The sequence below is a fragment of the Pseudomonas sp. genome (genome assembly GCF_036387035.1).
Classification (GTDB): Bacteria; Pseudomonadota; Gammaproteobacteria; order Pseudomonadales; family Pseudomonadaceae; genus Aquipseudomonas.
The window spans coordinates 1-56965 of record NZ_DASVUM010000198.1; the positions used below are offsets into that span (position 1 = coordinate 1).

A 56965-nucleotide genomic window follows, 5' to 3' on the forward strand; every position below is an offset into this window, starting at 1 on the left:
GCCGAGCGGCTTGAGCTGTCCGGGATCCTCTCGGCGGTGGCGGCGGGGATGATGCAAAGCTGGGTCGACCTGCTGCCGCGCCAGACCAGCACCCGGTTGCTTAATCGTAGCGTCTGGACACTGTTGGAGTTTGCCTTCAACGGCCTGATCTTTTTGCTCCTCGGCCTGCAACTGCCGGACATCATCACCGCCGTGACCCACCACGAAGCGACCCTGTGGCCAACCCTGTTGTGGCGTTGCCTTGATGTGCTGGCCATCTTCGTCGTGCTCGCGGTGTTGCGTTACATCTGGGTGCAGAGCGTATGGCGGCTGATGATCCAGATCAGGCGCTGGCGCGGCAGGGGCGACGGAACCCTGGACCTGTCGACCCGTTCGTCACTGCTGCTGACGGTGGGCGGCGTTCGCGGCGCTGTAACCCTTGCGGGCACGCTGTCGGTGCCGATGCTGATCAACGTTGGTGTCGATTTTCCCGAGCGTGACTTGCTGATTTTCATTGCCGCCGGGGTCATCCTGCTGTCGCTGGTGTCGGCGAGCATTGGCTTGCCGCTGCTCCTGCGTGGGCTTATCAGTGAACCTGACATGCGACTCAAGCGCGAGGTGCGCGATGCCTGGAAGCGCACCGCCCAGGCGGCCATTCAGACGCTGGAGAACGAAGCGATTCCCGCCGCGACGGATTCGCCCGACGCCGCCCAGGCAGTGCTTGCCATGGAAGTGAAGGCGCGGATCATGTCTGAATACCGGCACCGTCTGGAGATTTTCAACGACACCGCCGAGGCCCAGGCGCTGGCGTTCCAAATGGACCAGCTGGAGAAACGCATGCGCATCAACGCCCTGCGTGCCCAGCGGCTGGAGCTGTACAACTTGCACCGTCATCACCAGATCGGCGACGACGTGCTGCGCAGCGTGCTGGCGGAACTCGATCTCAATGAAGCCAATCTAGGTCTGGCGCACTGAGGACATTGGCGGGCCTCAGCGCTTAGATTGCCAGCGGGGGATCAGCGACGCGTAACAAAATCCCGGATGCGCTGCGCGGCTTCGACGCATTCGGCCAGCGGTGCAACGAGGGCCATGCGCACGCGGCCGGCGCCGGGGTTGAAGCCGTCGACATCGCGGGACAGGTAAGAGCCTGGCACCACCGTCACGTGCTCGGTAACGAACAGATCCCGGCAGAAGGTTGCGTCGTCTGTCCCCACGTCAGGCCACAGGTAAAAGCCGCCATCCGGGCGCTGTACATCCATGACTGGGCTGAGAATTGCCAGCACAGCGTCAAACTTCTCACGGTACAGCGTGCGGTTGGCGCGCACGTGTTCTTCGTCGCTCCAGGCCGCGATGCTCGCCAGTTGCGTCTGCACCGGCATTGCACAGCCGTGGTAGGTCCGATAGAGCAGAAATGCCTTGAGGATGTCGGCATCACCCGCGACAAAGCCCGAGCGCAGGCCTGGCAGGTTCGAGCGCTTGGACAGGCTGTGGAACACCACGCAGCGCTTGAAATCCTGACGGCCCAGTTCCGCGCAGGCACTGAGCAGGCCGGCCGGCGGCGTGGCCTCGTCGAAGTACAGCTCGCTGTAACACTCGTCCGCAGCGATCACAAAATCGTGCTTGTCGGCCAGGGCGATGAGTTTCTTCAGGGTGTCCAGCGGGATCAGCGCACCGGTCGGGTTGCCCGGCGAGCATAAGAACAGAATCTGGCAGCGGTCCCAGATGTCAGCGCTGACGGCGTCGAAATCCGGGTTGAAACCGTGCTCGGCCAGACACGGCAGGTAGTGCGGCGTGGCGCCGGCCAGAAACGCCGCGCCTTCATAGATCTGGTAAAACGGATTGGGGCTCACCACCAGACCGTTGTCGCTGCGATTGACGACTGTCTGGGTGAACGCGAACAACGCCTCACGGGTGCCGTTGACCGGCAGCACATGTTTAGCCGGATCCAGGCAACCCGTCGGTACGTTGAAACGGCGCTCGCACCAGCTGGCGATGGCTTCACGCAGCGCGGGAATGCCGGCCGTGGTGGGGTAAACCGCCATCTGATCGAGGTTGTCGGCCAGCGCCTTGGCCACAAACTCCGGGGATTTGTGCTTGGGTTCGCCGATCGACAGGGCGATGGGGTGTTTGTCCGGGTTCGGCGTGACCGCACCGAGCAAAGCCCGGAGTTTCTCGAAAGGGTAGGGCTGAAGCTTCTGCAGGGCGTTATTCATGTCCAATCGTTCTCAAGGCTGGGCGCCCGCACTCGTTTTCACGAATTGGCTGGGCGCCGCTGAATCAAGTCGTTAAGTCGTGCCGTCCTGGCGGGTTCAGATGCTGATGCGCAACTCGCTGCCGGGCTCCGGATTGACGCTGAGCTGTTCGATGATTTCATCCTGCAGGCGTCTGCACAGTTGCGGATCGGACAGCGGCTGATGGTTCTCATCGGTCAGGAAGAACACGTCTTCCACGCGCTCGCCCAGCGTGGCGATCTTGGCGTTCTGCAACGACAGGTCGAACTCCAGAAAAATTTTGCCCAGTCGCGCCAGCAGCCCGGGGCGATCCGGCGCACTGAGCTCCAGCACCGTGACCGGCCGCTGAGCGTCGTTGGAGATTGTCACCACGGGTGCAAACGCGAAGTGCTTGAGCTGGCGCGGCACCCGCCGTTTGATGATGGTCGGGTAGTCGTCGGGGTTGCGCAGCGCGTCGGTCAGGCCGTCGCGAATGGCCTTGATGCGCTCCGGATTGTCGCCGATCGAGCCGCCTTCGCTGTCGAGCACGATGTAGGTGTCGAGGGTGAACTGGCTGGTTGAGGTAATGACCCGGGCGTCATGGATGTTCAGGTTCAACTGATCCATCGCCGCCACCGTCACCGCGAAAAAATCATGCTGGTCGGGCGCATAGATGAAAATCTGCGTGCCGCCTTCGAATTCCCGCTGGGTGGTTTCCTTGATCAGCACCAGCGGCCCGCCGTCAGCCGGCTGCTGCAATATTGCATCGCTGTGCCAGGCCACGTCGCCTGCGGTGTGGCGCAGAAAATAATCATCGCCCAGTTGCGACCACAATTGCTCGACGTCGTCGGGGTCGGTGCCGCTGCGCACCAGGATATCCAGCGCGGCGCTTTGCGTTCCGCGGATCTGCTCCTCGCGGTCGACCGGGTTTTCCAGTCCACGCTTGAGCGCGCGCTTGGTCTCGGTGTAGAGCTGGCGCAACAGGCTGGCGCGCCAGGAGTTCCACAATGTCGGGTTGGTGGCGTTGATGTCCGCGATGGTCAGCACGTACAGGTAGTCCAGATGCACTTCATCGCCGACGAACTGGGCAAAATCATGGATCACCTGCGGGTCGGACAAGTCCTTGCGCTGGGCGGTGGTCGACATCACCAGATGGTTCTGCACCAGCCAGACGATCAGCTGCGTGTCCCATTGCGGCAGGTGATGGCGGACACCGAACGCCTCGGCATCCACCGCGCCCAGTTCCGAATGATCGCCGCCGCGGCCCTTGCCGATGTCGTGATAAAGGCCGGCCAGGTAAATGAGCTCGGGCTTGGGCAGCTTCGCCATGAGCTTGCTGGCGAGCGGGAATTTCTCTGACACCTGCGTGTATTGCAGCTTACGCAGATGCTTGATCAGATTCAGCGTGTGGGCATCGACCGTATAGATGTGGAACAGGTCATGCTGCATTTGCCCGACGATGTGCCCGAACTCCGGCAAGTACAAGCCGAGAATGCCGTAGCGGCTCATCCGGCGCAGGTTGCGGTGGATGCCGATCTCGCACTTGAACAGCTCGATGAACAGGCTGGTGTTACGGATATCGTTGCGGAAATCGTCGTTGATCAGGTAGCGGTGTTCCCGCAGAAGCCGAATGGTGTCGGCCCGTACGCCTTTGATTTCAGGGCGCTGCGCCATCAGCACGAAAATCTCGAGCATCGCGAACGGCGTGCGCTTGAAGACGTTCGGGTGGGTTGCCTCGATGTAGCCGTCGTGCAGCTGGAAACGCGAGTTGATTGTCTCGGTCACCGTGCCTTCGTCATCCGCGAGGATCACTTCCTCGAAGTGCTGGATGATCAGGTCGCTGAGCTGCGCGATGCTCATGACCACCCGGTAGTACTTCTGCATGAAGCGCTCGATGGCAAGCTTGGCATCGCTGTCTTCGTAGCCCAGCAGGCGCGCGATGCTGGTCTGGTAATCGAACAGCAGACGGTCTTCGGAACGACCGGCCAGCATGTGCAGCGCGTAGCGGACCTTCCACAGGAACTCCTGGGAGGACGCCAGCAACGCGTGTTCACTCTCCAGCAGGAAACCTTCGTCCGCCAGCGCGTGAAGGTTCAGCGTGCCGTATTGTCGACGGGCCACCCAGAGAATGGTCTGAATATCGCGCAGGCCGCCGGGCGAGCCTTTGACGTTGGGCTCAAGGTTGTATTCGGTGTCGAAATACTTGTGATGGCGGTTCTTCTGCTCGGCGCGTTTGGCCAGGAAGAAATCCTTGCTCGGCCACATTTCGCGGGTACTGGTGACGGCCAGCATGCGCTGGCGCAGCCGCTCGGGCCCGGCAATCGTGCGGCTCTCCATCAGATTGGTGATCACCGTCAGGTCGGCCCGCGCTTCGGTGACACATTCGTCCACCGAGCGCACGCTCTGACCTACTTCCAGGCCGATGTCCCACAGCAGCGTGAGGAAACGCTCGATGGAATCCCGGAAAACCTCATGGTCGGCGCTGTCCAGCAGGATCAGCAGATCGATATCGGAATACGGATGCAGCTCGCCGCGACCGTAACCGCCGACCGCCAGCAAGGCGATGTCGGCATCCTCGCTCCAGTCGAACTGATCCCAGGCCTGCTGCAGGATGTTGTCGACGAACCAGGCGCGGTCCTCGATCAGCCGCCGAATCTCCCGGCCAGACTTGAAGCGTCCGTCCAGCACTTCACGCGCTTGGCGGATGGCTTTCTTGAAGGCGGGTATGGGGCTGGCCTTCAATGCCAGCTCGGCCTGAAACTGGCCGCGATCGAACAAATCTGGGTCCACCTGCGGCATCGAACTGCTTTCCTTCTATCTATACCGACCGTAGTAAAGCGACCGTACTGGCTGTGCCGACCTTGAGGCGAGTGGCTCCGCAGTCAGGCCGAGGTGCGGGCGATGGTGTCATCGCTGCGCAGGGTGAAAATCTCATACCCGGTCGCGGTCACCAGAATGGTGTGCTCCCACTGCGCCGACAGCTTGCGATCCTTGGTGATGGCTGTCCAGCCGTCGCCCAGCAGACGCGTGTCGGCCTTGCCCTGGTTGATCATCGGCTCGATGGTGAAGGTCATGCCTTCTTTCAGCTCCATGCCGTCACCGGCCTCGCCGTAGTGCAGCACTTGCGGCTCTTCGTGGAACACCCTGCCGATGCCGTGGCCGCAGTATTCGCGGACCACGGAGAAGCCATTCTTTTCGGCGTGCTTCTGGATCACTTCACCGATATCACCCAGGTGCGCGCCGGGCTTGACCACTTCGATGCCTTTATAAAGGCACTCTTGGGTGACGCGGGACAGACGCTCGGCCCACTCGGGCACTTTGCCCACGTGGAACATCTTGCTGGTGTCACCGTGGTAGCCGTCCTTGATGACGGTCACGTCGATGTTCAGCACGTCGCCATTCTTCAGCGGCTTCTCGTTCGGAATACCGTGGCAGACCACGTGATTGATCGAGGTGCAGATGGATTTCGGAAAACCCTTGTAATTCAGCGGCGCCGGAATGGCTTTCTGCTCATTGACGATGTAATCGTGGCAGAGGCGGTCCAGCTCGTCGGTAGTCACGCCAGGCTTTACGTGGGCGCCGATCATTTCCAGCACGTCGGCAGCCAGGCGGCCGGCAATGCGCATCTTTTCGATGTCTTCGGGGGTTTTCAGTGTCACGGTCATTAAACAGGCTCTCTCGGCGCGGCATGGCCACGGCTTCATACGGAAAAAACGCGATTCTACCAGACCGCCGTCAGGCGGGTTATCATCGCGCCTCACATTGACGCCGGCTGAAGGGCGGGCAGAATGCCTGGCCACTGATGCGAGGGGATAAAACCGTCCGGAAAACAGGCGCTTATTTCGAGTTCCGTTATCCAGTCTTTTGTGATATAAAATGCGCCGCTTTACGGGGTATGCCCCGAAAGCTCTAACCCACACACGTGTCGACACGATGACCTGGGTGCCTTCGGCTCAAGCCGCTGGTTGGTCATTGGGATACGTGGAGGCCTAACCCGACTTATCAAGGAACTATCATGTCCCAAGTCAATATGCGCGATATGCTGAAGGCCGGTGTGCACTTCGGTCACCAGACCCGTTACTGGAACCCGAAAATGGGTAAATACATTTTCGGCGCGCGTAACAAGATCCACATCATCAACCTTGAAAAAACCCTGCCTATGTTCAACGAAGCTTTAACTTTCGTTGAGCGCCTGGCTCAGGGCAAAAACAAGATCCTGTTCGTCGGCACCAAGCGTTCCGCTGGCAAGATCGTTGCTGAAGAAGCAGCACGTTGCGGTTCGCCGTACGTCGATCACCGCTGGTTGGGCGGCATGCTGACCAACTTCAAGACCATCCGCGCTTCCATCAAGCGTCTGCGTGATCTTGAAATCCAGGCCGAAGACGGCACTTTCACCAAGCTGACCAAGAAAGAGGCGCTGATGCGTACTCGCGATCTGGAAAAGCTGGACCGTAGCCTGGGTGGTATCAAGGACATGGGCGGTCTGCCAGACGCTTTGTTCGTTATCGACGTTGATCACGAGCGCATCGCGATCACCGAAGCCAACAAGCTGGGTATCCCGGTCATCGGCGTTGTCGACACCAACAGCAGCCCTGAAGGCGTTGACTACATCATCCCGGGCAACGATGACGCAATCCGCGCTATCCAGTTGTACATGGGTTCGATGGCTGACGCTGTTATCCGTGGTCGCAACAACAATGCTGGCGGCACCGACGTTTACGCTGAAGAAGCTCCAGCGGCAACTGTTGAAGGCTGAGTAACAAACGCCTGGCGTTGACTCAGTACGCAAAAAGGGGGCTTGGCCCCCTTTTTGCCACCTCGAAAACCATCTGACGTTGCCATCGATCTTATTGTCATGTGCAGCAGTCACCATGGATTTTCAAGAATTGAACGCCCGTCTTGCGGGTGGAATGGTTGAAGACCTATCCAAGAGGATTTTGAAATGGCAGAGATTACTGCAGCGTTGGTCAAAGAACTGCGCGAGCGTACCGGCGAAGGCATGATGGATTGCAAAAAGGCCTTGACCAAGGCTGGCGGCGACATCGAAAAAGCCATCGACGATATGCGTGCTTCGGGCGCAATCAAGGCAGCCAAGAAAGCAGGCAACGTTGCTGCTGAAGGCGCTATCGCTATCAAGGACGACGGCAAAGCCGCAGTCCTGATCGAAGTCAACTCCCAGACCGACTTCCTGGCTCTGCAGGACGACTTCAAGGCATTCGTCGCTAAAAGCGTTGAGAAAGCCTTCGCTGACAAGCTGACCACCGTTGAGCCTCTGGTTGAAGCGCAAGAAGCTGACCGTCTGGTTCTGGTTGGCAAAGTAGGCGAGAACGTCAACATCCGTCGTCTGGCGCGCATCGAAGGCGACGTCCTGGGTTCGTACCTGCACGGCAACAAGATTGGCGTGGTTGTAGTGCTCAAGGGCGGCAACGCCGAACTGGCGAAAGACATCGCCATGCACGTCGCAGCAACCAACCCTGAGTTCCTGCTGCCTTCGGACGTTTCGCCAGAAGCGATCGAGCGCGAGAAGAACGTCTTCATGCAGTTGAACGAAGACAAGCTGAAAGGCAAGCCTGCTGAAATCGCCGACAAGATGGTTGCCGGCCGCATCAGCAAGTTCCTGGCTGAAGCCAGCCTGGTTGAGCAAGCGTTCGTCAAGAACCCGGAAATCAAGGTCGGTGAACTGGCCAAGAAAGCCGGCGCTGAAATCGTTTCCTTCACCTACTACAAAGTAGGCGACGGCATCGAGAAGCCAGTCGACAACTTCGCTGAAGAAGTCGCTGCTCAAGTAGCTGCAAGCAAGCAATAAGACGGTTTTTAACTGTCGCCCCGAAGAGGCTGCCCGCTAACGCGCGCAGCCTCTTTGTCAAAGCGGCACGCGGAAGTGTTATTGCGTTTTGCAGGGTTCCGCCCACAAGGCAGCCGTTCCCTGAAGCAGTGACCTGGAGTTAGCGCAGGCCGAACACGGCCCGCAACTCGGACGATTTTTTTTCAAACGCCGCAGGAGAGATTCGCAATGGCTCAGCAGGGCAGTGGCTATCAAGCTCGCTATAAACGCATTCTACTCAAGCTCAGCGGCGAGGCCCTGATGGGGTCTGAAGAGTTCGGCATAGACCCGAAGGTGCTGGATCGCATGGCACTGGAGGTCGGTCAGCTGGTCGGCATCGGCGTTCAGGTCGGTCTGGTCATCGGCGGCGGCAACCTGTTTCGCGGCGCAGCGCTGAGCGCAGCCGGTATGGATCGCGTAACGGGCGACCATATGGGCATGCTGGCCACCGTGATGAACGCGCTGGCGATGCGTGATGCGCTGGAGCGCGCCAACATCTCGGCCATCGTGATGTCCGCCATCTCCATGGTTGGCGTGACCGATCACTACGATCGTCGCAAGGCCATGCGCCATTTGAACGCCAAAGAAGTGGTGATCTTCGCAGCCGGTACCGGCAATCCGTTCTTCACCACGGATTCGGCGGCGTGCCTGCGCGCGATCGAGATCGACGCTGATGTTGTGCTCAAGGCAACCAAGGTCGATGGTGTGTACACTGCCGATCCATTCAAGGACCCGCATGCCGAGAAGTTCGATCGTCTGACCTATGACGAAGTGCTGGATCGCAAGCTGGGTGTAATGGACCTGACCGCTATTTGTCTGTGTCGTGACCACAAGATGCCACTGCGTGTCTTCAATATGAACAAGCCCGGCGCCTTGCTGAACATTGTGCATGGCGGCGCGGAAGGTACTTTGATCGAGGAAGGCGAACAATGATCAACGAAATCAAGAAAGACGCTCAAGCACGGATGCAGAAATCCCTTGAGTCTCTGGCCCATGCATTTGGCCAGATCCGTACCGGCAAGGCGCACCCGAGCATTCTGGGCAGCGTGATGGTGCCGTACTACGGTTCCGACACCCCGTTGAGCGGCGTTGCAAACGTCACCGTCAAGGACTCGCGCACGCTGCAAGTCGTGGCGTTCGAGCGCAACATGCTCGCGGCTGTCGACAAGGCGATTCAGAGCGCTGGCCTGAACCTCAACCCGACCAACCTGGGCGAGATGCTGTTGATCTCCATGCCTGCCCTGACAGAAGAGACCCGCAAGGGCTTCACCAAGCAGGCACGCAGTGCTGCGGAAGACGCACGCGTTGCCGTGCGCAATATCCGCCGTGACGCGCTGGGTGAACTCAAGAAGCTGGTCAAGGACAAGGAAATCAGCGAAGACGAAGAGCGCCGCGCTGCTGCCGACATCCAGAAGTTGACGGACAAGGCAGAGGCGGACATCGACGCCGCGACCAAGTCCAAAGAAGCGGACCTGATGGCCGTATAAAGGCCGGGAAGCTTTCATGGATAAGACAAAGCTGGCTGCGCCGGCATCGGTGCCGCGTCATGTCGCGATCATCATGGATGGGAATAACCGCTGGGCCAAGAAGCGTCTGCTACCGGGTGTAGCAGGCCACAAGGCTGGCGTCGATGCTGTTCGAGCGGTGATTGAGGTCTGTGCCGAAGCCAAGGTCGAGGTGCTGACCTTGTTCGCGTTTTCCAGCGAGAACTGGCAGCGCCCGGCCGAAGAAGTCGGCGCGCTGATGGAGTTGTTTTTCACGGCATTGCGTCGCGAGACCAAGCGCTTGAACGAGAACGGCATCAGCCTGCGCATCATCGGTGATCGTTCGCGGTTCCATCCCGAGCTTCAGGCCGCCATCCGCGAAGCCGAGCAGCGCACTGCCGAGAACAGCCGCTTTGTCCTGCAGATCGCTGCCAATTACGGTGGTCAGTGGGATATCGCCCAGGCTGCCCAGCGACTCGCCCGTGAAGTTCAGGCGGGTCATCTGCGACCGGAAGACATCACCCCGGAACTCCTGCAGACCTGTCTGGCCACCGGCGACCTGCCATTGCCCGACCTCTGCATTCGCACGGGCGGCGAGCACCGCATCAGTAATTTTCTGCTCTGGCAGCTGGCGTATGCCGAGCTGTACTTCTCCGACCTCTTCTGGCCGGACTTCAAACACGATGCCATGCGCACTGCGCTGGCCGATTTCGCTTCTCGCCAACGTCGCTTCGGGAAAACCAGCGAGCAGGTAGAAGCTGGAGCCCGCGCTTAATGCTTAAACAACGAATCATCACTGCGTTGATCCTTGCGCCGCTGGCCTTGTGCGGCTTCTTCCTTCTTGAAGGCGGCAGCTTTGCGCTCTTCATCGGCGCGGTCGTCGTGCTCGGTGCCTGGGAATGGGCTCGTCTTTCCGGCTTCGAAGCACAATCAAGCCGCGTGCTGTACGCCGTGGTGGTCGCCGCGCTGTTGTTTCTGTTGTACCTGCTGCCCGATCTCGCGCCGTGGTTGCTGGTAGCGGCACTGATCTGGTGGCTTGCGGCAACCTGGCTGGTGCTTACGTATCCCGCGTCCAGCGAGCATTGGTCCAGTGCACTCTGCAAGCTGGTGATCGGGCTGTTGATCCTGCTGCCGGCATGGCAGGGCCTGGTGCTGATCAAGCAAATGCCGCTGGGCAACTGGCTGATCCTTTGCGTCATGATTCTGGTATGGGGTGCCGACATCGGTGCCTATTTCTCCGGCAAGGCGTTCGGCAAGCGCAAGCTGGCCCCGACGGTCAGTCCGGGTAAAAGCTGGGAAGGTTTGTACGGTGGTCTGGCCGCGTGTCTGCTGATCACGGCGGTTGTAGGTGCTTATCGCGGCTGGTCGGTGAGTGAAATCATCTTCGCCCTGGTGTGTGCGGCCGTCGTGGTGCTGATCTCGGTCGTTGGTGATCTGACCGAGAGCATGTTCAAACGCAAATCCGGGATCAAGGACAGCAGCAATCTGCTGCCGGGCCACGGTGGCGTGCTGGACCGTATCGACAGCCTGACCGCCGCCATTCCAGTGTTCGCCTTGCTGCTCTGGGCTGCCCAGGACTGGGGCATCCTTTGAGTACGCCCCAGCTCATTACCGTGCTTGGCGCAACGGGCTCGGTGGGCTTGAGCACCCTTGACGTCATCGCGCGGCATCCGACGCGGTATCAGGTGTTTGCCCTGACAGGTTTCACACGTCTGGCCGAGCTATTGGCCTTGTGCGTACGTCATACCCCGCAGTTTGCCGTGGTGCCCACGACAGCTGCCGCCCGCCAGTTGCAGGACGACCTGCGCGCGGCCGGACTCGATACGCGGGTACTGGTGGGGGAGGGCGGGCTTTGTGAAGTTTCCGCACACCCTCAGGTGGACACGGTGCTGGCCGCGATCGTTGGTGCGGCCGGTTTGCGCCCGACCCTGGCCGCCGTCGAGGCAGGCAAGAAAGTGCTACTGGCCAACAAGGAAGCGCTGGTCATGTCCGGCGCCTTGTTCATGCAGGCTGTTCGCCGCAGTGGCACAGTGTTGCTGCCGCTGGACAGTGAGCACAACGCGATTTTCCAGTGCCTGCCGCGTGATTATGAGAGCGGTCTGGAGCGGGTCGGCGTCAGGCGCATTCTGCTGACAGCATCCGGCGGCCCCTTCCGCCAGACGCCGCTTGCCGAACTGGAGCATGTATCACCGGACCAGGCGTGTGCGCACCCCAACTGGTCCATGGGCCGCAAAATTTCAGTCGACTCCGCGAGCATGATGAACAAGGGCCTTGAGCTGATCGAGGCCTGCTGGCTGTTCGACACGACGTCTGCGCGGGTCGAGGTGGTGATCCACCCTCAGAGCGTGATCCACTCAATGGTCGATTACGTGGATGGCTCGGTGCTCGCACAGTTGGGCAATCCCGACATGCGTACGCCCATCGCCCATGCGCTGGCCTGGCCGGAACGCATCGACTCGGGTGTCTCGCCGCTGGATCTGTTCAGCATCGGGCGGCTGGACTTTGAAGCACCGGACGAAGTGCGCTTCCCATGCCTGCGTCTGGCGCGGCAAGCTGCCGAAGCCGGCGCCAGTGCGCCTGCGGTCCTGAACGCCGCCAATGAAGTCGCGGTCGCCGCGTTTCTCGATGGGCGCATTCGTTATCCGGAGATCGCGAGTATGATCGACGAGGTCCTGAACCTTGAGCCAGTTGTCGCGGTGTCCGAGCTGGAAACCGTCTTTGAAATAGACGCGCGTGCGCGCGAACTGGCCGAGCAGTGGCTGGGTCGGTATGGTCGTTAAGCAGTCGGTCCAGGCCGCAATGTTTTTACTGATTTGCACGCAATGTGGGCTTCAACGCACCGCTAGATCGGTACCCGGAGAGCAGCGATGAGCGCGCTATATATGATTGTCGGCACCCTGGTTGCGCTGGGTGTGCTGGTGACGTTCCACGAGTTCGGGCACTTCTGGGTGGCGCGGCGCTGTGGCGTCAAAGTGCTGCGTTTTTCAGTGGGCTTCGGCATGCCGTTGTTGCGCTGGAGCGATCGCAAGGGCACCGAGTATGTAGTGGCTGCCATTCCGCTCGGTGGCTACGTGAAAATGCTCGACGAACGGGAGGGCGATGTCCCGCCCGAGCTGGCGGACCAATCCTTTAACCGTAAAACGGTTTATCAGCGCATTGCCATCGTGATTGCCGGACCGATCGCCAACTTTCTGCTGGCGATTGTATTTTTCTGGGTACTCGCAATGATGGGCAGCCAGCAGGTCCGGCCCGTGGTCGGTGGCGTCGAGCCAGGCAGTATTGCGGAAAAGGCCGGGCTCAGTGCCGGTCAGGAAATCGTGTCCGTTGATGGAGACGCAGTAACCGGATGGGCGGCCGTGAACCTGCAGCTGGTGCGGCGCCTCGGCGAGACCGGCAGCATCGCATTGAAGGTGCGCGAGCAGGGTTCTGACGTCGAAACCCCGCGTTCACTGGTGCTCAATGACTGGCTGAAAGGCGCGGACGAGCCTGACCCGATTAGGTCACTGGGTATTCGCCCGTGGCGTCCGGCCTTGCCACCGGTCCTGGCCGAGCTGGATTCGAAAGGTCCGGCGCAGGCGGCTGGGTTGAAAACCGGAGACCGCCTGCTGGCCCTCAATGGTGAGCCTGTCGACGAATGGCAAAAGGTGGTGGATTGGGTTCGTGTCCATCCCGATACGCGAATTTCGATACGCCTCGAACGTGACGGTGCGCAGCTTGAAGTACCGGTTGATCTGGTGACGCGCGGAGAAGGCACGGCTGCGACCGGGTATCTTGGCGCCGGCGTGAAAGGCGTGGATTGGCCGCCGGAGATGTTGCGCGAGGTCAGCTATGGCCCTGTAGCCGCCGTTGCAGAAGGCGCGCGGCGAACCTGGACCATGAGCGTGCTGACCCTCGATTCGCTGAAGAAAATGTTGTTCGGCGAGCTCTCGGTAAAAAACTTGAGCGGACCGATAACCATTGCTAAAGTGGCGGGCGCTTCGGCCCAGTCAGGCGTAGGTGACTTCCTGAATTTCCTCGCTTATCTGAGCATAAGCCTGGGCGTTCTCAATTTGCTGCCCATACCCGTGCTGGATGGGGGGCACTTGCTGTTTTATCTGATCGAGTGGGCGCGTGGTCGACCACTGTCGGAAAAAGTGCAGGGCTGGGGGGTTCAGATCGGTATCAGTCTGGTGGTTGGAGTGATGTTGCTCGCACTGGTCAACGATCTGGGACGACTGTAAAAGCTACGCCGAATTGTGAATCTGCCGCATTTTGCGGCAGTTTGTTTATTGCCAGTTGGAATAAGAAAGGACTTCATGAAACGTCTGCTGCTAACTGCGGTTCTTGCCGTACTGATGATCGCCGAAGTTCACGCCGAGTCCTTCACTATCTCCGATATCCGTGTCAACGGTCTGCAGCGGGTTTCCGCCGGCAGCGTGTTTGGTGCGCTGCCGTTGAACGTGGGTGAACAGGCCGATGATGCGCGTCTTGTCGACGCAACTCGTGCGCTGTTCAAAACCGGATTTTTCCAGGACATCCAGCTGGGCCGCGACGGTAACGTCCTGGTCATTACAGTTGTCGAGCGTCCGTCAGTGTCGAGTATCGAGATCGAAGGCAACAAGGCAATCACCACTGAGGACCTGATGAAGGGTCTGAAGCAGTCGGGCCTGGCCGAAGGCGAGATCTTCCAGCGCGCCACGCTGGAAGGCGTCCGCAACGAGCTGCAACGTCAGTACGTGGCCCAGGGCCGCTACTCAGCAGAAGTCGCCACTGAAGTCGTGTCGCAGCCGCGCAACCGTGTGGGTCTGAAGATCAACATCAACGAGGGCGCCGTCGCCGCCATCCAGCACATCAACGTGGTGGGCAACTCGGTCTTCCCTGAAGACGATCTGGTGGATCTGTTCGAACTCAAAACCACCAACTGGCTGTCCTTCTTCAAGAACGACGACAAGTACGCCCGTGAGAAGCTTTCCGGCGACCTTGAGCGTCTGCGTTCGTACTACCTCGATCGCGGCTACATCAACATGGACATCGCCTCTACCCAGGTGTCCATCACGCCCGACAAGAAAAGCGTGTACATCACCGTCAACATCCATGAAGGCGAGAAGTACAGCGTCAAGTCGGTCAAGCTGAGCGGCGACCTGAAAGTCCCCGAAGATCAAGTCAAATCCCTGTTGCTGGTCAAGCCGGGCCAGGTGTTCTCCCGCAAGGTAATGACCACTACATCCGAGCTGATCACCCGTCGTCTGGGTAACGAGGGCTATACCTTCGCCAACGTCAACGGCGTGCCGACCCCGAACGATGAAGACCACACGGTCGATATCACGTTTGTGGTCGATCCGGGCAAACGCGCCTACGTCAACCGCATCAACTTCCGTGGCAACACCAAGACGGCAGACGAAGTGCTGCGTCGTGAAATGCGCCAGATGGAAGGCGGCTGGGCATCCACCTACCTGATTGACCAGTCCAAGACCCGTCTTGACCGTCTGGGCTTCTTCAAGGAAGTAAACGTCGAGACCCCTGCGGTGCCTGGCACTGACGATCAGGTAGACGTGAACTACGCCGTTGAAGAGCAGGCGTCCGGTTCGATCACCGCCAGCGTCGGCTTTGCGCAAAGCGCCGGTCTGATCCTGGGTGGCTCCATCAGCCAGAACAACTTCCTGGGTACGGGTAACAAAGTCAGCATCGGTCTGACCAAAAGCGAATACCAGACCCGTTACAACTTCAGCTATGTCGACCCTTACTTCACGCCGGACGGTGTGAGCCTTGGTTACAGCGCGTTCTACCGCAAGACCGACTACGACGACCTCGACGTCGACGTGGCGAGCTACTCGGTAGACAGCCTGGGCGCCGGCATCAACATGGGCTATCCGATCAGCGAGACCTCTCGCCTGAACTTTGGCCTGTCGGTGCAGAAGGATGAGCTGAGCACTGGCCGATACACCGTTGATGAGATCTTCGATTTCATCGAGAAAGAAGGCGACAGCTTCACCAACTTCAAGGCCTCCGTTGGCTGGTCCGAGTCGACGCTGAACAAAGGAACGTTGCCAACCCGCGGCAGCTCCCAGAGCCTGACCCTGGAAACCACCATTCCGGGCAGCGACCTGTCGTTCTACAAGCTTGATTATCGCGGCCAGCTGTTCCACCCGATCACCAACAACTACACCCTGCGCCTGCACTCGGAACTGGGTTATGGCGACGGTTACGGCTCGACATCAGGTCTGCCGTTCTACGAGAACTATTACGCCGGTGGCTTCAACTCGGTACGTGGCTTCAAGGACAGTACGCTGGGCCCTCGCAGTACGCCAAGTAGCGGCCGTGCAGGCAGTGGCACCCTTGCCGACCCGGATCAGGATCCGCTGCCGTTCGGTGGTAACGTCCTGATCACCGGCGGTGCTGAAATTCTGTTCCCGCTGCCGTTCATCAAGGATCAGCGTTCGCTGCGCACTTCGTTGTTCTGGGACGTGGGTAACGTGTTCAACACCAACTGCGGCTCGCAAAAGACCACGACCGACGGTCAGAAGGTTGAATGTAATGGCCCAGAGCTGTCCGGCCTGGCCAGCTCCGTGGGTGTGGGTGTGACATGGGTCACTGCATTGGGTCCGTTGAGTTTTGCCCTGGCAATGCCGGTCAAGAAACCGGACGACAGCACCGAAACTCAGGTCTTCCAATTCTCTCTCGGTCAGACCTTCTAAGGGCTGATCACTGCTAACGACAACGGATTCTGTAGGAGTTACATCGTGCGTAAGTTGACCCAATTGGCATTGCTGGCAACGGTTCTGATCGCAGGCCCGGCATTTGCTGACATGAAAATCGCAGTACTGAACTACCAGATGGCCCTGCTCGAATCCGACGCAGCCAAGCGGTACGCGGTGGATGCAGAGAAAAAATTCGGTCCTCAGCTGACCAAGCTGAAAGCTCTGGAAAGCAGCGCCAAAGGTATTCAGGATCGTCTGGTCGCCGGTGGCGACAAAATGGCCCAGCCGGAGCGTGAGCGCCTGGAGCTGGACTTCAAGCAAAAGGCCCGTGATTTCCAGTTCCAGTCCAAGGAGCTGAACGAAGCCAAGGCCGTTGCTGACCGTGACATGCTCAAGCAACTCAAGCCAAAGCTGGATCAGGCTGTTGAAGAAGTCATCAAGAAAGGCGGCTTCGACCTGGTGTTCGAGCGCGGTGCCGTGATTGACGTCAAACCACAGTACGACGTCACTCGCCAGGTTATCGAGCGCATGAATCAGCTGAAGTAAGTTAATGACCGCGACCATCACACTCGGCCAATTGGCCGAGTTCCTCGGCGCCACCCTGCGTGGCCCGGAGGACAAGCACATCACAGGACTGGCGACCTTGCAGGAAGCCGGTCCTGATCAGGTCAGTTTTCTGGCCAATCCTCAGTACCGAAAATTCCTCGCGACCACCCAGGCCGCTGCCGTGCTGCTCAAGCCGGCGGATGCAGAAGGGTACGCCGCCGACGCGTTGCTGGTGCCTGATCCATACCTCGCCTACGCGCGCATTTCCCATCTGTTTGATCCCAAGCCCAAAGCGGCTGTCGGTATTCACCCGACTGCGGTAGTGGCTGCGGACGCGTTCGTCGACCCGGCGGCCAGCATTGGCGCTTATGCGGTCATCGAAAGCGGGGCGCGGATTACCGCTGGCGTGACCGTCGGTGCGCATTGCTTCATCGGTGCTCGCAGCGTGATCGGCGAGGGCGGCTGGCTTGCCCCCCGCGTCACGCTCTATCACGACGTCCGCATTGGGCAGCGAGTGGTGATCCAGTCAGGTGCAGTGCTGGGGGGCGAAGGTTTTGGTTTTGCCAACGAGAAGGGTGTCTGGCAGAAGATCGCTCAGATTGGCGGCGTGACCATCGGTGACGATGTCGAAATCGGCGTCAACACCGCCATCGACCGCGGCGCCATGGATGACACGCGCATCGGCAACGGGGTGAAGCTCGATAACCAGATCCAGATTGCTCACAACGTCCAGGTCGGCGACCACACGGCGATGGCTGCGTGCGTCGGTATCTCCGGCAGCGCCAAGATCGGCAAGCACTGCATGCTCGCCGGCGGTGTTGGTCTTGTCGGCCATATTGAGATCTGCGACGGGGTTTTCGTCACCGGCATGACCATGGTGACGCGGTCGATCACCGAGCCTGGTGCGTATTCTTCGGGAACGGCAATGCAGCCGGCGGCGGAGTGGCGCAAGAGCGCGGCACGCATGCGTCATCTCGACGACATGGCGCGGCGCCTGCAGCATCTGGAAAAGATTGTCGAGGCAGTGACCTCAGGCGGTAAAGCTTCATCTGATGGCTGATACTTTTTTCTTATCAAGCGTGCACAGCCGATAAACTGCCTCCTTGATTTGCTAGAGGAGTGACGCGCGTTAGTCGCGCCTCCCAATCTTTACTACAGGCTTCCCTTCGAAATGATGGACATCAACGAAATCCGCGAATATCTGCCGCACCGTTACCCGTTCCTGCTTGTGGACCGTGTGGTGGAGCTGGATGTCGAGACCAAAAGCATTCGTGCCTACAAGAATGTCAGCATCAACGAGCCTTTCTTCAACGGCCACTTTCCACAGCACCCCATCATGCCGGGCGTGCTGATTATTGAGGCCATGGCTCAAGCGGCTGGCATCCTGGGCTTCAAAATGCTCGATGTGAAGCCTGCCGATGGCACCCTGTATTACTTCGTCGGCTCGGACAAACTGCGCTTTCGCCAGCCAGTCCTGCCAGGCGATCAGTTGATCCTCGAAGCGAAATTCCTGAGCTGCAAGCGCCAGATCTGGAAATTCGAGTGCCAGGCATCGGTTGATGGCAAGCCGGTGTGCTCGGCCGAAATCATCTGTGCGGAACGCAAACTATGAGTTTGATTGACTCTCGCGCAATCATCGATCCGACGGCCGTGCTGGCTGACAATGTGGAGGTCGGCCCGTGGTCGATCGTCGGACCTGGTGTGGAAATCGGCGAGGGTACAGTGATCGGTCCGCATGTGATCCTGCGCGGCCCGACCAGGATCGGCAAACACAACCACATCTACCAGTTTTCGTCGGTGGGTGAGGACACGCCTGATCTCAAATACAAAGGTGAAGCGACGCGTCTGGTGATCGGTGACCACAATGTCATTCGTGAAGGCGTGACGATCCACCGCGGCACCGTCCAGGATCGTGCTGAAACCACGCTGGGTGATCACAACCTGATCATGGCCTATGCGCACATCGGTCACGACAGCGTCATCGGCAACCATTGCATTCTGGTCAACAACACCGCCTTGGCCGGCCACGTGCACGTCGATGACTGGGCCATCCTGTCCGGGTTCACCCTGGTGCATCAGTATGTCCACATCGGCGCGCACAGCTTTTCCGGCATGGGCACTGCCATTGGCAAGGACGTCCCGGCCTTCGTGACCGTGTTCGGCAACCCGGCTGAAGCCCGCAGCATGAACTTCGAGGGCATGCGCCGTCGCGGCTTCTCCGAAGAATCGATCCATGCACTGCGCCGCGCCTACAAGACCGTCTATCGCCAGGGTCTGACCGTGGAGCAGGCGATTGCCGAGTTGAGCGAGCCTGCTGCACAGTTTCCTGAAGTCGAGCTGTTCCTCAAGTCCATTCAGTCCTCGACTCGCGGCATTACCCGCTGATCATGGCCCGCTTGCGAATTGCGCTGGTGGCCGGTGAGGCGTCCGGTGACATCCTCGGTTCCGGATTGATGCGTGCGATCAGGGCGCGTCATCCGGACGTCGAGTTCATCGGCGTCGGCGGACCGCTCATGGAAGCCCAGGGCATGACGTCGTATTTCCCCATGGAGCGCCTGTCGGTCATGGGGCTGGTGGAAGTGCTGGGTAGGCTCAAAGAGCTGCTCGCACGCCGCAAGCTGCTGATTCAGACACTCATCGACGAAAAGCCGGACGTGTTCATCGGCATCGACGCCCCGGATTTCACCTTGAACATCGAGCTCAAGCTGCGCGAGGCCGGGATCAAGACCGTTCATTACGTCAGCCCGTCGGTATGGGCGTGGCGGCAGAAGCGTGTCCTGAAGATCCGCGAAGGCTGCGACCTCATGCTGACGTTGCTGCCGTTCGAAGCCCGTTTCTACGAAGAGAAGGGCGTGCCGGTGCGTTTCGTCGGGCATCCGCTCGCTGACACCATTGCGCTAGACGCGGATCGTCCGGCTGCGCGCGCCGAGCTGGGTCTGGGCGAGGGGCCAGTGGTTGCGTTGATGCCGGGCAGCCGTGGTGGCGAAGTCGGGCGACTGGGTGCGTTGTTTTTCGATGCGGCGCAGCGCCTGCTCGCCGCGCGGCCTGACCTTCATTTTGTGCTGCCCTGCGCCAGCCCTCAGCGCCGGGAACAAATTGAGCAATTGCTGCAAGGCCGCAAGCTGCCACTGACGCTGCTTGATGGCCAGTCCCATCTGGCGCTGGCTGCCTGCAATGCCGTGCTGATCGCTTCTGGCACCGCGACCCTCGAAGCATTGCTCTACAAACGACCGATGGTGGTTGCCTATCGCCTGGCGCCACTGACTTACTGGATACTCAAGCGGATGGTGAAGAGTCCGTACGTGTCGCTGCCGAATCTGCTGGCTCAGCGTTTGCTGGTTCCGGAGCTTCTGCAAGACGCGGCGACCCCCGAGGCCCTGGCGCAGACGCTGTTGCCGTTACTGGACAACGGTGATGCACAGACTGCCGGCTTCGACGAGATTCACCGAACCTTGCGTCGCGATGCGTCCAATCAGGCGGCCGATGCCGTGTTGAACCTGATTGGCGCAACGCCTTCACGATGAGCAAGCAAACAATGCAAATGGGTCTGGACTTCAATCTCGTCGAGGATCTCGTGGCCGGCGTCGACGAAGTCGGTCGTGGTCCACTGTGTGGCGCCGTTGTCACCGCAGCCGTCATTCTCGATCCGAAGCGCCCCATTCTCGGCCTGAACGATTCGAAGAAGCTCACCGAATCCAGGCGCGAACGACTGTTCGACGAGATTTGCGAAAAGGCGTTGTGCTGGCACATCGCACGGGCTGAAGTCGAAGAAATCGATGAGCTGAATATTCTTCACGCCACCATGCTGGCCATGAAGCGCGCCGTGGAAGGTTTGATCATCACACCTAAACTGGCGCTGATCGACGGCAACCGCTGTCCGCAGTTGTCGGTGCCCAGCGCCCCGGTCATCCAGGGCGATGCGCACGTGCCGGCGATTGCCGCCGCTTCGATTCTGGCCAAAGTCAGTCGCGACCGGGAAATGGCGCGCATGGAGCTGTTGTACCCGGGCTACGGCATTGGAGGCCACAAGGGTTATCCGACCGCCGTGCACCTTGAAGCACTGGCGCGTCTGGGCCCGACGCCCATCCACCGGCGCTCCTTCGGTCCGGTCCGTGAAGCCTGGGCTGCGCGGGACATGATCCTTTCCACCGGCTTCATGTCCCTGCCACTGAGCTGATCGCGGGCTGATGTTTTCCTGAATGGCCGGTACAATCCGGCCTTCGTTTTTTCTGCACCATAGGATCAACCATGCCGGCTTCTTTCGTTCATCTACGCCTGCACACCGAATATTCCCTCGTTGATGGTCTGGTCCGTGTCAAACCGTTGGTCAAGGCGCTTGCGGGCATGAACATGCCGGCTGTGGCGGTGACCGACCAGAACAACATGTGCTCGCTGGTCAAATTCTACAAAGCGGCCATGGGGGCCGGGATCAAGCCGATCTGCGGCGCCGACATCTGGCTGGCCGGGCGCGACCGCGATGCGCCGCTCAGCCGTTTGAGCCTGTTGGTCATGAACCCCAAAGGCTACCTGAACCTCACTGAACTGATTTCCCGTGGCTTCATGCATGGCCAACGTAATGGTCTGGTGGTGATCGAGCGCGAGTGGGTGGCCGAGGCCAGCGAGGGCCTGATTGCGCTGTCCGCGGCGAAGGAAGGCGAGATCGGGATGGCGCTGCTCGGCGGTAACCCGGCCGAAGCCGACTCGTTGCTGAAAGAATGGATGACGGTGTTTCCGGACCGCTTCTACATCGAAGTCCAGCGCACCGCCCGGATCAACGACGAAGAACATCTGCACGCCGCCGTCGCGCTGGCCGAGCGCCATGGCGTGCCACTGGTTGCCAGCAACGACGTGCGGTTCATCAAGCAGGAAGATTTCGAAGCCCACGAAACGCGTGTGTGCATCGGCGAAGGCCGGGCGCTGGACGATCCGCGTCGTTCGCACAACTACAGCGACCAGCAATACCTGAAGAGCGCGGAAGAGATGGCCGAGCTGTTCAGCGACCTGCCGGACGCGCTGGCCAACACCGTCGAAATCGCCAAACGCTGCAATATCGACGTCAAGCTGGGCACGCACTTCCTGCCCAACTTCCCGATTCCCGATGGCATGACGATCGACGAGTACTTCCGCAAGGTGTCGTTCGAGGGGCTTGAAGAACGCCTCGCGGTGTTGTGGCCCAGAGAGACCACGCCGGACTACGAGGCCAAGCGGCAGGTCTATGTCGACCGCTTGAATTTCGAGCTGGATATCATCATCCAGATGGGCTTCCCCGGTTACTTCCTGATCGTGATGGACTTCATCCAGTGGGCCAAGAGCAATGGCGTGCCGGTGGGACCGGGACGGGGTTCGGGTGCCGGTTCGCTGGTGGCCTACGTGCAGAAGATCACCGACCTCGACCCGCTCGAATACGACCTGCTGTTCGAACGTTTCCTCAACCCCGAGCGGGTCTCCATGCCCGACTTCGACGTCGACTTCTGCATGGACGGTCGCGACCGGGTCATTGAGTATGTGGCCGAGAAGTACGGCCGCAATGCGGTCAGCCAGATCATCACCTTCGGTTCCATGGCAGCCAAGGCGGTGGTCCGGGACGTGGCGCGGGTGCAGGGCAAGTCCTACGGATTGGCTGATCGTCTGTCCAAGATGATCCCGTTCGAAGTCGGCATGACCCTGGAAAAAGCCTACGAACAGGAAGAGATCCTGCGCGACTTCCTCAAGGTGGACGAAGAGGCGGCAGAAATCTGGGAAATGGCCCGCAAGCTTGAAGGCGTTGTGCGTAACGTCGGCAAGCACGCGGGCGGTGTGGTCATCGCGCCGACCAAGCTGACCGACTTCTCCGCGATTTACTGCGATGAAGAGGGCGGTGGCCTGGTCACCCAGTTCGACAAGGATGACGTCGAGGCGGCAGGTCTTGTGAAGTTCGACTTCCTCGGTCTGCGGACCTTGACCATCATCGACTGGGCACTGAAGACGATTAATCGCGAACGCGCCAAGGTCGACGAGGAACCACTCGACATCGCGTTTATCCCGCTGGACGACATGCCGACGTACGAGCTGCTGCAACGCGCCGAAACCACGGCCGTCTTCCAGCTTGAATCGCGCGGCATGAAAGAGCTGATCAAAAAGCTCAAGCCCGACTGCCTGGAAGACTTGATCGCCCTGGTGGCATTGTTCCGTCCCGGTCCTTTGCAATCGGGCATGGTCGACGACTTCATCAACCGTAAGCACGGCCGCGCGGAGCTGTCGTACCCCCACGTTGATTACCAGTACGAAGGCCTCAAGCCAGTGCTTGCGCCGACGTACGGCATCATCCTGTATCAGGAACAGGTGATGCAGATTGCCCAGGTCATGGCCGGCTATACGCTCGGCGGCGCCGACATGCTGCGTCGAGCGATGGGCAAGAAGAAGCCCGAGGAGATGGCCAAGCAACGCGGCGGTTTCATCGAAGGCTGCAAGACCAACAACATCGACCCGGACCTTGCCGGTAACATTTTCGACCTGGTGGAGAAGTTCGCCGGTTACGGCTTCAACAAGTCCCACTCGGCGGCTTACGGGCTGGTGTCGTACCAGACCGCCTGGCTCAAGCGTCACTACCCGGCGCCGTTCATGGCGGCAGTGCTTTCAGCGGACATGCACAACACCGACAAGGTCGTGACCTTGATCGAAGAAGTGCGGATCATGAAGCTGCGCCTGGACGCGCCGGACGTCAACAACTCGGAATTCAAGTTCACGGTGAACGACGACGGCCGTATCGTCTACGGTCTCGGAGCCATCAAGGGCGTGGGCGAAGGCCCGGTAGAGGCCATCACCGAAGCGCGCCAGGACGGTCCGTTTGCAGACCTCTTCGATTTCTGCGCACGCATTGACCTCAAGCGCGTCAACAAACGCACGCTCGACGGCCTGATTCGCAGCGGTGCGCTGGACCGTCTGGGGCCGTTCTTCTATGACGAGCCGAAACAGTATCAAGCCAACATCGACCGCAACCGTGGAGTCCTGCTGGCCGCGCTCGAAGAAGCCATTCAGGCGGCCGAGCAGACCGCCCGCAGTCACGACAGCGGCCACGCCGATCTCTTCGGCGGCCTGTTTGTCGAAGCCGATGCCGACGTCTACGCGAACCATCGCAGCGCCAAAGAGGTCACGCTTAAAGAGCGGCTGCGTGGCGAGAAAGAAACCCTGGGCCTGTACCTGACCGGGCACCCGATCGATGAATACGAAGGCGAAATCCGCCGTTTCGCGCGTCAGCGCATCGTCGATCTAAAGCCTTCGCGGGAAACCCAGACCATCGCCGGCCTGATCATCGCACTGCGGGTGATGAAGAATAAAAAGGGCGACAAGATGGGCTTTATCACCCTGGATGACCGTTCGGGGCGGATCGAGGCGTCGCTGTTCGCCGATTCCTTCCAGGCCGCCCAGTCGCTGCTGCAAACCGACGCGATGGTGGTGGTGGAAGGGGAGGTCAGCACCGATGATTTCTCCGGTGGTCTGCGTCTACGCGCCAAACGGGTGATGAGCCTGGAGGAGGCGCGCACCGGGCTGGCTGAGAGTCTGCGCCTGAACGTGCGCGCCGAAGCGCTGAAGGGCGACCGGCTGCGCTGGCTGGGCGAGCTGTGCAAGAAGCACCGCGGCGCGTGCCCGATCACCCTCGATTACACCGGGCAGGAAGCCAAGGCACTGCTGCAGTTTGGCGAAGCGTGGCGGATCGATCCCGCTGACAGCCTGATTCAGGCGCTGCGTGACCAGTTCGGACGAGAGAACGTCTTCCTGCAGTATCGCTGACACTGATCAGCTCAACATATGTGACTCGACACTTTAAACTCGACCGACAGGCGCCCGCTCCATTAAGGTATGGCGCTTATCGGATCAACCGGCCGGCCTCTTGGCCGTCGACCCAAGACGGATGCCTATGAACCCGAATTTTCTGGATTTCGAACAGCCGATTGCTGACCTGCAAGCCAAGATTGAAGAGCTGCGTCTGGTTGGCAATGACAACTCGCTGAACATCGGCGACGAAATCTCTCGACTGCAAGAGAAGAGCAATACGCTCACCGAAAGCATTTTCGGCAACCTGACCAGTTGGCAGATCGCGCGCATGGCGCGTCATCCCCGCCGTCCGTACACGCTGGACTACATTCAACATATCTTCACCGAGTTCGACGAGCTGCATGGCGATCGCCACTTCTCCGACGACGCGGCCATCGTCGGCGGCATTGCCCGCTTGAACGAGCAGCCGGTGATGGTGATTGGTCATCAGAAGGGCCGTGAGGTGCGTGAGAAGGTGCGCCGCAACTTCGGCATGCCGCGTCCTGAAGGCTATCGCAAGGCCTGCCGACTGATGGAAATGGCCGAGCGCTTCAAGATGCCGATCCTGACCTTCATCGACACCCCGGGCGCCTACCCTGGCATCGACGCCGAGGAGCGCAACCAGAGCGAAGCCATCGCCTGGAACCTGCGCGTCATGGCGCGATTGAAGACTCCGATCATTGCTACCGTGATTGGCGAAGGCGGTTCGGGCGGCGCGCTGGCCATTGGCGTCTGCGACCAGCTGAACATGCTGCAGTACTCGACCTACGCGGTGATTTCGCCGGAAGGCTGTGCGTCCATTCTGTGGAAAACCGCCGAGAAGGCGCCGGACGCGGCCGAAGCGATGGGCATCACTGCCGAGCGCCTGAAAGGCCTGGGCATCGTCGACAAGGTGATCAGCGAGCCGTTGGGCGGCGCGCACCGTGATCCGGCCGCTGCCGCTGCCTCTATCCGCGAAGAACTGAGCAGCCAACTGAGCATGCTCCAGAAGTTCGACAACGACGCGCTGCTGGCTCGCCGTTACGAGCGCCTGATGAGCTATGGCCTTTAACCGGACCGTTCTGCAAGAGGAGCGTCACCCACGGCGGTGACGCTCCCCAGTCCGGCGCGCTTTAAGCAGGGTTCACCAGCATGAGCAAACCGGACAGCATCACACTCGCACTCTCCAGACGTCTGCTGTTGCGCCTTGAACCCTGGCGCGCTGCGGCCGCCTGGCGCGTCGCATTTTCCGGTGGGCTTGATTCCACTGTCTTGCTCCACCTGCTGGCCGAACTGGCCAGGGTGCACGCGTTTCCTCCTCTTACCGCCGTTCACGTCAATCATGGCCTTCAGGCTGTGGCGGCGTCGTGGCCGGTGCACTGTCGGCAGATGTGTCAGATCCTGGGCGTGCCGATGCAGACTATCGACGTCCAGGTGCGGCCCGGCGCGAGCCTGGAACAGGCCGCACGCGACGCTCGCTACGCCGCGTTCAACTCGACCCTCGCGGCTGGCGAGGTGCTGCTCACTGCCCAGCACCGTGACGATCAGGCTGAAACGCTGATGTTCCGCCTGCTGCGTGGTGCCGGGGTACGTGGGTTGGCAGCGATGCCGGCGCAACGGGTCTTGGGGGCGGGGCAGTTGTTTCGGCCGCTGCTCGACGAATCCCGCGCGACGCTCGAGGCGTATGCCCGGGAGCAGGGCTTGAGCTGGATCGAGGACCCGAGCAACAAGGACAGCCGCTTTTCGCGCAACTACCTGCGCAGCCACGTGTTGCCTCTGGTGACCACACGCTGGCCGCAAGCGATCGCGAGCATGGCCCGCAGCGCCGCGCATCTGGCCGAGGCACAGCAGTTGCTGGACGAACTGGCGATCCAGGACCTCGTCCACGCCGATACGCCGTGTCCGTGGCCCTGGCTGCACATGCCCTCCCTTGAGCTCGCGCCGCTGGAAGCGTTGTCGGCCGCCCGACAACGAAACGCACTGCGCCACTGGCTGGCCCCGCTGACGCGGCTGCCGGACACCGATCACTGGGTGGGCTGGGATTCCTTGCGCGATGCCGGGCCCGACGGACGCCCCATCTGGCGACTGGCTGACGGTCAGGTGCACCGTGCCGAAGGGCGCATCTGGTGGCTGTCGGGGATCTGGCTAAAAAACGTTGTCGGCTCCCACCACTGGTCCCTGGCCTCGCAACCGCTCACGCTGCCTGGCAATGGCATGTTGCAGATCCTCGGCGCTGCGCCGGTGGGCGGCCTGCATGTGCATTATCGCCAGGGGGGCGAAACCTTTGACGTGCCGGACCGGGGCCGACGAGACCTCAAACGGTTGCTTAACGAGAAGGGCGTACCGGTTTTCCTGCGCGGCCGATTGCCGCTGCTGTACCGCGGCGAGCAGTTATTGGCCGTGGCAAACCTGCCGGGACTGGACGCCAGCCCCCGTGGCGACTGGCGATTGCACTGGTTGCCACCGACGAATGACCAAAGTTTGAGCTGAAAGGGCCTTTCCGGTAGACTACGCTCCCTTCTTGATACAGCTTATGTCGATCCTTTCGGAACGATGCAAGTTGCCGATGACCAGCCAGTCTTTACTGGGCGATTCTCAAAAATGTGGCGAACCACTGACAGGCCTTTTCCAGGCCGGTCGCTGATATGGGCGCGACAGATTCGATAATGCACAGTAAGACACGCGGGTTGTCGGGGGCTTCGGCCTTCCTTCGCTTTTCCCCGGCGGCTCTGACCGCTTTAACGCAGACTTCTAGGGTTTTTCATGACGCGCTACATCTTCGTCACGGGCGGTGTTGTTTCTTCATTGGGGAAAGGCATTGCCTCGGCTTCATTGGCGGCCATCCTGGAGGCGAGGGGACTTAAGGTCACCATGCTCAAGCTGGACCCCTACATCAACGTCGACCCCGGCACCATGAGCCCGTTCCAGCACGGTGAAGTGTTCGTCACCCATGACGGCGCCGAGACCGACCTGGACCTGGGTCACTACGAGCGTTTCATCCGCACCACCATGACCCAGAACAACAACTTCACCACCGGCCGTGTGTACGAACACGTCCTGCGCAAAGAGCGCCGTGGTGATTACCTGGGCGCAACCATTCAGGTGATCCCGCACATCACCGACGAAATCAAGCGTCGCATCATCAAGGGCGCCGGCGATGCCGACGTGGCCATGGTGGAGATCGGCGGTACCGTGGGCGATATCGAGTCGCAACCGTTCCTCGAAGCGATTCGTCAGCTGCGTTTCGAAGTGGGCGCCAAGCGCGCCATGCTCATGCACCTGACGCTGGTGCCGTACATCGCTACTGCGGGCGAGACCAAAACCAAGCCGACCCAGCATTCGGTAAAGGAACTGCGCTCCATCGGCCTGCAGCCAGACGTACTGGTGTGCCGCTCCGATCACCCGATCGACATCTCTTCGCGCCGCAAGATCGCGCAGTTCACCAACGTTGAAGAGCGCGCGGTCATTGCCCTCGAAGACGCCGACACCATCTACAAGATCCCGGGCATCCTGCATTCTCAGGGCCTTGACGATTTCGTCGTCGAGCGCTTCGGGCTGCAGTGCGGCAGCGCAGACCTGTCGGAGTGGGAAAAGGTCGTCGACGCCAAGCTCAATCCAGAGCACGAAGTCACCATCGCTATGGTCGGCAAGTACATGGAGTTGCTGGATGCGTACAAGTCGCTGATCGAAGCGATGAGCCACGCCGGCATCAGTAACCGCACCAAGGTCAACCTGCGCTACATCGATTCCGAAGACATCGAGAACCAGGGCACCGGCCTGCTCGAAGGCGTTGACGCAATTCTCGTCCCGGGCGGCTTCGGTCTGCGCGGTGTCGAGGGCAAGATCACCGCCGTGCAATTCGCGCGCGAAAACAAGGTGCCTTACCTGGGCATCTGCCTGGGCATGCAGGTGGCGGTCATCGAGTTCGCACGTAACGTGCTGGGCTGGAAAGACGCCAACTCCACCGAGTTCGATCGCACCAGCCAGCACCCTGTCGTGGGTCTGATCACCGAATGGGAAGACGCCACCGGTGCTGTTGAAACCCGTACCGAAACGTCGGATCTGGGCGGTACCATGCGTCTGGGTGCCCAGGAATGCCTGCTTGAGCCGGGTTCGCTGGTCCACGACTGCTACGCCAACGACGTCATCGTCGAGCGTCACCGTCACCGTTATGAAGTGAACAACAAGCTGCTGCCGCAACTGGTCGAAGCCGGTCTGAAAATTTCCGGTCGCTCCGGTGACGGCGCGCTGGTTGAAGTGGTCGAGTCCGCTGACCATCCATGGTTCGTGGCCTGCCAGTTCCACCCTGAGTTCACCTCTACGCCCCGCGATGGCCACCCGTTGTTCAGTGGTTTCGTCAAGGCAGCGCTCGCTCAACACCAGAAGAACGGCTGATAGGGAATTCATCACATGGCACAGAAAATCATCCGCGTCGGCTCGATTGACATCGCCAACGACAAACCCATGGTTCTGTTCGGCGGCATGAACGTGCTCGAGTCCCGAGACATGGCCATGCAGGTCTGTGAAGAATACGTGCGTGTTACCGAGAAGCTCGGCATTCCCTACGTGTTCAAGGCCAGTTTCGACAAGGCCAACCGTTCATCCGTGACCTCCTATCGCGGCCCGGGCCTGGAAGAAGGCATGCGCATATTCCAGGACATCAAACAAGCCTTCGGCGTGCCGATCATCACCGACGTTCATGAGCCTGATCAGGCCGCTGTGGTGGCAGAGGTCTGCGACATCATCCAGCTGCCGGCTTTCCTGTCCCGTCAGACCGATCTGGTGGTGGCCATGGCCAAGACCGGCGCCGTGATCAACATCAAGAAAGCCCAGTTCCTCGCGCCCCACGAGATGAAACACATCCTCTCCAAGTGCGTGGAAGCAGGCAACGATCAGTTGATCCTGTGCGAGCGCGGCTCCAGCTTTGGCTACAACAATCTGGTCGTCGACATGCTCGGTTTCGGCATCATGAAATCGTTCGAATACCCGGTGTTCTTCGACGTGACTCATGCCTTGCAAATGCCGGGCGGTCGGTCCGACTCCGCAGGCGGTCGTCGTGCCCAAGTGACCGATCTGGCCAAGGCAGGGATGAGCCAGGGGCTGGCCGGTCTGTTCCTGGAAGCCCATCCGGATCCGGACAACGCCAAATGCGACGGCCCGTGTGCCCTGCGTCTGGACAAGCTGGAACCGTTTCTGGCCCAGCTCAAGGCGCTCGACGAACTCGTTAAAAGCTTCCCGGCGATCGAAACGGCGTAAAAACCCGCTTCTCCGGCGCCGAGCCCTCCGGTAGAGTGCCGTTCGTTGTTTTCCCGACCAAAGGGTCGGGAAAATTGTCGTTTCAGGGCCTGCCCGTTGTCCTAGAGCCCTGAGACGCCGAATCGTTTTCCCAGCTGCGTCGTTTTCGTCAATCTTGGAGTGTTAACAACAATGGCAAAAATCGTCGACATCAAAGGTCGTGAAGTTCTCGACTCCCGTGGCAATCCCACCGTGGAAGCAGACGTGCTCCTCGACAACGGCATCATCGGCAGCGCCTGCGCGCCGTCCGGTGCTTCCACCGGCTCGCGTGAAGCGCTCGAGCTGCGTGATGGCGACAAGAGCCGTTACCTGGGCAAGGGCGTTCTGAAAGCCGTGGCCAACATCAATGGCCCAATCCGCGACCTGTTGCTGGGCAAGGACCCGGTTGACCAAAAAGCCCTGGATCACGCGATGATTCAGCTGGACGGCACCGAGAACAAAGCCAGCCTGGGCGCCAACGCGATCCTCGCTGTGTCTCTGGCGGCGGCCAAGGCGGCTGCTCAGGATCAGGACCTGCCGTTGTACGCGCACATCGCCAACCTGAACGGTACGCCGGGTGTTTACTCGATGCCGGTCCCGATGATGAACATCATCAACGGCGGCGAGCACGCTGATAACAACATCGACATTCAGGAATTCATGATTCAGCCGGTTGGCGCCAAGACCTTCTCCGAAGGCCTGCGCTGGGGCACCGAAATTTTCCACCACCTCAAAGCGGTGCTGAAAGCTCGCGGCCTGAACACCGCCGTCGGCGACGAAGGCGGTTTCGCGCCTAACCTGAACTCCAACGCTGACGCGCTTGACGCCATTGCCGAGGCCGTTGCCAACGCTGGCTACAAGCTGGGCACCGACGTGACCCTGGCCCTGGACTGCGCGGCGAGCGAGTTCTACAAGAACGGCAAGTACGTGCTGAGCGAAGAAGGCGAATACGATTCTGCCGGTTTCGCCGACTACCTGGCTGATCTGGTCAGCAAGCACCCGATCATCTCCATCGAAGACGGTCTGGACGAGTCGGACTGGGATGGCTGGAAAGTCCTCACCGACAAAATCGGCGACAAGATTCAACTGGTGGGCGACGACCTGTTCGTGACCAACACCAAGATCCTGAAAGAAGGCATCGACAAGAAGATCGGTAACTCGATCCTGATCAAGTTCAACCAGATCGGCACGCTGACCGAGACGCTTGAAGCCATCCAGATGGCCAAGGCCGCCGGTTACACCGCCGTCATCTCGCACCGTTCCGGTGAAACCGAAGATTCCACCATTGCCGACCTGGCAGTGGGCACCGCGGCCGGCCAGATCAAGACCGGTTCGTTGAGCCGTTCCGACCGTATCGCCAAGTACAACCAGCTGCTGCGTATCGAAGAGCAACTGGGCGCCAAAGCGGTGTACCGTGGTCGCGGCGAGTTTCGCGGCTGATTGCAAAGATGGTAAAAAGGCAGCAGGCGCTATACAAGAAAGTCGCTGAAAGGTGATCTCTCTTGTCGTCCTGATCCATAAGCCCGGTGACCACCGGGCTTATGGGCATTTGAAATGGTCGGTTTTGCTGTCTTTATTCGCCGGGTAACAGATATTCACAATGCGCAGTCCTAACTGGTTGTTCCTCGTTCTGCTTTTGATGCTCGCTGGCTTGCAGTATCGCCTATGGGTAGGTAATGGCAGTCTCGCGCAGGTGGCCAGTCTGACTCAGCAAATCGCCGATCAACACGCCGAAAACGATGCATTGCTGGAGCGCAACCGAGTCCTAGACGCGGAAGTGCTGGAGCTGAAAAAAGGCCTGGAAACCGTTGAAGAGCGTGCCCGCCACGAGTTGGGCATGGTCAAGGACGGCGAAACCCTTTATCAGTTGGCACAGTGACGTTGGCGTAATGACTCAATCCCTTCCTGTCTTCTGGGCAGTGATCCCCGCAGCGGGCGTTGGCGCGCGCATGGCGGCGGACCGTCCCAAGCAATACCTGCAACTGGGCGGCCTCACTATTCTTGAACACAGCCTGCTCTGCTTTCTTGATCATCCTCGGCTAAAAGGCCTGGTGGTCAGTCTGGCTGTGGATGACCCTTATTGGCCGACGTTGCCCTGCGCGCTGGACTCCCGTATCCAGCAGGTCGCGGGCGGCAAGGAGCGCGCAGACTCTGTGCTGAATGCGCTGCTGCACTTGCACGCCAACGGGGCTGATGACAATGACTGGGTGCTGGTGCACGACGCCGCGCGCCCGAATCTGGCGCGTTCAGACCTCGACACCTTGCTGAGCGAACTGGCGGACGACCCGGTCGGCGGCTTGCTGGCGGTGCCGGCCAAGGACACCCTCAAGCGCGCCGACGCCAATGGCCGGGTGACCGAAACCGTCGATCGCAGCCTTATCTGGCAGGCCTACACCCCGCAGATGTTTCGTCTGGGTGCCTTGCACCGTGCGCTGGCGGACAGTCTGGTCTCGAATGTGTCGATCACCGACGAGGCCTCGGCCATTGAGTGGGCCGGGCAGTCGCCGCGTCTGGTCGAAGGGCGCGCAGACAACATCAAAGTCACTCGACCGGAAGATCTAGAGTGGTTGCGTCAGCGCCGCGTGGAATTCAATGGCTGATCGGCCTACAGGCTGTATTCCTCGCGCGACGCCAATCCTGCTTTCAGATAATCCACCAGCTTGCGCACCTTGGGCGACAGATGCCGTTGCTGCGGGTACAGCGCCCAGACGGCGGTGTTCGGCGGCTGATGGGCATCCAGCAACGACACCAGCGCACCGCGCTTGAGATGTTCCAGCACGTAATAATCCGGTAGCTGGCACAGACCTGCCCCGCGCAATGCAGCGTCCAGCACCGCCTGCCCACTGTTGCAGCGCCAATTGCCTTGCACCCGCTGGGAAAATTCCCGCCCGTTTTGTTGCAGCAGCCAGCTGTCAGAACTGCCAACCAGGCAGTTGTGTCGCGCCAGTTCCGACACACTGTGCGGTCGGCCATAGCGTTCGAGATAGGCCGGGGACGCGCACAAGTACATCTTGCGCGGCGCCAGTCGGGCGGCAACCAGTCGGGATTCCTGTAAGCGGCCGAGCCGGATCGCCAGATCCATGCCTTCATGCACCAGGTCCAGCGTGTTATTGGTCAGCTCGATGTCGACACGCAGTTGCGGATACTCTTCCATGAAGCGCGTCACCAGCGGAGCAATGAAACGCTCGCCGTAGGCAACGGCGCAGGTCATGCGCAGCAGGCCCTTTGGCTCCCGGGTCAGGTCGGTCACCGCCCGCAACGCTTCCTCGCGTCCGTCCTGCAAGCGCTGACAGTGATGAAGGAATGTCTGACCGGCTTCGGTCAGCGCGACTTTCCGGGTGCTCCGATAGAGCAGGCGCGTCTGCAAGCGCTCTTCCAGCCGTGCAATCTGCCGGCTCACGTGCGAAGACGAAACACCCAGTCGTTCAGCCGCCGCAGTGAATTGCCCGCACTCGGCGACCGCGACGAACTCGTCCAGTCCTTCCCAACGGTTGACCTGCATCGATTGTCCCTGTGCGGCATTAATGTTTTGCTTTTGCGCGGATTATTAATCAGTCAGCACTGCTTTACACTCCTGACTCGTTTTTATTTAGCTGGAGATCATGATGATCAAGTCACGTGCTGCCGTTGCTTTTGCCCCCAATGAACCACTGCAGATTGTCGAAGTGGACGTTGAGGCGCCAAAAGCCGGCGAAGTGTTGATTCGTACCGTCGCATCCGGCGTGTGCCATACCGATGCCTACACCCTGTCCGGCGCCGACTCCGAAGGCGTTTTCCCGTGCATCCTCGGTCACGAAGGCGGCGGAGTCGTTGAAGCCATCGGCGAAGGCGTGACCTCCCTGGCCGTGGGCGACCACGTCATTCCGCTGTACACCGCCGAATGCCGCGAGTGCAAATTCTGCAAATCCGGCAAGACCAACCTCTGCCAGAAAGTCCGCGCGACCCAGGGCAAAGGCCTGATGCCCGACGGCACCACCCGCTTCAGCTACAACGGTCAGCCGATTCATCACTACATGGGCTGCTCGACGTTCTCCGAATACACCGTGGTCCCGGAAATTTCTTTGGCAAAAATCCCCAAGGAAGCGCCGCTGGAAAAGGTTTGCCTGCTGGGTTGCGGTGTGACCACCGGCATCGGCGCGGTGCTGAACACCGCCAAGGTCGAGGAGGGCGCAACCGTGGCCGTCTTTGGTCTGGGCGGTATTGGCCTGGCGGCGATCATTGGCGCAAAGATGGCCAAGGCGTCGCGCATCATCGCGGTCGACATCAACCCGTCCAAATTCGACGTGGCGCGGGAATTGGGAGCCACTGACTTCGTCAACCCGAAGGACCACGACAAGCCGATTCAGGAAGTGATCGTCGAAATGACCGACGGCGGCGTGGATTACAGCTTCGAGTGCGTAGGCAATGTGAACCTGATGCGTGCTGCGCTGGAGTCGTGCCACAAGGGCTGGGGTGAATCGGTCATCATCGGTGTTGCCGGCGCGGGGCAGGAAATCTCCACACGTCCGTTCCAGTTGGTCACCGGCCGCGTCTGGCGCGGTTCGGCCTTTGGCGGCGTTAAAGGCCGCACCGAGCTGCCTAGCTACGTCGAGAAAGCGCAAACCGGCGAAATCCCCCTGGACACCTTCATCACCCACACCATGGGCCTGGACCGTATCAACGAAGCCTTTGACCTCATGCACGAAGGCAAAAGCATCCGTACGGTCATTCATTTCTGAAGAGCAGCGGCAAGCTTCAAGCCCATAAGCGACAAGAGGGACATGTCACGTCCTCTTTCGGCTCGAGGCTTGTAGCTTGCCGCTCGGAGAACCCCATGAGCCTGGAAAACATCTCATGCCAGAAAAGCCTCGGCGGCTGGCATAAGCGTTACAAACATCACTCCGACGTGCTCGGTTGCGACATGGTCTTTGCGGTGTACCTGCCGCCACAGGCGGAGCAGGGCGGCAAGCTGCCGGTGGTCTATTGGCTGTCCGGACTGACCTGCACCGATGAGAACTTCATGCAAAAGGCTGGCGCGTTGCGCGTGGCGGCGGAGCTGGGGCTGATCATTGTGGCGCCGGACACCAGCCCGCGTGGTGCCGATGTGCCGGACGATCCGGACAACGCCTACGACTTCGGCCTGGGCGCCGGCTTCTATCTGAATGCCACCGAACAACCGTGGGCGCGGCATTACCGCATGTACGACTACGTGATCAGCGAGCTGCCCGCGCTGATCGAGGCGCATTTTCCGGCCTCGGAAAAACGCAGCATCAGCGGCCATTCCATGGGCGGTCACGGTGCGCTGGTCGGCGCGCTGCGCAACCCGGGCCGCTACCAATCGGTATCAGCCTTTTCGCCCATCTGCAATCCGATGGATTGCCCGTGGGGGCAGAAAGCCTTTTCCCGTTACCTGGGTGAAGACCGTTCACGCTGGCGTGAATGGGACGCCAGCGTGTTGATCGCCGAGGCAACGGAGCGCTTGCCGCTGTTGGTAGACCAGGGTGACCGCGACGACTTTCTCGGCAATCAGCTCAAGCCGCAAGCCTTGGTTCAGGCGGCGAAAGCGGCCGGTCATCCGCTGGAGTTGCGCATGCAGCCAGGGTACGACCACAGTTATTACTTCATCGCCAGCTTCATCGAAGACCACTTGCGCCATCACGCTCGAGCCTTGGCCGACTGAGGCCATGGCCTTCGATGGCGGCATCACGTGCAATTGAGTGCGGGCCGGCCCTAATGTCGGCCAAAGTAGGTAGAATCACGCCCTGACTTTTTCAGGGCGTTTTTTATGCGTATTGGCCACGGCTACGATGTGCACCGTTTCGCTGAAGGCGATTTCATTACCTTGGGCGGCGTGCGGATTGCGCACACCTCGGGTTTGCTCGCGCATTCCGACGGTGATGTCGTGCTGCACGCGCTCAGCGATGCTCTCCTGGGGGCTGCTGCGCTGGGCGACATCGGCAAGCATTTCCCGGACACCGACCCGCAATTCAAGGGCGCCGACAGCCGGGTGCTGCTTCGTCATGTACTCAAACAGGTGCAGGGCAAGGGCTGGAAAGTCGGTAACGTCGACGCCACCATCGTTGCGCAGGCGCCGAAGATGGCGCCGCACATCGAGCGCATGCGCGCCCTGATTGCCGAAGACCTGCAGGTCGACATCGACCAGATCAACGTCAAAGCCACTACCACTGAAAAGCTGGGCTTCACCGGTCGTGAAGAAGGCATCGCCGTGCACGCCGTTGCGTTGTTGATCAGCGCATGACCGAACTCGAACTGCTGGGCCCCAGGGCTTACGGCGAAGCGCTGGGTACTGCGGTGCTGAAAGCCACCGCGGAAGACTTTCAGGTCGATGAAGTCCTCGATATACCGCTTTCAGGGGATGGCGAGCACCTGTGGTTGTGGGTCGAGAAACGCGGTCTGAACACCGAGGAAGCGGCGAGGCGCCTGGCCAAGGCGGCGGGGGTGCCGTTGCGGACCGTCGCCTACGCCGGTTTGAAGGATCGTCAGGCGTTGACCCGTCAGTGGTTCAGCATCCAGCTGCCGGGCAAGGCCGATCCAGACATGTCGGTGGCGGAAAACGACGCCCTGAAGATCCTCGACAGCAAGCGCCATAAACGCAAGCTGCAACGCGGCGCCCATGCGGCCAATGGTTTTACCCTGCGCCTGACCCGCCTGCAGACCGACAAGCCGAAGCTCGACGAACGTCTTGGGCTCATCAGGCAGCACGGCATCCCTAATTATTTTGGCGCCCAGCGCTTCGGCCATGAGGGCGGAAACCTGGGTGAAGCCCGGCATTATGCCGAGCGTCAGGCCTTGCCCGAGCAGCGCAATGTGCGCTCACGGTTGCTTTCCACGGCGCGCAGTTACCTGTTCAATCAAGTGTTGGCTGCCCGGGTCGCCGACGGTAGCTGGCAACGGGCGCAGGTGGGCGATCTGCTGGCGTTTACCGACAGCCGCAGCTTTTTCCCGGCAGGCGAAGCCGAGTGCAGCGACCCGCGACTGGCCATCCTTGATCTGCACCCGACCGGACCTCAGTGGGGTGAGGGCGATTCGCCTGCCGCCGGCCCGACCGCCGAGCTTGAAAACAGCATCGCCGCGCGCGAGGCTTCGCTCTGTAACTGGTTGATAAAAGCGGGAATGGAGCACGAACGGCGCATCCTGCGACTGCCCATCGGGCGGTTGACGTGGCATTATCCCGGGCCTGACATTCTGCAACTGGAATTCGTCTTGCCGGCCGGATGCTTCGCCACCGCATTGGTGCGTGAACTCGTCGATCTCGCGCCGGCAGGGCAGACGGACAGCTCATGCGTATTCTGATTTCAAACGATGACGGGGTCACGGCTCCCGGGCTTGCTGCGCTCCATGGCGCGCTGGCGGGTTACGCCGAGTGCGTGGTGATTGCGCCCGATCAAGACAAAAGCGGCGCGAGCAGTTCGCTGACGCTGGACCGGCCGTTGCACCCGCACACACTGGAGAACGGCTTCATCAGCCTCAACGGTACGCCCACCGATTGCGTTCACCTCGGACTCAACGGTCTGCTGCCCGAAGAACCGGACATGGTCGTTTCAGGTATCAACCTGGGCGCCAATCTGGGCGACGATGTGCTGTATTCAGGCACCGTTGCCGCTGCGCTGGAAGGCCGTTTTTTGCAGCGCCCGTCATTTGCCTTTTCATTTTTGTCACGTCAGGTCGATAACCTGGCAACCGCCGCGCATTTTGCCCGGCTTCTGGTCGAAGCCCATGAGCGCCTCGACCTTCCACCGCGTACCGTATTGAATGTGAATATCCCCAACCTGCCGCTGGCACACGTGCGCGGCATCCAGCTGACCCGGCTCGGCCATCGCACCCGTGCGGCGGCGCCTGTGCGCGTGGTTGATCCGCGCGGAAAGGCCGGTTACTGGATCGCTGCGGCCGGCGATGCCGAAGACGGCGGGCCGGGCACCGATTTCCACGCTGTGATGCAGGGTTATGTGTCGATCACCCCGTTGCAGCTGGATCGTACCTATCAGGACGGTTTCAACAGCCTGAACGCATGGCTGGAGGGAATGGCCTGATGTCGCGTGAGCAAGATGATCTGTTACGTCGTGGCGTGGGGATGACTTCCCAGCGAACCCGCGAGCGTCTGATTCAACGGTTGTGCGAAGAAGGCATTGCCAATACCCAGGTGCTGGACGTCATTCGCAAGACCCCCCGCCACCTGTTCGTCGACGAAGCTCTGGCGCACCGCGCGTACGAAGACACCGCGCTGCCGATCGGCAATAACCAGACGATCTCCCAGCCCTACATGGTGGCGCGGATGAGCGAGCTGCTGCTGGCGGCAGGCCCGCTGGACAAGGTGCTGGAAATCGGCACCGGCTCGGGCTACCAGACCGCAGTTTTGGCGCAACTGGTGGAGCGGGTGTTCTCCGTCGAGCGCATCAAGGTGCTGCAGGACCGCGCCAAGGAACGCCTCGTCGAGCTGAACCTGCGCAACATGGTGTTTCGTTGGGGCGATGGCTGGGAAGGCTGGCCGGCGCTTGCGCCTTATAACGGAATCATTGTGACCGCCGTCGCCACCGACGTCCCTCAGGCCTTGCTGGACCAACTGGCCCCTGGCGGCCGCTTGGTGATTCCGGTGGGGGCGGGCGAGGTGCAGCAACTGATGCTGATCATCCGCGAGGAAAACGGCTTCTCTCGGCACGTGCTGGGCGCTGTGCGTTTCGTCCCGCTGCTTAACGGACCGCTGGCGTAAGCGCTATTTTGCAGCGGCAATGAATTCCACAAGACGCAGCCGGTCTACAGGCTGGCGTTTTGCAACGACGCTTCGGCCATGTGCTGCAGCGCCGTCTCACACCATTTTTTCATGCTGTCTGGTCTTTCGTGACACAGGGCAGTTTCTTCTTCAGTCACCGGTAAAGGGAGTGGCGGGTGAGTCTCACGGTCATTCGGCAGCGTAGTTCTTCAACGAGTTTTCAGCGTCTGGTGATTGGAGTTGCCCTGAGTATCCTTCTGGTCGGCTGTTCCAGCACGCCATCGGGCGGGGTGCGCGTTGTCGACCGTAACGGCAAGCCGTCGGTGCCGACGCGTCAACCGGTCACCACCGGTCAGTACGTGGTCAAACGCGGCGACACGCTGTTTTCCATTGCATTCCGTTACGGCTGGGACTGGAAAGCGCTGGCTGCACGCAACAGTATTCCCGAGCCATTCACCATCCACGTCGGTCAGACGATCCGCTTTGACGGGCGTGCCAGCTCGCCGTCCACGGCGGTCGCTGCTGCCCCGGTCGGCGTTCCGCAGACCACGACCAGCAGTTCGTCGTCGCCTTCCGGGTCGCTGAAAACCACCGTGATTTCGAGGCCGGTCGGCGCCGTGGCTGCGACCACGCCACCGCCTTCGAGCAACTCCACCACCACGCCGGTGAACACCACGGTGGTCGCCGGCGCCCGCTCTCCGAGCGGCTGGACATGGCCGACAAGTGGCGTTTTGATCAGCAAGTTCTCTTCAAACGGTAGTTTGAATAAAGGAATTGATATCGCTGGTGATTTGGGACAGCCTGTTTTGGCTGCGTCTGATGGGGCAGTGGTATACGCCGGAAGTGGATTAAGGGGCTACGGCGAGTTGGTCATCATCAAACACAGCGATACCTACGTCAGTGCCTACGGACATAACCGCAGGCTCTTGGTTCGGGAGGGGCAACAGGTCAAGGCAGGGCAAAGTATTGCCGAGATGGGATCAACGGGAACTGACCGGGTGAAGCTGCATTTCGAGATTCGCCGCCAGGGTAAACCGGTAGATCCACTGGAATTCTTGCCACGTCGCTGATCGGTTGTCAGCCTGTTCCTGCGTAGAGGGGACAGGCTCAAGTGCTGCCACGGAAGAAGGCGCCACTGGAGCTTGAGGTCGAACTCACCAAAGGACTATAACAATGGCTCTCAGCAAAGAAGCGCCGGAGTTTGACATAGACGACGAGGTTCTCCTCATGGAGCCCGCAATCGTCCTGGATTCTGCATTGAATGAGAAGCCAGCTGCACCTTCCGTTCGTGCAAAGCCAAAGAACTCTGCGGCTCTCAAACAACACAAGTACATTGATTACACGCGGGCACTGGATGCCACGCAGCTGTACCTCAATGAAATCGGCTTTTCCCCCCTGCTCTCCCCGGAAGAAGAAGTCCACTTTGCGCGCCTGTCGCAAAGCGGCGATCCGGCTGGGCGCAAACGCATGATTGAGAGCAATCTGCGGCTGGTCGTGAAAATCGCCAGGCGTTACGTCAATCGTGGCCTGTCATTGCTGGACCTGATCGAGGAGGGCAATCTTGGCCTGATCCGAGCGGTCGAAAAATTCGATCCAGAGCGCGGATTCCGCTTCTCTACCTACGCCACCTGGTGGATTCGTCAGACCATCGAACGCGCGATCATGAACCAGACGCGGACGATCCGTCTGCCGATTCATGTCGTCAAAGAGCTCAACGTCTACCTGCGTGCCGCACGGGAGTTGACCCAGAAGCTGGACCACGAACCCTCTCCTGAGGAAATCGCCAACCTGCTGGAGAAGCCGGTCGGTGAGGTCAAGCGCATGCTTGGCCTTAACGAGCGCGTGTCGTCGGTGGATGTGTCGCTGGGCCCTGATTCAGACAAGACGCTGCTCGACACCCTCACAGACGATCGTCCCACCGACCCTTGCGAGCTGCTCCAGGACGATGATTTGTCCCAAAGCATCGATCAATGGCTTTCCGAGTTGACCGACAAGCAGCGAGAAGTCGTTGTCCGCCGATTCGGGCTGCGTGGGCATGAAAGCAGCACCCTTGAAGATGTCGGACTGGAAATCGGCCTGACCCGCGAACGTGTCAGGCAGATTCAGGTGGAAGGGTTAAAACGCCTTCGCGAGATTCTCGAGAAGAATGGCTTATCCAGCGAGTCGCTCTTTCAATAGCGCACCCCTGGCGCACGTCATATCAGGCAATACCAAAGCCCCGATGCGTCGGGGCTTTTTTATGTCGGCTGAACGGACGTTGATCGGCCTCGGATGACGGCGGCGTCTTTGGGCTGGTGTGCCAAGACACTTAGGTAAGTGATGCTTACTTGAGTTGTAAGCGGTTTCTTACATGTGCTGTGAGTTATCGTCTCGTCTTTGGCAGATCATGTCTCCTTCAGTTGAAAGCCAACACTTATGCCATTGATTTGATTAGGTATTTATAGCTTGCATCATTCAGCGGCGGAATTTTCTTGAAAACTCTCGGCGCTTGCCCTGACGGTTTAAATCACTAAGATCAGTCCTGTACCAACGGATTGGTACAGGCGGTCAAGGAAGACTGCTCAAGGACATCGCAGGACGCGATTCATCAGGACGATGAACAAGGATTGAAGGGATTATGGAAAATGTGGGCGGGTCATACCGCCCCTTTTTTCGTCTGCAGAAAAGTAAGCCTGCCGAAGGGTCATCATGCAAAAAGGCCCGAGGGGCCTTTTGCAACAGACGACGCTAAGTGATGCAGACGCTTAGCGTTCCAGATCAGCGATCTTGCCGGTCTTGCCATCCCACTCTGCCGCATCCGGGAGCGCGTCTTTGCGTTCCGTGATGTTGGGCCAGACGTCAGCAAGCTCGGCGTTCAGTTGAATGAAATTTTCCATTCCGGCCGGAATCTCGTCTTCCGAGAAGATCGCATTCGCAGGGCACTCAGGCTCGCACAGGGCGCAGTCGATGCACTCGTCCGGGTGAATCACCAGGAAGTTCGGGCCTTCGTAAAAGCAGTCCACCGGACAGACTTCTACGCAGTCGGTGTACTTGCACTTGATGCAGTTGTCGGTGACGACGAAGGTCATTTCTAATTCTCTCCTCAGGCGGCGGCAGCAAGGCCGTTCAGTTCGGCTTGCCAGGTACGGGACGTCCCCCGGCCGTAAAACTCAGCTTTTCGAGCAACGCGGCAGGCAAAGTGTCCTGCGCGGCGATGTCCGACCTTGGTTCGCTGCGTTCAAACGCGGCCAGGTGCGCTGTAAAGCCAGGCTAAAAGCTCACTGCGTCCCGAACCGCGCGGGATTCTAACAGCTTGTTACGAATCACGTTAGATGCGTGTCTTCATCGAATACAACAACTCAAGCGCCTGTCGCGGCGTCAGGTCATCGATCTTCAAGTTCGACAACTCGTCCAGGACGGGGTGCGGCAGACTTGCGAACAGATCGCTCTGCATCGGCAGGGGCGGTTTGCCGGGTTTGGCCTTGGGTTGCTCATGGGGCAGGCTGGTGGTCTCCAGGCGCAACAGATGCTCCTTCGCCCGCGTGATGACGCGGCCCGGGACGCCGGCCAGTTGCGCCACGGCCAGGCCATAGCTCTGACTTGCCGGGCCTGGCAGCACACGGTGCAGGAACACAATGCGCTCGTTGTGCTCGGTGGCATTGAGGTGCACGTTGGCCACCAGCGGCTCGCTTTCCGGCAACACTGTCAGCTCGAAATAATGGGTGGCGAACAGCGTGTACGCGCGAAGCTGGGCGAGGCACTCTGCCGCAGCCCAAGCCAGCGAAAGCCCGTCGAAGGTGCTGGTGCCACGTCCCACTTCGTCCATCAGCACCAGGCTTTTGTCGGTGGCGTTGTGCAGAATGTTCGCCGTCTCGCTCATCTCGACCATGAACGTGGAGCGTCCACCCGCCAGGTCATCGCTGGAACCGATACGCGTGAAAATACGATCGACCAGCGAAAGCTCGCAGCTCGCCGCCGGCACGAAGCTGCCGATATGCGCCAGCAGCACGATCAAAGCGGTCTGGCGCATGTAGGTGGATTTACCACCCATGTTAGGACCGGTGATCACCAGCATGCGTGTGCTGTCGTTCAGGTCCAGGTCGTTGGCCACGAAAGGCGACGACAACACCTGCTCCACCACCGGGTGACGACCTTGCTCGATGCGCATGCACGGCTCGTCGGTGAAGCGCGGCCGGTTGAGGTCCAGGTTCAGGGCGCGCTCGGCCAGATTGCTCAATACGTCCAGTTCCGCCAGCGCGGCAGCAGTGTCTTGCAGCGGAGCGAGGTGACTGATCAGGTCTTCCAGCAGCGTCTCGTAGAGCATTTTCTCCCTGGCCAGGGCCCGGCTCTTGGCCGACAAGGCTTTGTCTTCGAATTCCTTGAGCTCAGGTGTGATGAAGCGCTCGGCGCCCTTGAGCGTCTGACGACGAATGTAGTCCGCTGGCGCCTGTTCCGCTTGCTTGCTTGGCAGCTCGATGAAGTAACCGTGCACGCGGTTATAGCCGACCTTGAGATGGGACAGGCCGGTGCGTGCCTTCTCGCGTGTCTCCAGATCAATCAGGAACTGCCCGGCGTTTTCGCTCAGGGACAGCAACTCGTCGAGCTCGGCGTCGTAACCTGTTTTCAGTACGCCGCCGTCGCGAATTACCGCTGGCGGGTTATCGATGATCGCGCGTTGCAGCAGGTCGGCCAGCTCCGGGTAGGTGCTCGCGGTTTTCGCCAATTGCTGAATGTGTGGCGCCTCGAGCTCGGCCAGTGCCAGCTGCAATTCCGGCAGGGCGCCCAAGGCATCCCGCAGACGCGCCAGGTCTCGGGGACGGGCGTTGCGCAGGCCGATACGCGCGAGGATGCGCTCGATGTCGCCGATTTCTTTCAGCTGCGGCTGCAGGTTCTCGAAGCGGTAGCGTTCAAGGAAGCAGCCAATCGACTCCTGACGTGCCTGAAGGATCTTCAGATCGCGCAACGGACGGTTCAGCCAGCGGGTCAGCAGGCGCGTGGCCATGGCGGTTTGGCACCGATCCATCACCGACTGCAAGGTGTTGTCGCGGCCGCCCGCCAGGTTGGTGTCGAGTTCCAGGTTGCGGCGGCTGGCGCCGTCCAGAATAACCGTGTCGTCGAGGCGCTCATGGCGCAGGCTGCGCAAGTGAGGCAAGGCCGTGCGCTGGGTTTCCTTGGCGTAACCCAGCAGGCAGCCGGCCGCGCCGATCGCCAAGGTCAGGTTTTCGCAGCCGAAGCCTTTGAGGTCCTGAGTGGAGAACTGCTGGCACAGGCTCTTGTGCGCCGAATCTCGCTCGAAGTCCCACGGCGCGCGACGACGGGCACCGCGGCGTTTTTCCGCAGGCAAGCCCTGTGGCCAGTCATCGGGAATCAGCAGCTCCACCGGATTGATGCGTTCAAGCTCGGCCAGCAGGTTTTCCCATCCCTTGATTTCCAGCACCGTGAAGTTGCCGCTGGTGATGTCCAGAACGGCCAGCCCGAACAGGCGCTCGTCCCCCAGAACGGCGGCAATCAGATTGTCCCGACGCTCGTCCAGCAACGCTTCGTCGCTCACGGTGCCCGGCGTGATGATGCGCACCACCTGACGATCAACCGGCCCCTTGCTGGTGGCCGGATCGCCGATCTGTTCGCAGATGACCACCGACTCGCCCAGCTTCACCAGCTTGGCCAGATAGCCTTCCGCCGCATGGTAGGGAATGCCGCACATGGGGATGCTTTGCCCCGCTGACTGGCCCCGTGCGGTCAACGTGATGTCGAGCAGCTTGGCCGCCTTCTTGGCGTCTTCGTAGAAGATCTCGTAGAAGTCGCCCATGCGGTAGAACATCAGCTGGTCCGGATGCTGATTTTTCAGCCGCCAGTATTGCTGCATCATGGGGGTGTGCGAGGAGAGATCGGAAATTGCTTTATTCATCAGTTATTTAGGCAAATTCTGTAGGAGATTGAGGCAAGTTTCAGGCGACGACGGGGATTCCACCTACGTGGCTCGACGTCAGATCCGATTGCTTTTGCGATGGCGGCAAGGTTACCACGCACGCTCTCGGGCCGCAGGTCCGGCTGATTCGTCACTGCGGGTTTCCGAACCGACACGAGACGCCTGGAGCTGGCTAGGATGTCGAGGCACCGCCCGATTGGAGGCGGCCTCATCGACAAGGATTGCCCTATGCAACGCAAGCGAGGACGAGATTCAACCAACGGCCGCTTCATCCCCCTTGAGGAGGCCAGGCGACGTCCACGGGAAACCATCGTGGAAACCGTCAAGAAACCCTGCCCGGAAAAACCGGAGCACAAATAGAGCCGTGCAGGCGTGATCTGGATTCAGGTCGCTGCTGTGTTGCACATCAACCCTGCTGGTGTAGCGTATCTGCTTTACCTCGACCAATACGGAGAACCCCTGTGGACGACATCACTCACCTCGCCGCGAGCCTGGGTCAGCAACTGCTGGCCGCGGGCGAGCAGGTCAGCACCGCCGAATCCTGCACAGGCGGCGGTATCGCTGAAGCCATCACCCGGGTGCCCGGAAGCTCGGCCTGGTTCGAGGCGGGCTATGTCACCTATTCAAACCGGCAAAAGACCCGACAACTGGCGGTACCGGAAGCCCTGTTCACTCAGGTCGGCGCCGTCAGCCGCGAAGTGGTCGAAGCCATGGCCAGGGGCGCGCAGGCAAACAGCGGTGCGCAATTTTCGGTAGCGGTCAGCGGGGTGGCCGGGCCGGACGGCGGCTCGGTGGAGAAACCCGTTGGCACGGTCTGGGTGTGCTGGGGCGTGGGGGAACGATTGATCGCGGAGCGCTTTCTATTTGCAGGTGACCGCGACGCGGTCCGCCGACAAACGGTGAGCGCCGCGCTAGAGGGCCTCTTGCGGCTCTCTCGCGGAGAAATACCAAATCAGGGGTAGGCGCGCGTCGGACCCTGTGGAATAATACTGGCTACTTATACAGTTATAACGGCCGTCAAGGCCTAACCTATTACGAGAGGATTCAATGGACGACAACAAGAAGAAAGCCTTGGCTGCGGCCTTGGGTCAGATCGAGCGTCAGTTCGGCAAAGGTGCCGTAATGCGCATGGGTGACCATGACCGCCAGGCTATTCCTGCTATCTCCACCGGCTCTTTGGGTCTCGATATCGCGCTCGGTATCGGCGGCCTGCCAAAAGGCCGGATCGTTGAAATCTACGGCCCGGAATCTTCGGGTAAAACCACCCTGACCCTGTCGGTCATCGCAGAAGCCCAGAAAATGGGCGCCACCTGCGCGTTCGTCGACGCCGAGCACGCGCTCGATCCAGAGTACGCTGGCAAGCTGGGCGTCAACGTTGATGACCTGCTGGTCTCTCAGCCAGACACCGGTGAACAGGCCCTCGAAATCACCGACATGCTGGTGCGTTCGAATGCGATCGACGTCATCGTCGTCGACTCCGTGGCCGCTCTGGTGCCAAAAGCGGAAATCGAAGGCGAGATGGGCGACATGCACGTCGGCCTGCAAGCGCGACTGATGTCCCAGGCACTGCGCAAGATCACCGGTAACATCAAGACTGCCAACTGCCTCGTTATCTTCATCAACCAGATTCGTATGAAGATCGGCGTCATGTTCGGTAGCCCTGAAACCACCACCGGTGGTAACGCACTGAAGTTCTATGCGTCGGTTCGTCTCGACATCCGCCGTACCGGTGCGGTCAAGGAAGGCGACGAAGTCGTGGGCAGCGAAACCCGTGTCAAAGTCGTCAAGAACAAGGTGGCACCGCCGTTCCGTCAGGCTGAGTTCCAGATTCTTTACGGCAAGGGCATCTACCGCAACGGCGAGATCATCGACCTCGGCGTGCTGCACGGTCTGCTGGAGAAATCCGGTGCCTGGTACAGCTACCAAGGCAGCAAGATCGGTCAGGGTAAAGCCAACTCCGCGAAGTTTCTGGCGGACAACCCGGAAATCGGCACCACCCTCGAAAGGCAGATTCGCGAGAAACTGCTGACTGCAGCGCCTGACGTCAAAGCCCAATCGTCACGCGTAGCAGCAGACGATGTGGCTGAAGTCGAAGCTGACGCGGATCTCTGATCCCCGTCATGCCAGCTGTACTTGATACGCCCGTCGCTGTCAGGCGTACCGCAATGGACCTGCTCGCGCGTCGCGAGCACGGTCGAGTCGAGCTGACGCGCAAGTTGCGTCAGCGCGGCGCCCCTCCTGAATTAATCGACGCAGCGCTCGACCGTCTGACGGAAGAGGGCTTGCTGTCCGAAGCCCGATACCTCGAAAGTTTTGTTTCCTACCGTGCCCGTTCTGGCCACGGTCCTCTGCGTATCCGTGAAGAACTGGGGCAACGCGGCTTGCTGCGTCCAGACATCGAGCAGGCGCTGCGTGAGTGCGGCGTTGACTGGTGGGAAAAGCTGGAAGAGCTGTGGCAGCGTAAATTTGGCGGCCAGTTACCCAGGGACGCCCGTGAACGTGGGCAGCAGATGCGCTTTCTGAGTTATCGCGGGTACCCACCCGAGTTGATTGGTCGGTTGCTGAGCGGGAAGGGCAACGACGACTGACGCTTGATCGGCTTGAAGGCGTGCAAGCACGCCCTCAATCCTTCGCCATCACACCGATTTCACAGGCTCGGCCCCATGGGCCTGCTGAGTCTGCGCAGGCTTCGCCCAGTTCTCCTCCAGGTTTATGCAGTCCACCAGTTCGCGCAAGCGACCATGGTTGCGCCCGGTGAACGTGAAGGCCAGGCGCGTCAGATGGCTGAACTGGGCATCGTCGTGCTCGTCCTGATGGCCGTATTGCTGGAAGTCGCCGCTTAATCGCAGATCGGCGAACCTGTCCTGCAAGGCATTGAGTGCGTGTTCGCTCAGGGCATGGTGCATGCGAATGATGAAAGTGTTCTTCAGCCAGCGGCTGGAGTGGAAGTTGCTGTAGAACCGGTTGATCTCGGCAACCGCTTCATCGGCGCTGTACACGAGTTTCATCAGGTTCATGTCCGTGGGCAAAATGTACTTGTTCGCCTCCAGCTCGTTTCTGATGAAGCTGAGCGCGCCTTCCCAGAACGTCCCTCCCGGTGCATCCAGCAGCACAATGGGAACCAGCGGGCTTTTGCCGGTCTGGATCAGCGTCAGGACTTCCAGCGCTTCATCGAGGGTGCCAAACCCGCCCGGGCACAGCACCAGTGCGTCGGCCTCTTTGACGAAAAAAAGCTTGCGTGTGAAGAAGAAGTGGAAGGGCAGCAGGTTCGCTGTGCCATCCACTGTTGCATTGGCGTGTTGTTCGAATGGCAGGGTGATGTTGAAGCCCAGGCTGTGATCAAGCCCGGCGCCTTCGTGTGCCGCCGCCATGATCCCGCCACCGGCGCCGGTAATGACCATCAGGTCGGAGGCGGCCAGTTGCTTGCCCAGTTCACGGGCCAACGCATACACGGGGTGTTCCAGCGGGGTTCGGGCGGAGCCGAATACGGTGACCTTGCGGCGGCCTTTGAACCGTTCAAGCACGCGAAAGGCATTTTCCAGCTCACGCAACGCTTGCAGGGTGATTTTGGCATTCCAGCGATTGAGATCGTCCTGAGCCATGCGCAGGACGGTCAGGATCATGTCGCGGTAGAGCGCAAGGTTGGGACTGTCCGGGGCGACCGAGTTGAGGTGTTCTTCGACCTTGCGGGTGAGGTCGTTTCCGTTGCTCTGAAAGTGCAGAGACAACGCGTCATTGGGTACGTAAGGCATTCACGCTTTCTCCTTCTGCAGAATCGTTGACCATCGCCAGAGGGCGGGATCGCGACGCTTCATGCGTCGTAGGGCGCAGCCCGCCAGGTCGCGGTGAGGCGTAAGCTTGGGCGGCACCCGATTCTGGACTGATCATCGGTTGGAAAGAGAAAACATTGATGGCAAGGCGCGCGAGAGGCAACCCCTTTCTTGCCTGCAAATGTGATGAGGCGTAACGGCGATGACAAATGAGGCGCTGACCCTTGCCCTGCAATCAAGGCAGTGCGCGGGGATCATCGAAGAGCGGGGAGCGGCGGCGCATGTTGCGGGGAGGCGAGGGCTTAGCTGCGCGTCGTAGAAGTCTGGAAACGCGCAGCCGGAAAAACGGGTTACATCACTTTTTCTTGGCAGGTGGCTTGGCAGCGCAATCGGCCGCTTTGATTTCCTGGGTCGTGATGATCTTGTTGGTTTTGTATTCGGTGAACTGATAACGCAGGATCGCGCCTTTGGCCATCAGTTGACGATATCCGGCGTTGCGGCAGACGCTACCGCCCAGCTGACCGCGGACATCGTCCGGGTTTTCGCGCATTTGCGCGGCCTGGCCAGACTGCACGCTCAGGTGGTTGATCAGCATCTTGCCTTCAACGGTATAGCCCTCGTCGAGGATGTCCTCGTTGATGGCGCGGGGCGTGCCGACACTGCTTTCCTTCGCGACTTTATCAAGCATCTGGCTCAGTTCGTAATCCTGTTTGGACGCCGCGTTGGCGCACAGCGGAGCGACGAGCAAAAGCGTGAGAGTGGGGGCGATGAAGCGCAGCATTGAATTCTCCTGGTGCATGGACGGGTGGTGCGGAGGCAGGCCGTTGGACCGGCGACATCCCAAGGCGTTCACTGCTCGAGTGAGTGCCTTCAAGGCCGGGCAGTATAGGGGAGGAGCCTCCGCAGACACCAGAGAACACGGTGCGTCCGGCTGCGTCTGATAGAATGCCGCGACTTTTTGGCCTCCCGGATGCCCCTCGTGTCACTGCCTTCTTGCTCCTCCATCACCCAGACTGTTTTTCACAAGAATTCTGTCGCCTGTCTGAGAGATGAGCGGGAGGAGGAGAGTACGAAGCCTTACCTGGCTCGCGGATCACGCGCGCCGAGGTGCCATCGCTGCCGAGTGATCGAAAGTCATTGCCTTTGCAAGTGGCGTCCCAAGGTGGAGGCACAATCAGGGGTGTGCCTCGTGATGACGAAAAAAGAGGTATTCAAACCTAGCAATACGGGATGGCTGATCGCAGACGTTATTCAGGATAACCACGCGTTCGTGTGGTCACGCACTGAGGTCGATGAAAAGCTCATTGCGTTGCTCAATGATCCGCAATGGCAACCCTATCTTGTGTTTCCGGGAGAATATGTGTCGGCGGAGCGCGTCACTGACACCGTGAGCATCAGCCAAAACAAGCGGCCGCTGTTCGTGCTGATTGATGCGACGTGGACTGAAGCGAGGAAGATCTTCCGTAAAAGTGCTTACTTTGATTCCATCCCAATCTTAAGCCTTATTCCCGAACAACTTTCACGGTACAAATTGAGACGATCCACCCGCAGCGAACATCTCTGCACCGCCGAAGTGGCGGCACTGTGCTTCGATTTAGCGGGCGATACTGAAGCAGCTTCGGCGTTGAGCTGTTACTTCGATGTGTTTAGTCAGCACTATTTAGGCGCTAAAAATCAGTTGCCCCTTAACTTGCAAAGCGATGCCCATCAAGAATTGAAGGGCTACATTGAATAGTCGTCAGCAATGCCGTCGCCCGCGAGCCGCATCAAGGCGGCGCGCAACAGAGGCAGGACCTCAGGCGAGGGCTTTTTTTGGCCACAACTGCGCCAGCAACATACCGGCCAGCATCAATCCGCAGCCGATGTAACCGCGCAATTGCAAGGCTTCTCCCAGAATCCAGGCGCCGGCGATGGCGGCGAACACCGCTTCCAGCGAAAGGATGATGGCGGCGTGGGAGGCAATGGCGTGCTTTTGCGCAACCACCTGCAGCGTGTAACCCACGCCGACCGCGACGATGCCGCCGTAGAGAAGGGCAGGGCCCGCATCGATGACGGCGGCGAGGGCGATCGGTTCGAAGAGCACCGCCAGCAGCAGACTCACCACCGAACAGGTGGCGAACTGCAGGAACGCCAGACGGATCGGGTCGTGACGGCTGGCGAACAGGCTGACCAGCACCACGTGTGCGCCCCACACGAACGCGCCGATGAGTTGCAGCCAGTCCCCGGCGGCCACATGGAAGTTGTCGCCGATGCTGAGCAGGCACATGCCGACCACTGCCAGCAGACACCCGAGCCAGGTGCCCAGCCCGGTTTTATGACCGAGCAGCAAGCCCAGCAGCGGCACTACAATCACGTACAGGCCGGTGATGAAGCCGGAGTTGGTCACGCTGGTAAACAGCAGGCCGACCTGTTGCAGGTTGATACCCAGCGCCAGCGCCAGGCCCATGATGATGCCGGCGCGTAGCATGCCGCGATCAAGCAACGGCTCCGGCACGCGCACTGCTCTGGCGTTGCGCAGGATCAGCGGCACCAGGCAGAGCGACCCCAGCGCGAAACGCAGCCCCGAAAACAGATAAGGACCGATGTGATCCATCCCGGCGGTCTGGGCGACGAATCCAGTGCCCCAGATCAATGCGGTCAGGAGCATGAGCAGGTCCGCTCGCAGGGCATGGTTTGGCATGATGGCACTCGTCAGGTCGGGGGCGCAGACTTTGCCGCAAAGCGTCAGGCTTGACCACCCCGACTTCGCTGGGCATCCTTGGCGCCGCTCACGTGCGGTCCCTGTGTCAAGATGTCGCGGGTGGCCTCATTGGGTGTTGAATTCGTCGGCGCTCAGTCACTTACAGGATCATGAAATGCCCTACGAAATCCTGATTGCCGACGACCATCCGCTGTTCCGTAGCGCCCTGCATCAGGCGCTGAGTCTTGGGCTTGGGCCGGAGGCGAGGCTGGTCGAGGCCGAGAGCATCGCCGACCTGGAAGCGCGACTGACCGAGAAGTCTGACTGGGATCTGGTCCTGCTGGACCTGAACATGCCCGGCGCTTATGGCTTTTCAGGGCTGGTGTTGTTGCGCGGTCAGTACCCGCAAGTGCCGGTGGTCATGGTCTCCGCTCAGGAAGAAGCTGCGGTCGTGGTCAAGTCCCGCGAGTTCGGTGCAAGCGGTTTCATTCCTAAGTCCAGTTCCCTGGAAACCATCCAGAAGGCCGTGCGAACGGTGCTCGATGGCGATGTCTGGTGGCCGCCGCAGGTCAACGAAAGTGTCAGCGTGTCACCCGAAGCGAAGGCCGCCAGTGAAGGGCTTGCCAGCCTCACACCGCAGCAGTTTCGTGTGTTGACGATGGTCTGCGAGGGGCTGCTGAACAAGCAGATCGCCTACGAGCTGAGCGTCTCGGAAGCGACAATCAAGGCCCATGTCACGGCGATCTTCCGCAAGCTCAACGTGCGTACGCGAACCCAGGCAGCATTGTTGCTGCAACAATTGGAATCCATTCCGCAGAGCTGATTCAGCTTATCAGTCTCTGCCCCTGGCGTTGCGCGGCCGACCTTCACACTTTTTTGACCGTCGCCGCACTAGCCTCCACCGCTTTCATTCATCTGCAGTGTTCTTATGACGTCCCCATTCAAAGGCCAGACCGGCCTCAAACGTATTCTCAACGCGTCTGGCTATTCCTTCGATGGCCTGACCGCTGCATTCAAGGGCGAAGCCGCCTTCCGTCAACTGGTTCTGCTCAACGTCGTGTTGATACCGCTGTCTTTCGTGTTTCACGTCAGCCGAGGCGAGCGCGCGATCCTGATTGCGGTGTGTCTGTTGGCGCTGATCGTCGAACTGCTGAACTCGGCCATCGAGGCCGCGATTGACCGTATCTCCCTGGACCGCCACCCGTTGTCCAAGAACGCCAAAGACATGGGCAGTGCCGCCCAGTTTGTGGCGCTGACCATGATCGCTGTGGTCTGGGGCCTGATTCTGCTGGGCTGACCGCCGAATTTGCGCACCCGGGCGGCGCTTCAGGCAATGCTCGGCAGGACGATCTCGTCGCTGCGGTTCACACCGGCGGTGAATGAGCGGCAGAGGTCGAGGAATTCGCGGATAGCGGATGTCTGATATTTCTGTTTGTGCCAGATGAAGTAGAACTGGCGCACCAGGTCCAGCTCCGGCGTCTCGATGGCAACAAGGCTGCCCCGGCGAAAAGCGTCACGCAGGGCCAGACGGGAAATGCAGCCAATCCCCAGGCCAGACTCGACAGCGCGTTTGATCGCCTCGGTGTGCTCCAACTCCAGCCTCACGTTCAGGCTGTTCAAGTGATGACGCATGGCCTGATCGAAGGTCAGCCGTGTGCCGGAACCCTGCTCTCGCAAAATCCACGCCTCGCGGGTCAGCTCCTCCAGTGAAGCTCGGCCCTTTTTTGCCAGCGGATGCTGGGGGGCGCAAAACACCACCAGCTCATCCTCGACCCAGGTTTGCACTTCGATGTCGGGATGGCTGCAGTCGCCCTCGATCAAGCCCAGATCGATCTCGTAATGGGCCACCTGCTGAACGATGTTCGCCGTGTTTTGCACGTGCAGCTTCACTTGGCTCTCAGGGTGACGCTGCATGAAGCTGCCGATCAACAGGGTGGCCAGGTAATTGCCGATCGTCAGGGTGGCGCCGACCGCCAGCGAACCAAAGCCGGACTTGCCATTGAGCAGGTCTTCAATCTCTTTGGCCTGATCGAGCAGCGCAACGGCCTGTGGCAACAGCTGCCGGCCCGTTGAGTTAAGGCTGAGTCTTTTACCCGCGCGGTCGAACAACTGGCAGCTCGACTGGCGTTCCAGTTCGGTAATAGACGTGCTCGCCGCAGATTGCGACAAGGAGAGCTGCACCGCCGCGCGGGAAACGCTTTCCTGCTGGGCGACGGCGACAAACACCTGGAGTTGACGAAGAGTAAATCGCATATCTATATAACCGATAACCTATATCTTGATAATTCAGTTAACAGATATTGTGTCTGCCACTAGAATGTCGCGCAATGGCGCATTGATTGGCGCACGTCATTTATCAGGAGCTCCCACGTACCATGAGCAACATGAATCACGAGCGTGTCCTCAGCGTTCATCACTGGAACGACACCCTCTTCAGTTTCAAGTGCACCCGTGATCCTGGCCTGCGCTTCGAGAACGGTCAGTTCGTCATGATCGGTCTGCAGCAACCAAACGGGCGCCCGCTCATGCGTGCCTATTCCATTGCCAGCCCGAACTGGGAAGAGCATCTGGAGTTCTTCAGCATCAAGGTGCCTGACGGTCCGCTGACCTCGCAGTTGCAGCACCTGAAGGAAGGCGACGAGATCATCATCAGCAAAAAGCCTACGGGCACGCTGGTGCTGGACGACCTCAAGCCGGGCAAGCACCTTTACCTGCTTAGCACGGGTACAGGCCTGGCGCCGTTCATGAGCGTTATTCAGGATCCTGAAACTTACGAGCGTTTCGAGAAGGTCATTCTCTGCCACGGCGTGCGTTACGTGAACGAAGTCGCTTATCGTGAGTTCATCACCGAGCATTTGCCGCAGAACGAATTCTTCGGCGAGATGCTGCGCGACAAACTTATTTATTACCCAACGGTAACCCGCGAGCCGTTCGAGAACGAAGGCCGCCTGACCGACTTGATGCGCAGCGGCAAGCTGTTCAGCGACATCGGCCTGCCGCCGATCAATCCGCAGGACGACCGCGCCATGCTGTGCGGCAGCCCGAGCATGCTCGATGAAACCAGCGAAGTGCTGAACAGCTTCGGCCTGACCGTTTCGCCACGCATGCGCGAGCCGGGTGATTACCTGATCGAGCGTGCATTCGTCGAAAAGTAACAGCGTTGCGCTACGACCCAATCGCCGATGAAACACCCTCGCAGCACTGTGAGGGTGACGTCATCGGCGAACAGGTCAGTACAGGCACCCGCATTTAGGGGTCTGAAAAAAACCGCCTGGAGGTCACGGACCAGGCGGTTTTTTTGTGGGCGGGCGCAAGCGGTTCAAGCGGCGGCCGGCACCACTTCAAGCACGCAAATGACGCCGGTCTGCGGGTAGTGCCAGCGCACATCCAAGTCCCAGAACTGCGCCCCGTAGCGTCGCTCTGGCGTGGGCGTCTGGTAGGCCGGTCGCGGGTCCTGGGCCAGGCATTGCTCGATCAGCTCGATCAGCGGTTCGGCCAGACGCAGTGCATGCTCTCGAGCCTGAAACAGCGCTGCGTCGCTCCACTGCACCGGGATCAGCTCCGGCGCAGCGGCGGCCATGCTGTTGCGCGCCTCAGCGATCACATCGGCGTAAGGCACGTAAGGTTTGACGTCCAGCACGGGCGTGCCGTCCAGCAGGTCGATGCCGGACAGCCAAAGGCGGCCTGCTTCGACCTTATCCAGCTTGACGACCGATTGACCGATGCCGTTGGGCCGATGCGTCGCGCGCGTGGCGAACACGCCCATCGACTGATTCCCGCCCAGACGGGGAGGTCGTACTTTGAGTCGCGGCGTGTCTTCCAGGGCCTGATGAAACAGAAACAGCAGCCAGACATGGCTGACCTGTTCCAGACCCTGCACCGCCTCGCCCTGATCAAAGGGCGCCACCAGCTCCAGCACGCCTCGGGCGGCGGGAGCCAGCTGCGGCTGGCGGGGGATGGCGAACTTCTCTTTGAAGCACGAGCGCATGAAGCCGATCGGCGAGACGTTATAGACCTGTGTCATCGAAGGCGCTGCGGTGCTTAGCTGCGCACGCGCAGGGTCAGGCCGCGCAGGAAGTTGCGCAGCAACTGGTCGCCGCACGGGCGATAGTTGTTGTGGCCTGCCTTGCGGAACAGTGCGCTGAGTTCCGGTTTGGACACCGGGAATTCGGACGCTTTGAGGATGGCGTGCATGTCGTCTTCTTTCAGCTCAAAGGCCACACGCAGCTTTTTCAGGACGATGTTATTGGTGACCGGCAGTTCGACGGGCAGCGCCGGGCGGCTCTCGTCCTTGCCGCGCTTGAAGAACACCAGACCGTCGAGGAAGTGCGCCATGACTTCGTCGCTGCACGGCACGAAGCCTTCTTCTTCGTCTTTCTTCATGTAGGCCATGACGTCGGCCTTGGTCGCGTCGAACCCGCCGAGCTTGATGATATCGACCACCTTGGCGTCGTTGATATCAAGCATGTAACGGATGCTGCGCAGTACATCGTTGTTCATCATGGTGCGTGTTTTTCCTGAAGATTCGCAGAGGAGCGCGCGTATCGATACGGCGCTCGGAAAGGGGGGTGTCAGAATTTTTCTTTGTCGGTCATGTAGCGCCACTGGCCTTCGGGCACCTTGCCGATGGACACGCCGCCGATGCGAATGCGCCGCACCGAAACCACCTTCAAACCCACCGCTTCGCACAGTTGCGCAATGACGCCGGGCTGCGGGTTTTTCATGGCGAAGCGCAGGCGGTTTTCGTTCTGCCAGCTGGCTTTGACCTTCGGCAGTTCCTTGCCCTTGTAGGTCATGCCGTGGTTCAGGCGATTGAGGCCGTGGGCAACCATGTCGCCGGCGATCTCGACGACGTATTCCTGCTCGATCTTGCTGCGGTCGTCGGTGAGTTTGCGGAGGATTTTCCAGTCCTGGCTGAACACCATCAGGCCGCTGGCACCGGCTTGCAGGGTTGAAATCGCCTCCAGACGGAGAAAGTGCCCTTTGAGCGGGCGCCGACCGATGCTGTGATCTGCCGACAACGTGCCGGGCGTGATCAGCCCCAAGGCGTTCTCAGGGGCCATGCCTGCTGGCGCGTTGAACAGAATCGTGACGGTTTCAGGCGTATCGGCTTTTGCGTCCGCGTTCAGCACCACGGTCTGGTTCTCGACCTTGAACTGCGGCTCGTCGACGACCACGCCGTCCACCGTGACCCAGCCGCCTTCAATGAACAGCTCGGCTTCGCGTCGGGAGCAGCCGACCAGCTCGATCAGGCGTTTGGAAAGGCGAATGGGGTCAGTCATGAGAAAAGCCGTAACAAAATGGAAAGGCGGCTATTGTACCCGCGCATGCGGCGTTAATCGCGGCTCCATTGAAATTGCGTGGTGAATAACACCCCTCACGACGGATTTTTCCGGACGCTGTGCAGGTCTGTTCTCTATTCCTACACCAGATGGAGCGATTTCATGACCAAATGGCTGCCCGCGCTGCTGATGACTGTCAGCTTGCCGCTACTCGCTGCGCAAACCCCATCTTATGGCCCGCAATTGGAAGGCTTCCACTACCCGTTCCCGGCGCAGAATTATAGCTTCCAGTCCCAGGGCGCAACGGTGCAGATGGGCTACATGGACATCAAGCCCGTCGGCCCCGCCAATGGGCGCAGCGTCGTGCTGTTGCATGGCAAGAACTTCTGCGGCGCTACATGGGAAGGCACCATCAAGGCGCTGACGGGGTCGGGGTATCGAGTGGTCGCGCCGGACCAGATCGGTTTCTGCCGCTCCAGCAAGCCGGCCGACTACACGTACTCGTTCGAGCAACTGGCGCAGAACACCAAAGCACTGCTGACGCAACTGGGCATCGATCATGTCACGGTGGTCGGGCATTCGATGGGCGGCATGCTGGCAACGCGTTTTGCTCTGATGTATCCCGAGCAGGTGGACCAACTGCTGCTGGTGAACCCGATCGGCCTGGAAGACTGGAAAGCCAAAGGTGTGCCGGATCGCAGCTTTGACGACTGGTACGCCCGTGAGCTGAAAACCAGTGCCGAGAGCATTCGCAAATATCAGCAGTCGACCTATTACGCCAATGAATGGCGGCCCGAGTTCGATCATTGGGTCGACATGCAGGCCGGGATGTTCAATGGCAAGGGTAAAGA

53 protein-coding genes (1 of these 53 cut by a window edge) are annotated in these 56965 nt (G+C 60.1%); 40 read left to right on the plus strand and 13 right to left on the minus strand.

Going from position 1 to position 56965, the window contains the following annotated elements; translation table 11 throughout:
* The coding region (locus tag VF672_RS18800; protein WP_331106060.1) for a cation:proton antiporter at window positions 1-954 on the plus strand (954 nt) is incomplete at its 5' end.
* Window positions 955-995: 41 nt separating this feature from the next.
* Here VF672_RS18800 and dapC read toward each other — a convergent pair.
* The 3 genes from dapC to map all read right to left on the minus strand — a co-directional run bounded on the left by dapC (window position 996) and on the right by map (window position 5854).
* Complete coding sequence (gene dapC / locus VF672_RS18805; protein WP_331106061.1) at window positions 996-2192, minus strand: succinyldiaminopimelate transaminase; 1197 nt, start codon at window positions 2190-2192, stop codon at window positions 996-998.
* 96 nt (window positions 2193-2288) lie between these two features.
* Window positions 2289-4988, minus strand: coding sequence for a [protein-PII] uridylyltransferase (locus VF672_RS18810; protein ID WP_331106062.1), 2700 nt, complete (start codon window positions 4986-4988; stop codon window positions 2289-2291).
* Between the two features lie 83 nt (window positions 4989-5071).
* Window positions 5072-5854 carry a type I methionyl aminopeptidase gene (gene map, locus VF672_RS18815; RefSeq protein ID WP_331106063.1) on the minus strand — a complete coding sequence of 261 codons (783 nt, stop codon included), beginning with the start codon at window positions 5852-5854 and terminating at the stop codon, window positions 5072-5074.
* A 350-nt stretch (window positions 5855-6204) separates the two neighbouring features.
* On the opposite strand from map, the gene rpsB reads away from it, so the two are divergent.
* The 23 genes from rpsB to ispD all read left to right on the plus strand — a co-directional run bounded on the left by rpsB (window position 6205) and on the right by ispD (window position 32367).
* The gene (gene rpsB / locus VF672_RS18820; RefSeq protein ID WP_037014262.1) at window positions 6205-6945 is read left to right on the plus strand and encodes a 30S ribosomal protein S2; all 741 of its coding nucleotides are present in this window, start codon (window positions 6205-6207) and stop codon (window positions 6943-6945) included.
* Window positions 6946-7131: 186 nt separating this feature from the next.
* On the plus strand, window positions 7132-7995 hold the full coding sequence (tsf, locus tag VF672_RS18825; protein WP_331106064.1) for a translation elongation factor Ts: 864 nt from the start codon (window positions 7132-7134) through the stop codon (window positions 7993-7995).
* Window positions 7996-8202: 207 nt separating this feature from the next.
* On the plus strand, window positions 8203-8946 hold the full coding sequence (gene pyrH, locus VF672_RS18830) for a UMP kinase (protein WP_037014256.1): 744 nt from the start codon (window positions 8203-8205) through the stop codon (window positions 8944-8946).
* Window positions 8943-9500, plus strand: coding sequence for a ribosome recycling factor (frr, locus tag VF672_RS18835; RefSeq protein WP_331106065.1), 558 nt, complete (start codon window positions 8943-8945; stop codon window positions 9498-9500). Before pyrH ends, frr begins: the two co-directional genes overlap by 4 nt.
* A 16-nt stretch (window positions 9501-9516) precedes the next feature.
* Window positions 9517-10272: a polyprenyl diphosphate synthase gene (uppS, locus tag VF672_RS18840; RefSeq protein WP_074891303.1), complete on the plus strand. Its 756-nt coding sequence runs from the start codon at window positions 9517-9519 to the stop codon at window positions 10270-10272.
* A complete protein-coding gene (locus VF672_RS18845) occupies window positions 10272-11090 on the plus strand; it encodes a phosphatidate cytidylyltransferase (RefSeq protein ID WP_331106066.1) in 819 nt (272 codons plus the stop codon). The genes uppS and VF672_RS18845 overlap by 1 nt, the downstream gene beginning before the upstream one ends.
* Window positions 11087-12277: a 1-deoxy-D-xylulose-5-phosphate reductoisomerase gene (gene ispC / locus VF672_RS18850; RefSeq protein WP_331106067.1), complete on the plus strand. Its 1191-nt coding sequence runs from the start codon at window positions 11087-11089 to the stop codon at window positions 12275-12277. Before VF672_RS18845 ends, ispC begins: the two co-directional genes overlap by 4 nt.
* 87 nt (window positions 12278-12364) lie before the next feature.
* Window positions 12365-13717, plus strand: coding sequence for a sigma E protease regulator RseP (gene rseP / locus VF672_RS18855; RefSeq protein ID WP_331106068.1), 1353 nt, complete (start codon window positions 12365-12367; stop codon window positions 13715-13717).
* A 75-nt stretch (window positions 13718-13792) separates the two neighbouring features.
* On the plus strand, window positions 13793-16171 hold the full coding sequence (gene bamA, locus VF672_RS18860) for an outer membrane protein assembly factor BamA (RefSeq protein ID WP_331106069.1): 2379 nt from the start codon (window positions 13793-13795) through the stop codon (window positions 16169-16171).
* A gap of 45 nt (window positions 16172-16216) precedes the next feature.
* The gene (locus tag VF672_RS18865) at window positions 16217-16720 is read left to right on the plus strand and encodes an OmpH family outer membrane protein (protein ID WP_037014235.1); all 504 of its coding nucleotides are present in this window, start codon (window positions 16217-16219) and stop codon (window positions 16718-16720) included.
* Window positions 16721-16724: 4 nt separating this feature from the next.
* Window positions 16725-17780, plus strand: a complete 1056-nt coding sequence (gene lpxD / locus VF672_RS18870; RefSeq protein ID WP_331106070.1) for a UDP-3-O-(3-hydroxymyristoyl)glucosamine N-acyltransferase — start codon at window positions 16725-16727, stop codon at window positions 17778-17780.
* A gap of 111 nt (window positions 17781-17891) precedes the next feature.
* Entirely contained in the window at window positions 17892-18332 is a 441-nt protein-coding gene (fabZ, locus tag VF672_RS18875; protein ID WP_037014232.1) for a 3-hydroxyacyl-ACP dehydratase FabZ, read from the plus strand.
* On the plus strand, window positions 18329-19105 hold the full coding sequence (gene lpxA / locus VF672_RS18880; protein WP_331106071.1) for an acyl-ACP--UDP-N-acetylglucosamine O-acyltransferase: 777 nt from the start codon (window positions 18329-18331) through the stop codon (window positions 19103-19105). The genes fabZ and lpxA overlap by 4 nt, the downstream gene beginning before the upstream one ends.
* A gap of 2 nt (window positions 19106-19107) precedes the next feature.
* Window positions 19108-20244: a lipid-A-disaccharide synthase gene (lpxB, locus tag VF672_RS18885; protein ID WP_414705632.1), complete on the plus strand. Its 1137-nt coding sequence runs from the start codon at window positions 19108-19110 to the stop codon at window positions 20242-20244.
* A gap of 11 nt (window positions 20245-20255) precedes the next feature.
* Window positions 20256-20897: a ribonuclease HII gene (gene rnhB, locus VF672_RS18890; protein WP_331106107.1), complete on the plus strand. Its 642-nt coding sequence runs from the start codon at window positions 20256-20258 to the stop codon at window positions 20895-20897.
* Between the two features lie 71 nt (window positions 20898-20968).
* Window positions 20969-24490, plus strand: coding sequence for a DNA polymerase III subunit alpha (gene dnaE / locus VF672_RS18895; RefSeq protein ID WP_331106072.1), 3522 nt, complete (start codon window positions 20969-20971; stop codon window positions 24488-24490).
* Between the two features lie 127 nt (window positions 24491-24617).
* Window positions 24618-25565 carry an acetyl-CoA carboxylase carboxyltransferase subunit alpha gene (locus tag VF672_RS18900; RefSeq protein WP_331106073.1) on the plus strand — a complete coding sequence of 316 codons (948 nt, stop codon included), beginning with the start codon at window positions 24618-24620 and terminating at the stop codon, window positions 25563-25565.
* Between the two features lie 80 nt (window positions 25566-25645).
* Entirely contained in the window at window positions 25646-26983 is a 1338-nt protein-coding gene (gene tilS, locus VF672_RS18905) for a tRNA lysidine(34) synthetase TilS (RefSeq protein WP_331106074.1), read from the plus strand.
* Between the two features lie 273 nt (window positions 26984-27256).
* Complete coding sequence (locus tag VF672_RS18910) at window positions 27257-28888, plus strand: CTP synthase (RefSeq protein WP_331106075.1); 1632 nt, start codon at window positions 27257-27259, stop codon at window positions 28886-28888.
* A 15-nt stretch (window positions 28889-28903) separates the two neighbouring features.
* Window positions 28904-29749, plus strand: a complete 846-nt coding sequence (kdsA, locus tag VF672_RS18915) for a 3-deoxy-8-phosphooctulonate synthase (protein ID WP_331106076.1) — start codon at window positions 28904-28906, stop codon at window positions 29747-29749.
* Between the two features lie 171 nt (window positions 29750-29920).
* Window positions 29921-31207 carry a phosphopyruvate hydratase gene (gene eno / locus VF672_RS18920; protein WP_133772751.1) on the plus strand — a complete coding sequence of 429 codons (1287 nt, stop codon included), beginning with the start codon at window positions 29921-29923 and terminating at the stop codon, window positions 31205-31207.
* Window positions 31208-31367: 160 nt separating this feature from the next.
* Window positions 31368-31646 carry a cell division protein FtsB gene (gene ftsB / locus VF672_RS18925; RefSeq protein ID WP_037014212.1) on the plus strand — a complete coding sequence of 93 codons (279 nt, stop codon included), beginning with the start codon at window positions 31368-31370 and terminating at the stop codon, window positions 31644-31646.
* A gap of 10 nt (window positions 31647-31656) precedes the next feature.
* Window positions 31657-32367: a 2-C-methyl-D-erythritol 4-phosphate cytidylyltransferase gene (ispD, locus tag VF672_RS18930; protein WP_331106077.1), complete on the plus strand. Its 711-nt coding sequence runs from the start codon at window positions 31657-31659 to the stop codon at window positions 32365-32367.
* Window positions 32368-32372: 5 nt separating this feature from the next.
* Here ispD and VF672_RS18935 read toward each other — a convergent pair whose 3' ends face one another.
* Window positions 32373-33269: a LysR substrate-binding domain-containing protein gene (locus tag VF672_RS18935; protein WP_331106078.1), complete on the minus strand. Its 897-nt coding sequence runs from the start codon at window positions 33267-33269 to the stop codon at window positions 32373-32375.
* Window positions 33270-33372: 103 nt separating this feature from the next.
* Here VF672_RS18935 and VF672_RS18940 point away from each other — a divergent pair, with 103 nt between their 5' ends.
* The 8 genes from VF672_RS18940 to rpoS all read left to right on the plus strand — a co-directional run bounded on the left by VF672_RS18940 (window position 33373) and on the right by rpoS (window position 40652).
* Entirely contained in the window at window positions 33373-34485 is a 1113-nt protein-coding gene (locus VF672_RS18940; RefSeq protein ID WP_331106079.1) for an S-(hydroxymethyl)glutathione dehydrogenase/class III alcohol dehydrogenase, read from the plus strand.
* Between the two features lie 95 nt (window positions 34486-34580).
* Entirely contained in the window at window positions 34581-35426 is an 846-nt protein-coding gene (fghA, locus tag VF672_RS18945; protein ID WP_331106080.1) for an S-formylglutathione hydrolase, read from the plus strand.
* A 105-nt stretch (window positions 35427-35531) separates the two neighbouring features.
* Window positions 35532-36005, plus strand: coding sequence for a 2-C-methyl-D-erythritol 2,4-cyclodiphosphate synthase (ispF, locus tag VF672_RS18950; protein ID WP_331106081.1), 474 nt, complete (start codon window positions 35532-35534; stop codon window positions 36003-36005).
* Entirely contained in the window at window positions 36002-37060 is a 1059-nt protein-coding gene (gene truD / locus VF672_RS18955; RefSeq protein WP_331106082.1) for a tRNA pseudouridine(13) synthase TruD, read from the plus strand. Before ispF ends, truD begins: the two co-directional genes overlap by 4 nt.
* On the plus strand, window positions 37048-37797 hold the full coding sequence (gene surE, locus VF672_RS18960; protein ID WP_331106083.1) for a 5'/3'-nucleotidase SurE: 750 nt from the start codon (window positions 37048-37050) through the stop codon (window positions 37795-37797). The genes truD and surE overlap by 13 nt, the downstream gene beginning before the upstream one ends.
* A gap of 41 nt (window positions 37798-37838) precedes the next feature.
* Window positions 37839-38474 (plus strand): protein-L-isoaspartate(D-aspartate) O-methyltransferase, encoded by a 636-nt coding sequence (locus tag VF672_RS18965; protein ID WP_331106108.1) that lies wholly within the window; start codon window positions 37839-37841, stop codon window positions 38472-38474.
* Between the two features lie 176 nt (window positions 38475-38650).
* Window positions 38651-39544 carry a peptidoglycan DD-metalloendopeptidase family protein gene (locus tag VF672_RS18970; protein ID WP_331106084.1) on the plus strand — a complete coding sequence of 298 codons (894 nt, stop codon included), beginning with the start codon at window positions 38651-38653 and terminating at the stop codon, window positions 39542-39544.
* 103 nt (window positions 39545-39647) lie between these two features.
* Window positions 39648-40652: an RNA polymerase sigma factor RpoS gene (gene rpoS / locus VF672_RS18975; RefSeq protein WP_331106085.1), complete on the plus strand. Its 1005-nt coding sequence runs from the start codon at window positions 39648-39650 to the stop codon at window positions 40650-40652.
* A gap of 566 nt (window positions 40653-41218) precedes the next feature.
* On the opposite strand, the gene fdxA is transcribed toward rpoS, so the two are convergent.
* Together fdxA and mutS are read right to left on the minus strand one after the other, a co-directional pair.
* Window positions 41219-41542: a ferredoxin FdxA gene (gene fdxA / locus VF672_RS18980; protein ID WP_037014184.1), complete on the minus strand. Its 324-nt coding sequence runs from the start codon at window positions 41540-41542 to the stop codon at window positions 41219-41221.
* A 239-nt stretch (window positions 41543-41781) separates the two neighbouring features.
* Complete coding sequence (gene mutS, locus VF672_RS18985; protein ID WP_331106109.1) at window positions 41782-44349, minus strand: DNA mismatch repair protein MutS; 2568 nt, start codon at window positions 44347-44349, stop codon at window positions 41782-41784.
* A 494-nt stretch (window positions 44350-44843) separates the two neighbouring features.
* Between mutS and VF672_RS18990 the strand changes: the two genes are divergently transcribed.
* From VF672_RS18990 to recX, 3 genes are all read left to right on the plus strand, one after another.
* Window positions 44844-45344 carry a CinA family protein gene (locus VF672_RS18990; RefSeq protein WP_331106086.1) on the plus strand — a complete coding sequence of 167 codons (501 nt, stop codon included), beginning with the start codon at window positions 44844-44846 and terminating at the stop codon, window positions 45342-45344.
* 85 nt (window positions 45345-45429) lie between these two features.
* Window positions 45430-46494: a recombinase RecA gene (gene recA / locus VF672_RS18995; RefSeq protein ID WP_331106087.1), complete on the plus strand. Its 1065-nt coding sequence runs from the start codon at window positions 45430-45432 to the stop codon at window positions 46492-46494.
* Window positions 46495-46502: 8 nt separating this feature from the next.
* Window positions 46503-46970, plus strand: coding sequence for a recombination regulator RecX (gene recX, locus VF672_RS19000; protein WP_331106088.1), 468 nt, complete (start codon window positions 46503-46505; stop codon window positions 46968-46970).
* A 48-nt stretch (window positions 46971-47018) separates the two neighbouring features.
* Here recX and VF672_RS19005 read toward each other — a convergent pair whose 3' ends face one another.
* Together VF672_RS19005 and VF672_RS19010 are read right to left on the minus strand one after the other, a co-directional pair.
* A complete protein-coding gene (locus VF672_RS19005) occupies window positions 47019-48134 on the minus strand; it encodes an LOG family protein (RefSeq protein ID WP_331106089.1) in 1116 nt (371 codons plus the stop codon).
* 373 nt (window positions 48135-48507) lie between these two features.
* Window positions 48508-48933, minus strand: a complete 426-nt coding sequence (locus VF672_RS19010; RefSeq protein WP_331106090.1) for a quorum-sensing-regulated virulence factor family protein — start codon at window positions 48931-48933, stop codon at window positions 48508-48510.
* A 189-nt stretch (window positions 48934-49122) separates the two neighbouring features.
* Between VF672_RS19010 and VF672_RS19015 the strand changes: the two genes are divergently transcribed.
* Window positions 49123-49887: a tRNA-uridine aminocarboxypropyltransferase gene (locus tag VF672_RS19015; protein ID WP_331106091.1), complete on the plus strand. Its 765-nt coding sequence runs from the start codon at window positions 49123-49125 to the stop codon at window positions 49885-49887.
* Between the two features lie 60 nt (window positions 49888-49947).
* Here the strand turns inward: VF672_RS19015 and VF672_RS19020 are convergent, their stop codons facing one another.
* Window positions 49948-50832, minus strand: a complete 885-nt coding sequence (locus VF672_RS19020) for a DMT family transporter (protein ID WP_331106092.1) — start codon at window positions 50830-50832, stop codon at window positions 49948-49950.
* 175 nt (window positions 50833-51007) lie between these two features.
* Here VF672_RS19020 and erdR point away from each other — a divergent pair, with 175 nt between their 5' ends.
* Window positions 51008-51655, plus strand: coding sequence for a response regulator transcription factor ErdR (erdR, locus tag VF672_RS19025; RefSeq protein ID WP_331106093.1), 648 nt, complete (start codon window positions 51008-51010; stop codon window positions 51653-51655).
* A gap of 105 nt (window positions 51656-51760) precedes the next feature.
* Window positions 51761-52129, plus strand: coding sequence for a diacylglycerol kinase (locus VF672_RS19030; protein ID WP_331106094.1), 369 nt, complete (start codon window positions 51761-51763; stop codon window positions 52127-52129).
* Window positions 52130-52158: 29 nt separating this feature from the next.
* On the opposite strand, the gene VF672_RS19035 is transcribed toward VF672_RS19030, so the two are convergent.
* Window positions 52159-53085, minus strand: coding sequence for a LysR family transcriptional regulator (locus VF672_RS19035; protein ID WP_331106095.1), 927 nt, complete (start codon window positions 53083-53085; stop codon window positions 52159-52161).
* 122 nt (window positions 53086-53207) lie between these two features.
* Here VF672_RS19035 and fpr point away from each other — a divergent pair, with 122 nt between their 5' ends.
* The gene (fpr, locus tag VF672_RS19040; RefSeq protein ID WP_065989778.1) at window positions 53208-53987 is read left to right on the plus strand and encodes a ferredoxin-NADP reductase; all 780 of its coding nucleotides are present in this window, start codon (window positions 53208-53210) and stop codon (window positions 53985-53987) included.
* 164 nt (window positions 53988-54151) lie between these two features.
* On the opposite strand, the gene tsaA is transcribed toward fpr, so the two are convergent.
* The 3 genes from tsaA to VF672_RS19055 form a co-directional block, all read right to left on the minus strand.
* Window positions 54152-54856, minus strand: a complete 705-nt coding sequence (tsaA, locus tag VF672_RS19045; RefSeq protein ID WP_331106096.1) for a tRNA (N6-threonylcarbamoyladenosine(37)-N6)-methyltransferase TrmO — start codon at window positions 54854-54856, stop codon at window positions 54152-54154.
* A gap of 17 nt (window positions 54857-54873) precedes the next feature.
* Entirely contained in the window at window positions 54874-55335 is a 462-nt protein-coding gene (locus VF672_RS19050) for a DUF1456 family protein (protein WP_331106097.1), read from the minus strand.
* A gap of 68 nt (window positions 55336-55403) precedes the next feature.
* Complete coding sequence (locus VF672_RS19055; protein WP_331106098.1) at window positions 55404-56114, minus strand: rRNA pseudouridine synthase; 711 nt, start codon at window positions 56112-56114, stop codon at window positions 55404-55406.
* 162 nt (window positions 56115-56276) lie between these two features.
* Here VF672_RS19055 and VF672_RS19060 point away from each other — a divergent pair, with 162 nt between their 5' ends.
* Window positions 56277-56965 carry the 5' portion of an alpha/beta hydrolase gene (locus VF672_RS19060; protein WP_331106099.1) on the plus strand. It continues 307 nt past the right edge of the window, so 689 of the gene's 996 nt are visible here — the first part of the coding sequence; the start codon lies at window positions 56277-56279; its stop codon lies beyond the right edge, outside the window.

Bases quoted from the DNA above. Each gene is read 5' to 3' on its own strand.
- VF672_RS19050 (WP_331106097.1), bottom strand. From the start codon at position 55,335: ATGATGAACAACGATGTACTGCGCAGCATCCGTTACATGCTTGATATC.
- VF672_RS18900 (WP_331106073.1), top strand. From the start codon at position 24,618: ATGAACCCGAATTTTCTGGATTTCGAACAGCCGATTGCTGACCTGCAA.
- VF672_RS19020 (WP_331106092.1), bottom strand. From the start codon at position 50,832: ATGCCAAACCATGCCCTGCGAGCGGACCTGCTCATGCTCCTGACCGCA.
- VF672_RS18965 (WP_331106108.1), top strand. From the start codon at position 37,839: ATGACTTCCCAGCGAACCCGCGAGCGTCTGATTCAACGGTTGTGCGAA.
- fabZ (WP_037014232.1), top strand. From the start codon at position 17,892: ATGATGGACATCAACGAAATCCGCGAATATCTGCCGCACCGTTACCCG.
- fpr (WP_065989778.1), top strand. From the start codon at position 53,208: ATGAGCAACATGAATCACGAGCGTGTCCTCAGCGTTCATCACTGGAAC.
- recX (WP_331106088.1), top strand. From the start codon at position 46,503: ATGCCAGCTGTACTTGATACGCCCGTCGCTGTCAGGCGTACCGCAATG.
- kdsA (WP_331106076.1), top strand. From the start codon at position 28,904: ATGGCACAGAAAATCATCCGCGTCGGCTCGATTGACATCGCCAACGAC.
- tsaA (WP_331106096.1), bottom strand. From the start codon at position 54,856: ATGACACAGGTCTATAACGTCTCGCCGATCGGCTTCATGCGCTCGTGC.
- VF672_RS19005 (WP_331106089.1), bottom strand. From the start codon at position 48,134: ATGCCTTACGTACCCAATGACGCGTTGTCTCTGCACTTTCAGAGCAAC.
- frr (WP_331106065.1), top strand. From the start codon at position 8,943: ATGATCAACGAAATCAAGAAAGACGCTCAAGCACGGATGCAGAAATCC.
- tsf (WP_331106064.1), top strand. From the start codon at position 7,132: ATGGCAGAGATTACTGCAGCGTTGGTCAAAGAACTGCGCGAGCGTACC.
- tilS (WP_331106074.1), top strand. From the start codon at position 25,646: ATGAGCAAACCGGACAGCATCACACTCGCACTCTCCAGACGTCTGCTG.
- bamA (WP_331106069.1), top strand. From the start codon at position 13,793: ATGAAACGTCTGCTGCTAACTGCGGTTCTTGCCGTACTGATGATCGCC.
- lpxA (WP_331106071.1), top strand. From the start codon at position 18,329: ATGAGTTTGATTGACTCTCGCGCAATCATCGATCCGACGGCCGTGCTG.
- VF672_RS18935 (WP_331106078.1), bottom strand. From the start codon at position 33,269: ATGCAGGTCAACCGTTGGGAAGGACTGGACGAGTTCGTCGCGGTCGCC.
- VF672_RS18940 (WP_331106079.1), top strand. From the start codon at position 33,373: ATGATCAAGTCACGTGCTGCCGTTGCTTTTGCCCCCAATGAACCACTG.
- VF672_RS18845 (WP_331106066.1), top strand. From the start codon at position 10,272: ATGCTTAAACAACGAATCATCACTGCGTTGATCCTTGCGCCGCTGGCC.
- rseP (WP_331106068.1), top strand. From the start codon at position 12,365: ATGAGCGCGCTATATATGATTGTCGGCACCCTGGTTGCGCTGGGTGTG.
- VF672_RS19010 (WP_331106090.1), bottom strand. From the start codon at position 48,933: ATGCTGCGCTTCATCGCCCCCACTCTCACGCTTTTGCTCGTCGCTCCG.
- rnhB (WP_331106107.1), top strand. From the start codon at position 20,256: ATGCAAATGGGTCTGGACTTCAATCTCGTCGAGGATCTCGTGGCCGGC.
- ispD (WP_331106077.1), top strand. From the start codon at position 31,657: ATGACTCAATCCCTTCCTGTCTTCTGGGCAGTGATCCCCGCAGCGGGC.
- lpxB (WP_414705632.1), top strand. From the start codon at position 19,108: ATGGCCCGCTTGCGAATTGCGCTGGTGGCCGGTGAGGCGTCCGGTGAC.
- dapC (WP_331106061.1), bottom strand. From the start codon at position 2,192: ATGAATAACGCCCTGCAGAAGCTTCAGCCCTACCCTTTCGAGAAACTC.
- pyrH (WP_037014256.1), top strand. From the start codon at position 8,203: ATGGCTCAGCAGGGCAGTGGCTATCAAGCTCGCTATAAACGCATTCTA.
- recA (WP_331106087.1), top strand. From the start codon at position 45,430: ATGGACGACAACAAGAAGAAAGCCTTGGCTGCGGCCTTGGGTCAGATC.
- ftsB (WP_037014212.1), top strand. From the start codon at position 31,368: ATGCGCAGTCCTAACTGGTTGTTCCTCGTTCTGCTTTTGATGCTCGCT.
- uppS (WP_074891303.1), top strand. From the start codon at position 9,517: ATGGATAAGACAAAGCTGGCTGCGCCGGCATCGGTGCCGCGTCATGTC.
- erdR (WP_331106093.1), top strand. From the start codon at position 51,008: ATGCCCTACGAAATCCTGATTGCCGACGACCATCCGCTGTTCCGTAGC.
- truD (WP_331106082.1), top strand. From the start codon at position 36,002: ATGACCGAACTCGAACTGCTGGGCCCCAGGGCTTACGGCGAAGCGCTG.
- VF672_RS19030 (WP_331106094.1), top strand. From the start codon at position 51,761: ATGACGTCCCCATTCAAAGGCCAGACCGGCCTCAAACGTATTCTCAAC.
- VF672_RS18810 (WP_331106062.1), bottom strand. From the start codon at position 4,988: ATGCCGCAGGTGGACCCAGATTTGTTCGATCGCGGCCAGTTTCAGGCC.
- map (WP_331106063.1), bottom strand. From the start codon at position 5,854: ATGACCGTGACACTGAAAACCCCCGAAGACATCGAAAAGATGCGCATT.
- VF672_RS18910 (WP_331106075.1), top strand. From the start codon at position 27,257: ATGACGCGCTACATCTTCGTCACGGGCGGTGTTGTTTCTTCATTGGGG.
- ispF (WP_331106081.1), top strand. From the start codon at position 35,532: ATGCGTATTGGCCACGGCTACGATGTGCACCGTTTCGCTGAAGGCGAT.
- rpoS (WP_331106085.1), top strand. From the start codon at position 39,648: ATGGCTCTCAGCAAAGAAGCGCCGGAGTTTGACATAGACGACGAGGTT.
- VF672_RS19015 (WP_331106091.1), top strand. From the start codon at position 49,123: ATGCCCCTCGTGTCACTGCCTTCTTGCTCCTCCATCACCCAGACTGTT.
- fdxA (WP_037014184.1), bottom strand. From the start codon at position 41,542: ATGACCTTCGTCGTCACCGACAACTGCATCAAGTGCAAGTACACCGAC.
- eno (WP_133772751.1), top strand. From the start codon at position 29,921: ATGGCAAAAATCGTCGACATCAAAGGTCGTGAAGTTCTCGACTCCCGT.
- fghA (WP_331106080.1), top strand. From the start codon at position 34,581: ATGAGCCTGGAAAACATCTCATGCCAGAAAAGCCTCGGCGGCTGGCAT.
- lpxD (WP_331106070.1), top strand. From the start codon at position 16,725: ATGACCGCGACCATCACACTCGGCCAATTGGCCGAGTTCCTCGGCGCC.
- surE (WP_331106083.1), top strand. From the start codon at position 37,048: ATGCGTATTCTGATTTCAAACGATGACGGGGTCACGGCTCCCGGGCTT.
- rpsB (WP_037014262.1), top strand. From the start codon at position 6,205: ATGTCCCAAGTCAATATGCGCGATATGCTGAAGGCCGGTGTGCACTTC.
- dnaE (WP_331106072.1), top strand. From the start codon at position 20,969: ATGCCGGCTTCTTTCGTTCATCTACGCCTGCACACCGAATATTCCCTC.
- VF672_RS19035 (WP_331106095.1), bottom strand. From the start codon at position 53,085: ATGCGATTTACTCTTCGTCAACTCCAGGTGTTTGTCGCCGTCGCCCAG.
- VF672_RS19055 (WP_331106098.1), bottom strand. From the start codon at position 56,114: ATGACTGACCCCATTCGCCTTTCCAAACGCCTGATCGAGCTGGTCGGC.